Origin of the sequence: Roseateles sp., assembly GCF_039595295.1 — a bacterium.
Classification (GTDB): domain Bacteria; phylum Pseudomonadota; class Gammaproteobacteria; order Burkholderiales; family Burkholderiaceae_C; genus Roseateles.
The window spans coordinates 1-56,840 of the sequence record NZ_JBCNLU010000013.1 but is presented as its reverse complement, the minus strand read 5'-3'; the positions used below and the strand labels follow the sequence as shown (position 1 = coordinate 56,840).

At 69.0% G+C, this 56,840-nt stretch carries 46 protein-coding genes (1 of these 46 running past the window's edge); 21 read left to right on the top strand and 25 right to left on the bottom strand.

Features of this window, described 5'->3' with window-relative positions; genetic code table 11:
* From ABDW59_RS12075 to ABDW59_RS12050, 6 genes are all read left to right on the top strand, one after another.
* Positions 1 to 1,760, top strand: partial view of a bifunctional hydroxymethylpyrimidine kinase/phosphomethylpyrimidine kinase gene (locus tag ABDW59_RS12075; RefSeq protein ID WP_343630060.1) — the 3' portion only. Its footprint begins 10 nt before the window's first position; the window shows 1,760 of its 1,770 coding nt (coding positions 11-1,770); the start codon falls outside the window, past its left edge; its stop codon occupies positions 1,758 to 1,760.
* 288 nt (positions 1,761 to 2,048) lie between these two features.
* Positions 2,049 to 2,300, top strand: a complete 252-nt coding sequence (locus ABDW59_RS12070) for a ChpB-ChpS toxin-antitoxin system antitoxin (RefSeq protein WP_343630058.1) — start codon at positions 2,049 to 2,051, stop codon at positions 2,298 to 2,300.
* Entirely contained in the window at positions 2,294 to 2,641 is a 348-nt protein-coding gene (locus tag ABDW59_RS12065; RefSeq protein ID WP_343630057.1) for a type II toxin-antitoxin system ChpB family toxin, read from the top strand. Before ABDW59_RS12070 ends, ABDW59_RS12065 begins: the two co-directional genes overlap by 7 nt.
* A gap of 36 nt (positions 2,642 to 2,677) precedes the next feature.
* Positions 2,678 to 4,393, top strand: a complete 1,716-nt coding sequence (locus ABDW59_RS12060; protein ID WP_343630056.1) for an MFS transporter — start codon at positions 2,678 to 2,680, stop codon at positions 4,391 to 4,393.
* 260 nt (positions 4,394 to 4,653) lie between these two features.
* Positions 4,654 to 5,835 (top strand): HlyD family secretion protein, encoded by a 1,182-nt coding sequence (locus ABDW59_RS12055; protein WP_343630054.1) that lies wholly within the window; start codon positions 4,654 to 4,656, stop codon positions 5,833 to 5,835.
* Between the two features lie 20 nt (positions 5,836 to 5,855).
* Positions 5,856 to 7,238 (top strand): efflux transporter outer membrane subunit, encoded by a 1,383-nt coding sequence (locus tag ABDW59_RS12050; protein ID WP_343630145.1) that lies wholly within the window; start codon positions 5,856 to 5,858, stop codon positions 7,236 to 7,238.
* Positions 7,239 to 7,272: 34 nt separating this feature from the next.
* Here ABDW59_RS12050 and ABDW59_RS12045 read toward each other — a convergent pair whose 3' ends face one another.
* The 3 genes from ABDW59_RS12045 to ABDW59_RS12035 form a co-directional block, all read right to left on the bottom strand.
* The gene (locus tag ABDW59_RS12045; RefSeq protein WP_343630053.1) at positions 7,273 to 8,520 is read right to left on the bottom strand and encodes a hypothetical protein; all 1,248 of its coding nucleotides are present in this window, start codon (positions 8,518 to 8,520) and stop codon (positions 7,273 to 7,275) included.
* 174 nt (positions 8,521 to 8,694) lie between these two features.
* On the bottom strand, positions 8,695 to 10,740 hold the full coding sequence (locus tag ABDW59_RS12040; protein ID WP_343630052.1) for an alkaline phosphatase: 2,046 nt from the start codon (positions 10,738 to 10,740) through the stop codon (positions 8,695 to 8,697).
* 85 nt (positions 10,741 to 10,825) lie between these two features.
* Positions 10,826 to 11,410: a hypothetical protein gene (locus ABDW59_RS12035; RefSeq protein WP_343630051.1), complete on the bottom strand. Its 585-nt coding sequence runs from the start codon at positions 11,408 to 11,410 to the stop codon at positions 10,826 to 10,828.
* Between the two features lie 198 nt (positions 11,411 to 11,608).
* Between ABDW59_RS12035 and ABDW59_RS12030 the strand changes: the two genes are divergently transcribed.
* The gene (locus tag ABDW59_RS12030; RefSeq protein WP_343630049.1) at positions 11,609 to 12,259 is read left to right on the top strand and encodes a methyltransferase domain-containing protein; all 651 of its coding nucleotides are present in this window, start codon (positions 11,609 to 11,611) and stop codon (positions 12,257 to 12,259) included.
* A gap of 66 nt (positions 12,260 to 12,325) precedes the next feature.
* Here the strand turns inward: ABDW59_RS12030 and ABDW59_RS12025 are convergent, their stop codons facing one another.
* Positions 12,326 to 12,763: a PspC domain-containing protein gene (locus tag ABDW59_RS12025; RefSeq protein ID WP_343630048.1), complete on the bottom strand. Its 438-nt coding sequence runs from the start codon at positions 12,761 to 12,763 to the stop codon at positions 12,326 to 12,328.
* Between the two features lie 125 nt (positions 12,764 to 12,888).
* Here ABDW59_RS12025 and ABDW59_RS12020 point away from each other — a divergent pair, with 125 nt between their 5' ends.
* Together ABDW59_RS12020 and ABDW59_RS12015 are read left to right on the top strand one after the other, a co-directional pair.
* Positions 12,889 to 13,587, top strand: a complete 699-nt coding sequence (locus ABDW59_RS12020) for an alpha/beta hydrolase (RefSeq protein WP_343630047.1) — start codon at positions 12,889 to 12,891, stop codon at positions 13,585 to 13,587.
* Positions 13,588 to 13,738: 151 nt separating this feature from the next.
* A complete protein-coding gene (locus ABDW59_RS12015; protein ID WP_343630046.1) occupies positions 13,739 to 17,062 on the top strand; it encodes a prolyl oligopeptidase family serine peptidase in 3,324 nt (1,107 codons plus the stop codon).
* Between the two features lie 208 nt (positions 17,063 to 17,270).
* Here ABDW59_RS12015 and ABDW59_RS12010 read toward each other — a convergent pair whose 3' ends face one another.
* Both ABDW59_RS12010 and ABDW59_RS12005 read right to left on the bottom strand, forming a co-directional pair.
* On the bottom strand, positions 17,271 to 17,663 hold the full coding sequence (locus ABDW59_RS12010) for an S-adenosylmethionine decarboxylase (RefSeq protein ID WP_343630045.1): 393 nt from the start codon (positions 17,661 to 17,663) through the stop codon (positions 17,271 to 17,273).
* A gap of 35 nt (positions 17,664 to 17,698) precedes the next feature.
* Positions 17,699 to 18,142, bottom strand: coding sequence for a MerR family DNA-binding transcriptional regulator (locus ABDW59_RS12005; protein ID WP_343630044.1), 444 nt, complete (start codon positions 18,140 to 18,142; stop codon positions 17,699 to 17,701).
* Positions 18,143 to 18,203: 61 nt separating this feature from the next.
* Here ABDW59_RS12005 and ABDW59_RS12000 point away from each other — a divergent pair, with 61 nt between their 5' ends.
* Positions 18,204 to 19,259, top strand: a complete 1,056-nt coding sequence (locus ABDW59_RS12000) for an MBL fold metallo-hydrolase (RefSeq protein WP_343630043.1) — start codon at positions 18,204 to 18,206, stop codon at positions 19,257 to 19,259.
* A 360-nt stretch (positions 19,260 to 19,619) separates the two neighbouring features.
* On the opposite strand, the gene ABDW59_RS11995 is transcribed toward ABDW59_RS12000, so the two are convergent.
* The 7 genes from ABDW59_RS11995 to ABDW59_RS11965 form a co-directional block, all read right to left on the bottom strand.
* Positions 19,620 to 20,519, bottom strand: a complete 900-nt coding sequence (locus ABDW59_RS11995; protein ID WP_343630042.1) for a SprT family zinc-dependent metalloprotease — start codon at positions 20,517 to 20,519, stop codon at positions 19,620 to 19,622.
* 15 nt (positions 20,520 to 20,534) lie between these two features.
* Positions 20,535 to 21,323, bottom strand: coding sequence for a lysophospholipid acyltransferase family protein (locus tag ABDW59_RS11990; RefSeq protein WP_343630041.1), 789 nt, complete (start codon positions 21,321 to 21,323; stop codon positions 20,535 to 20,537).
* Positions 21,323 to 21,973, bottom strand: coding sequence for a D-glycero-beta-D-manno-heptose 1,7-bisphosphate 7-phosphatase (gene gmhB, locus ABDW59_RS11985; RefSeq protein WP_343630040.1), 651 nt, complete (start codon positions 21,971 to 21,973; stop codon positions 21,323 to 21,325). The genes ABDW59_RS11990 and gmhB overlap by 1 nt, the downstream gene beginning before the upstream one ends.
* Positions 21,974 to 22,022: 49 nt before the next feature.
* Positions 22,023 to 24,164, bottom strand: coding sequence for a glycine--tRNA ligase subunit beta (gene glyS, locus ABDW59_RS11980; RefSeq protein WP_343630039.1), 2,142 nt, complete (start codon positions 24,162 to 24,164; stop codon positions 22,023 to 22,025).
* A gap of 17 nt (positions 24,165 to 24,181) precedes the next feature.
* A complete protein-coding gene (gene glyQ / locus ABDW59_RS11975) occupies positions 24,182 to 25,147 on the bottom strand; it encodes a glycine--tRNA ligase subunit alpha (RefSeq protein ID WP_343630038.1) in 966 nt (321 codons plus the stop codon).
* A gap of 133 nt (positions 25,148 to 25,280) precedes the next feature.
* On the bottom strand, positions 25,281 to 26,828 hold the full coding sequence (gene lnt, locus ABDW59_RS11970; protein WP_343630037.1) for an apolipoprotein N-acyltransferase: 1,548 nt from the start codon (positions 26,826 to 26,828) through the stop codon (positions 25,281 to 25,283).
* Positions 26,828 to 27,712 carry a transporter associated domain-containing protein gene (locus ABDW59_RS11965; protein ID WP_343630036.1) on the bottom strand — a complete coding sequence of 295 codons (885 nt, stop codon included), beginning with the start codon at positions 27,710 to 27,712 and terminating at the stop codon, positions 26,828 to 26,830. Before ABDW59_RS11965 ends, lnt begins: the two co-directional genes overlap by 1 nt.
* A 157-nt stretch (positions 27,713 to 27,869) precedes the next feature.
* On the opposite strand from ABDW59_RS11965, the gene ABDW59_RS11960 reads away from it, so the two are divergent.
* The 5 genes from ABDW59_RS11960 to hslU all read left to right on the top strand — a co-directional run bounded on the left by ABDW59_RS11960 (position 27,870) and on the right by hslU (position 33,645).
* Positions 27,870 to 28,979 (top strand): GTP-binding protein, encoded by a 1,110-nt coding sequence (locus tag ABDW59_RS11960; RefSeq protein WP_343630034.1) that lies wholly within the window; start codon positions 27,870 to 27,872, stop codon positions 28,977 to 28,979.
* Between the two features lie 137 nt (positions 28,980 to 29,116).
* Positions 29,117 to 29,758, top strand: a complete 642-nt coding sequence (dksA, locus tag ABDW59_RS11955; protein WP_343630033.1) for an RNA polymerase-binding protein DksA — start codon at positions 29,117 to 29,119, stop codon at positions 29,756 to 29,758.
* 15 nt (positions 29,759 to 29,773) lie between these two features.
* Complete coding sequence (locus ABDW59_RS11950) at positions 29,774 to 31,531, top strand: hypothetical protein (protein ID WP_343630031.1); 1,758 nt, start codon at positions 29,774 to 29,776, stop codon at positions 31,529 to 31,531.
* Positions 31,532 to 31,741: 210 nt separating this feature from the next.
* Positions 31,742 to 32,302, top strand: coding sequence for an ATP-dependent protease subunit HslV (gene hslV, locus ABDW59_RS11945; RefSeq protein ID WP_067069878.1), 561 nt, complete (start codon positions 31,742 to 31,744; stop codon positions 32,300 to 32,302).
* Positions 32,299 to 33,645, top strand: coding sequence for an ATP-dependent protease ATPase subunit HslU (hslU, locus tag ABDW59_RS11940; RefSeq protein WP_343630029.1), 1,347 nt, complete (start codon positions 32,299 to 32,301; stop codon positions 33,643 to 33,645). Before hslV ends, hslU begins: the two co-directional genes overlap by 4 nt.
* Positions 33,646 to 33,750: 105 nt before the next feature.
* On the opposite strand, the gene ABDW59_RS11935 is transcribed toward hslU, so the two are convergent.
* Positions 33,751 to 34,527 carry a type III pantothenate kinase gene (locus ABDW59_RS11935; RefSeq protein ID WP_343630028.1) on the bottom strand — a complete coding sequence of 259 codons (777 nt, stop codon included), beginning with the start codon at positions 34,525 to 34,527 and terminating at the stop codon, positions 33,751 to 33,753.
* A gap of 123 nt (positions 34,528 to 34,650) precedes the next feature.
* On the opposite strand from ABDW59_RS11935, the gene ABDW59_RS11930 reads away from it, so the two are divergent.
* Positions 34,651 to 36,507 (top strand): methyl-accepting chemotaxis protein, encoded by a 1,857-nt coding sequence (locus ABDW59_RS11930; protein ID WP_343630027.1) that lies wholly within the window; start codon positions 34,651 to 34,653, stop codon positions 36,505 to 36,507.
* A gap of 129 nt (positions 36,508 to 36,636) precedes the next feature.
* Here the strand turns inward: ABDW59_RS11930 and cobA are convergent, their stop codons facing one another.
* The 5 genes from cobA to ABDW59_RS11905 are packed head-to-tail and all read right to left on the bottom strand — an operon-like array spanning position 36,637 to position 44,482.
* Positions 36,637 to 37,452: a uroporphyrinogen-III C-methyltransferase gene (gene cobA, locus ABDW59_RS11925; RefSeq protein WP_343630026.1), complete on the bottom strand. Its 816-nt coding sequence runs from the start codon at positions 37,450 to 37,452 to the stop codon at positions 36,637 to 36,639.
* Positions 37,449 to 40,262 (bottom strand): molybdopterin-dependent oxidoreductase, encoded by a 2,814-nt coding sequence (locus tag ABDW59_RS11920; RefSeq protein ID WP_343630025.1) that lies wholly within the window; start codon positions 40,260 to 40,262, stop codon positions 37,449 to 37,451. Before ABDW59_RS11920 ends, cobA begins: the two co-directional genes overlap by 4 nt.
* Positions 40,263 to 40,275: 13 nt before the next feature.
* Positions 40,276 to 40,656 carry a nitrite reductase small subunit NirD gene (gene nirD, locus ABDW59_RS11915; protein WP_067069899.1) on the bottom strand — a complete coding sequence of 127 codons (381 nt, stop codon included), beginning with the start codon at positions 40,654 to 40,656 and terminating at the stop codon, positions 40,276 to 40,278.
* Positions 40,657 to 40,673: 17 nt separating this feature from the next.
* Positions 40,674 to 43,169 (bottom strand): nitrite reductase large subunit NirB, encoded by a 2,496-nt coding sequence (nirB, locus tag ABDW59_RS11910; RefSeq protein ID WP_343630024.1) that lies wholly within the window; start codon positions 43,167 to 43,169, stop codon positions 40,674 to 40,676.
* Positions 43,166 to 44,482 (bottom strand): MFS transporter, encoded by a 1,317-nt coding sequence (locus ABDW59_RS11905; RefSeq protein WP_343630023.1) that lies wholly within the window; start codon positions 44,480 to 44,482, stop codon positions 43,166 to 43,168. The genes nirB and ABDW59_RS11905 overlap by 4 nt, the downstream gene beginning before the upstream one ends.
* Before the next feature lie 316 nt (positions 44,483 to 44,798).
* Between ABDW59_RS11905 and ABDW59_RS11900 the strand changes: the two genes are divergently transcribed.
* Positions 44,799 to 46,100, top strand: a complete 1,302-nt coding sequence (locus ABDW59_RS11900) for a type IV pili methyl-accepting chemotaxis transducer N-terminal domain-containing protein (protein ID WP_343630021.1) — start codon at positions 44,799 to 44,801, stop codon at positions 46,098 to 46,100.
* Positions 46,101 to 46,303: 203 nt separating this feature from the next.
* Here the strand turns inward: ABDW59_RS11900 and ABDW59_RS11895 are convergent, their stop codons facing one another.
* From ABDW59_RS11895 to ABDW59_RS11880, 4 genes are all read right to left on the bottom strand, one after another.
* Positions 46,304 to 47,107, bottom strand: coding sequence for an ABC transporter ATP-binding protein (locus tag ABDW59_RS11895; RefSeq protein WP_343630020.1), 804 nt, complete (start codon positions 47,105 to 47,107; stop codon positions 46,304 to 46,306).
* 35 nt (positions 47,108 to 47,142) lie between these two features.
* Entirely contained in the window at positions 47,143 to 48,075 is a 933-nt protein-coding gene (ntrB, locus tag ABDW59_RS11890) for a nitrate ABC transporter permease (RefSeq protein WP_343630019.1), read from the bottom strand.
* 32 nt (positions 48,076 to 48,107) lie between these two features.
* A complete protein-coding gene (locus ABDW59_RS11885) occupies positions 48,108 to 49,331 on the bottom strand; it encodes a CmpA/NrtA family ABC transporter substrate-binding protein (RefSeq protein WP_343630018.1) in 1,224 nt (407 codons plus the stop codon).
* A 340-nt stretch (positions 49,332 to 49,671) separates the two neighbouring features.
* On the bottom strand, positions 49,672 to 50,322 hold the full coding sequence (locus tag ABDW59_RS11880; protein WP_343630017.1) for an ANTAR domain-containing protein: 651 nt from the start codon (positions 50,320 to 50,322) through the stop codon (positions 49,672 to 49,674).
* An 85-nt stretch (positions 50,323 to 50,407) separates the two neighbouring features.
* Here ABDW59_RS11880 and ABDW59_RS11875 point away from each other — a divergent pair, with 85 nt between their 5' ends.
* From ABDW59_RS11875 to ABDW59_RS11860, 4 genes are all read left to right on the top strand, one after another.
* On the top strand, positions 50,408 to 50,917 hold the full coding sequence (locus tag ABDW59_RS11875) for a hypothetical protein (protein WP_343630016.1): 510 nt from the start codon (positions 50,408 to 50,410) through the stop codon (positions 50,915 to 50,917).
* Between the two features lie 142 nt (positions 50,918 to 51,059).
* Positions 51,060 to 52,604, top strand: coding sequence for a methyl-accepting chemotaxis protein (locus ABDW59_RS11870; RefSeq protein WP_343630015.1), 1,545 nt, complete (start codon positions 51,060 to 51,062; stop codon positions 52,602 to 52,604).
* A 114-nt stretch (positions 52,605 to 52,718) separates the two neighbouring features.
* Positions 52,719 to 54,269 carry a methyl-accepting chemotaxis protein gene (locus ABDW59_RS11865; RefSeq protein WP_343630014.1) on the top strand — a complete coding sequence of 517 codons (1,551 nt, stop codon included), beginning with the start codon at positions 52,719 to 52,721 and terminating at the stop codon, positions 54,267 to 54,269.
* A complete protein-coding gene (locus ABDW59_RS11860; RefSeq protein WP_343630013.1) occupies positions 54,266 to 55,492 on the top strand; it encodes a serine hydrolase domain-containing protein in 1,227 nt (408 codons plus the stop codon). The genes ABDW59_RS11865 and ABDW59_RS11860 overlap by 4 nt, the downstream gene beginning before the upstream one ends.
* 194 nt (positions 55,493 to 55,686) lie before the next feature.
* Here the strand turns inward: ABDW59_RS11860 and ABDW59_RS11855 are convergent, their stop codons facing one another.
* Positions 55,687 to 56,301, bottom strand: a complete 615-nt coding sequence (locus tag ABDW59_RS11855) for a hypothetical protein (protein ID WP_343630012.1) — start codon at positions 56,299 to 56,301, stop codon at positions 55,687 to 55,689.
* A 7-nt stretch (positions 56,302 to 56,308) separates the two neighbouring features.
* Entirely contained in the window at positions 56,309 to 56,578 is a 270-nt protein-coding gene (locus ABDW59_RS11850) for a hypothetical protein (protein ID WP_343630011.1), read from the bottom strand.
* Positions 56,579 to 56,840 lie beyond the last annotated feature (262 nt).

Below are 56,840 nucleotides of genomic sequence, written 5' to 3'. Positions count from 1 at the left end.
GCGCAGAGGATCGCGGCAATGACCTGCGCAGTGAGCGCACGGTAGATCGCCGCGATACGGTCGGCAGCCACGGCGCATCGGGATCGCTCGGTGCCTCGGGATCGTGCGGGACGCTCGTCCCGCATCCGAGCCTGCCTTCGCCCTGGGCGCCGGCCATCGACCCCGACGCGGCGTCGCTGCGGCCATGGACCGAGGATCCCCATCCCCCCGTCATCTGGAGCGTCGCCGGCACGGACAGCGGCGGCGGCGCGGGCCTGAGCGCCGACACGCGCGCGGCGGCCGCGATGGGCGTTCACCTGTGCCCGGTGGTCGCGGCGGTGACAGCGCAACATTCGCTGGGCGTGAGCGCGGTGTTCCCGCTGGATGCCGCGCAGATCCGCGCGCAGCTGAGCGCGCTACGACAGGACCTGCCGCCTCGTGTGATCAAGACCGGCCTGCTCGCGAGCGCGGCTGCGGCGGACGCGTTGCTCGCGCAGGTCGGCGATGCGTCGCTGGTGGTGGATCCGGTGCTCGGCGCGACGGCAGGCAGCGCGAGCGGTTCGAGCGGAGGATCGACCGGTCGTGTGGCCTTCTGCGATGACGCGTTGCTCGACGCCTATCGCCACCAGTTGCTGCCGCGCGCCGCGCTGATCACGCCCAATCGCCGCGAGGCGGAGCGGCTGCTCGGCGTCGCCAGCGGCCAGCACCCGGTGCCGGAGCTCGCGGCGATGCTGCGCGGGCTGGGCGCTCGAGCCGTGTGCGTCACGGGCGGCGATGACGGATCGCAGGTCGACGGGCTGGCGATGGACTGGCTGGACAGCAGGTTGGCGACCGGATGGATCGCGATGCCGCGCCTGGTCCCGCGCAAGGGCGAACCGCTGCATCACCATGGCAGCGGCTGCACCTTCGCGACGGCCGCCGCGGCGGCGCTTGCGCGCGGCTTCGCGGTGCCGGACGCGGTGATCCTGGCCAAGATGCTGACCTGGACCGCGTTGCGCGACGGTCATGCGGCGGGAGCGGGCTCGGGTCCGCTTCGCCCGGATCGGCGCTTTGTCGACGATCCCCGCGCGCTGCCGGTGATGGGCTTTGACGACGAAACCTCGCCCGATCGCGCGACCCTGACGCGATGGCGCGAGGTGCTGTCACCGACGACGCGACGGTCCGCGCCCTTCGCGAAAGGCCTGTACGCGATCACCGATCGCGCCGAGCGGATCGCGGCGCTCGCGGTGAGCGGGCATTTCGAGCATGTGCAGCTGCGGGTCAAGCGCGGCGACGGCGCCGACGCGCTGACCGACGACGCGCTTCGCGCGGCGATCCGCGAGGCGGTGCGGGACATGGCCGGCCGTTCCGCGACCTTGTGGATCAACGATCACTGGCAGCTGGCGCTCGACGAGGGCGCGCGGGCCTTTCATCTGGGCCAGGAGGATTGGGCGTCGCTCGATGCGACGGCGCGGGAGGAGCTGCAACAGCGCCGGTCGCGACATGGCGTGAGGCTGGGCTTGTCGAGCCACAGTTTGTGGGAGCTGTGCCGCGCGCGAGGCGTGGCGCCGGACTACATCGCCTGCGGCCCGCTGTGGGCGACGACGACCAAGGACATGCCGTGGCTGCCGCAGGGATTGGCGCAACTGCGGTGGTGGTCGTGGATGGCGGGAGTGCCGGTGGTCGGGATCGGCGGGGTGCTGACGGATCGCCAATGGCGCGCCGGTGTCGCCGCCGGCGCATCGGCCATGTGTCTGGTCAGGGCGGCGGAAGAGATGGTGGAGAGGGGGCGCTTGGGCTGAGATCGCCCCGTCATTCACCCGGAAGATGGGGCGGGCCAGTCGATCTCAGTCGTGCGCTCCCCCGGATTGGGGTCCGTCACATCCCCCATCGCCTCCACCCTTCGCGCGATTTCTTTCGAGGCCTCCGTTGGGCACCATTCATTCGTCCGTTGCACGCCGGTCGGCTCCGGCTGCATCGCCTCCACCCTCCCTGGAGTCGGCCGGCGTCGCGGCGGACGTACAACTTTGTTTTACAGCGACCACGATGCTTCCTAGAATCCGGGCTTGCTTGCTCCTGGAGGCGTGGTCATGGAAGTGGTGTTGAAGAAGATGGGCAACAGTACCGCATTGATCGTCCCGCCAACCGTGCTTCGGGACCTTGGGCTGAGCGCCGGCCATGCGCTGAATCTGGAGACCACGGCTGATCGCAGGATCGTGTTGACGCCCAAGCGCAAATACACGCTCGCGGAAATGATCGCCCAGTGCGATCTGTCCGCCCCCCCGCCTGCCGACATGGTCGATTGGGACACCATGAAGCCTGAGGGTGGCGAGGTATGGTGAGGCGGAAAGTATTCGAACGCGGCGACATCGTCACCGTCCCCTTCGATCCATCACTTGGGAATGAGCAACGCGGCACCCGCCCGGCTCTGGTGCTGACGTCCAAGGAGTTCAATCAGCTTGGCGACGTGCTGGTGGCCCCGATCACCCAAGGCGGCGACTTCGCGCGCTTCGCCGGCTTCGCGGTAACGCTCAGCGGCACGGGCTGCAAGACGCAAGGGGCGGCCCTCATGAACAAGATACGCATGATGGACTTGAGTGCGCGAGATGCCCGGCGCCTGGAACGGGCACCTCCCGAGGTCATTGACGACGCAATGGCTCGGCTTTCCGGGATGCTGGTCTAGCTGAATAATCGCCCGGTCCCCACCGCAGCGACCGCCGTGGCCACCTCCCCTTACCTGAAGCCGGTCCCCGACTGGCAGGAGCACGAGAAGCCCAGCATGCCGGGCTCTCCGTCGATGCCTTGGCATCCGCCCTGGCGCCGCGTCGCCTACGCCTTCGTCGCCATCCTGGTGGGCATCACCGGCGCGCTCGGCAACGGCCTGGTCACCGCCAACCTCCCCGTCCTGCAAGGCCAGCTCGGCCTCACCCCCTCCGAAGGCGCTTGGCTGTCCGCCGCCTACGTGATGGTCAACGTCACCGCCAACCTGCTGGTCTTCAAATGCCGCCAGCAATTCGGCATGCGCTGGTTCGCCGAGATCGGCCTGGGCGTCTACGCCGTGCTGACGCTGCTCCATCTGGCCGTCGGCACCTTCGAAACCACCCTCGCCGTGCGCGCCGCCAGCGGTCTGGCCGGTGCGGCCTGCTCCACGCTGTGTCTGCTCTACATGCTGCAGAGCATGCCCCGCACCCACACCGGCAAGATGCTGGTCATCGGCGTGGGCATCGGCCAGCTCGCCGCCCCGCTGGCCTGGGTCATCTCGCCCGCCCTGCTCAACCAGGGCGGCGGCTCCTGGCACAACCTCTATCTCTTCGAGGCCGGCCTCGCGCTGTGCAGCTTCGCCGCCGTCGTCATGCTCAAGCTGCCGCCCGGCGTCCAGATCAAGGTCTTCGAGCGCGTCGACTTCCTGACCTTCGCGCTCGTCGCTCCCGCCGTCGCCATGATCTGCGCGGTGCTGGTCCAGGGCTATCTGCACTGGTGGCTGGACACGCCCTGGCTCGCCTGGCTGCTGATCGCCGCGTTGCTGCTCCTCGTGATCGCCGTGTTCATCGAACATCACCGCATCAACCCGCTCATCCAGACCCGCTGGTTCTTCAACGGGAGCACGCTGCGCTTCGTCATCGGCGGGATGATCCTGCGCTTCCTGACCGCCGAGCAGTCGGTCGGCGCCGTCAGCTTCCTGCGCGCGCAGGGCATGGGACCGGACCAGCTGCAGCCGCTGTTCGCGGTCGTCCTGGCCGGGATGATCCTGGGCATGCTGGCCTGCTCGCTGACCTTCACGCCCAAGACCATGGTCCCGCAGATCCTGCTGTCCATCGTGCTCTTCGCGGTCGCGGGCCTGCTGGACCACCACCGCACCAGCCTGGACCGGCCGCAGGATTTCTACGTCAGCCAGTTCCTGCTCTCCATCGGCGCCGGCATGTTCATGGGGCCGCTGATGCTCATCGGCATCGGCCAGGCCCTCAAGAACGGACCGGCCTACATGGTGACCTTCTCGGTGATGTTCTCGATCACCCAGACGCTGGGCGGACTGGTCGGCTCCGCCGTGCTCAACACCTATCAGCTGTATCGCGAGCACGAGTTCTCCGCCTCCATCGTCGCCGGCCTGGACCGCACCGATCCGCAGGTGGGGATGCGCATGGCGCAGCAGACCGCCGCGCTCAGCGCCGTGATCGGTGATCCGGTGCTGCGATCGGCGCAGGGCGCGGCGCGGCTCGCCGCCGCCGCGCGACGCGAGTCCAACGTCCGCGCCTACAACGACGTCTTCATGTTCAGCGCCGTCACCGCCATCGCCTTCCTCGTGTGGCTGCTCGCGCTGCTGGGCCGCACCGCCCTGCGCGAGCGCCTCGCTCGCCGACCTGCCGCCGCGGGGCCGCCCGCCGCAGGGGCACCGGCCGCCCTGCCCCCACTCTCCTCGCCGTCCGCACGACCATGAGCCCAGCGCCGACTCCGTCAGACCCCGCCCGCCGCCCATCACCGGACTCGCCGGAATCGCCGACTTCGCCGTTCGTCCCGACGCCCGCCCATCCGCCGGGCTATCCGTCGCCGCCGGTGTCGCCCAGCGTGGCGATGGCGCCTTCGGCGACCGGGACCGCCGGTGCCGACCTGCCGCTCCCCACCGATGGCGAAGGCGCGGGTAAGCCGATGCCGCCGAGTACGTCCGCACCCGCTCTGCCACCCGCTCCTGAGCCGACGATGACCGCCGCCCCGCCCGCCGAGCCCGCCGCGCCGCCCAAGTACCTGAAGGCCTCGATGACGGCGATCGTCGCGATGGCGCTGGTGGCCATCGTCGGCGTGACCCTGATCCTGCGGGCCTGGGAGCTGGGCCCCTTCGACACCAGCAACGAGACCACCGACAACGCCTACGTGCGCGGCGCGGTGACGGTGCTCTCGCCGCAGGTCAACGGCTATGTGGTGGAGGTGCTGGTCAAGGACTTCGAGCAGGTGAGGGCCGGCCAGCCGCTGGCGCGCATCGACGACCGGCTCTATGCCGCCGCCGTCGCCCAGGTCGAGGCGCAACGCGCCAACGCCGCCGCGCAGTTCGACAACTTCGATCAGACGCAGGCGCAGAACCAGGCGACGCTGGCCGCATCGCGCGCGACGCTGGCCTCGGCCGAGGGCGAGCTGGCGCGCTCCAACGCGGAGCTGGCGCGGGTGGAGGAACTGGCGGGACGCGGATCCGTGTCGCTGAACGAGCGTGACCGCGTCCGCGCCAGCAACCGCCTGGCGGCCGCCAACGTCGAGAAGGCCCGCGCCGACATCCGCATCGGCGAGGAACGCATCAAGGCCACCCGCGTCAGCCGCGGCGGCCTGCATGCCGGCGTGCAGGCGGCGGACGCCCAGCTCGCGACCGCGCGCATCAATCTCGCCAACACCGTCGTGCGCGCGCCGGTGGACGGGCAGGTGAGCGAAGTCTCGGTGCGGCTGGGGCAGTACGTCAGCGCGGGCTCGCAGCTGATGTTCGTCGTGCCGCAGCAGCTCTGGGTGGTCGCCAATTTCAAGGAGACGCAGACCGGTCGCATGCAGGTCGGCCAGAAGGTCTCGTTCAAGGCCGACGCGCTAAAAGGCGTGCGCTTCAGCGGCCGCGTGCAGCAGATCGCGCCGGCCACGGGCTCGGAGTTCAGCGTGCTCAAGGCCGACAACGCGACCGGCAACTTCACCAAGGTCGTGCAGCGACTGCCCGTGCGAATCGCGCTGGATCCGGGGCAAGCGGCGCTGGAGCGGCTGCGGCCCGGGATGTCGGTGGAGGTCACCGTCGAGACGAATGCGCCCGAGGCTGGATCGGCGCCGACCCCGTCGCCACCATCCACGTCAGCGCCGGCCGTAGCATCAACGGCAGCGCCAGCGCCTGCACCGGCTTCTGGAGCATCACAGTGAGACGAGTCGCCGCCATTGCGATGCTCGGATTGGCCGGCTGTGCGCCCGCCCTGCGCGCGCCGCCCGCGGCGTCGCGGCTTGATCTCCCGGCGACATGGCGTGAGCAGCCTGTGTCGAACGCCTCATCGGCCTCGGCGCCCGCCGCCGACGCCCTGCCGCGTGAAGCCATCCGCGCCGAGTGGTGGCAAGACTTCGGCGATCCGGTGCTCAGCGGTCTGGTGCTGCGCGCGCTGGATCGCAACAACGATCTGCTGCTGGCCGGCGCACGGCTGGACGAGGCGCGCGCGACGCTCGCCGCCAGCCGCGCGGCCGAGGGCCCGCAGCTCAACGCGACGCTGGCCGCGCAGGGCTCGCGAACCTTGCAGGTCACGGGGATTTCCGAGTCGCACATCGTGCAGCCGGGGCTGTCGGCGTCCTGGGAACTGGACCTGTGGGATCGGCTCGGCGCCCTCACCCGCGCCGCGCGCTTGCGGGTCGCGGCGAGCGAGGCGGACCGCGACGGCGCCGCGCTCAGCGTCGCGACGACCACGGTGCAGTCCTACATCGCGCTGTTGGCACTGGAGTCGCAGCTGGCCTTGTCCAAGGCCACGCTGGACTCGCGCGCCGAGGCACTGCGGCTGGCGCAGGACCAGGCGCGCACCGGCTACATCTCTCAGCTGCAGCTCACGCAGGCGCAGGCCGAGTACGCCTCCGTCGCGCAGCAGGTGCCGCAGCTGGAGCTCGCTATCCGGCGGCAGGAGAACGCGCTGGCGCAGCTCACCGGTCAGTCGCCCGGGGACATGCCGCGCGGTCGCCGCTTCGAGGAGTTGGCGCTGCCGGCGACGCCGGTGGTGCTGCCCTCGGCGCTGCTGGAGCGTCGGCCCGACCTCGCGCAGGCGGCCCTGACGCTGGCGGCAAGCGACGCAACCTTGGCCGCGCGTCGCGCCGCCTTCATGCCGCAGATCTCGTTCAGCGCCTCGGCGGGCACGCTCTACGTGGCCGCGCTGGACTACGACCCGCTGCGCGTATGGAGCCTAGGCGGCAGCGTGCTTGCGCCGCTCTTCGACTCCGGCCGCTTGCAGTCGCAGTTCGAGACCGCCACCGCGCAGCGCGATCAAGCGGCCTATGCGTATCGGGGCCGCGTGTTGACGGCGATCACCGAGGTGGAGAACGCGCTCGCGGGCATCGAGCGCCTGGACCGCCAGCGCCGCTTCGCGCAGGAGCGACGCGAGGTGCTGGCGCGCTCGCTGCAGTACGCGCATGACCGCTACGACGCGGGCTATGCGAGCTACCTGGAGGAGCTCGACGCGCAGCGCAATCTCTTCGCGCAGGACAACGAGCTGATCCGCATTCGGCAGGGCGAGCTGGAGAATCGGCTCGCGTTGATCCGGGCGCTGGGCGGAGGGTGGCAACCATCGCCTTGACGTCCCTCCGCTCGATCCACCGGATGTTGCTGACTCACCAGTCCGCGCTCAGGGCATCCGCCCCGTCGCACTGCGCGGCATAGGTGATGAAGCGCTTCTTGCCGGGATTCTTCTCGTCAGGCACGGATCGGTCGTAGAGCGCCACGACCTTCTCGATCACGAAGTCCTCGCCTTTGTCGGCACGCCATTCGGAGGGCGACTTCCCCCACTGGCTGAATGTGAAGCCGGGGCTCCGAGTGAAGAGGATGGGACGGCCACGGTCGTCCAAGATGTTCACGGTGCTGCCGATGAAGTTCTTCTGGGCGAAGAAGGGGGTCTCGCGCGCTCCGCTGTCCGGGGCGACGAAGAAACAGGCATTTCCACGCGGGGTCACCGTCATGGCTGCCATCAAATGACCCTGACTTGCCGCCGGCGTCCTCCAGCTTGGGATGTGTGTCGCGATTTCGGAACTCCCAAGGTGGAAGCCGGTCTGCCTCCCGAACTCGAAACCGAAATTGGTTTCCGCGAAGAGGTTTCCTCTGTAGATTGCACCGTCCTTGATTTCTGCCATCGTTCGCAACGCCAAGGTCCGCCCCTCGGGCACATGCGCGCGAACGAGAATCGCGGGCTCGATGGCGCTGTGCCATCCATTGCCGATCGCTTCCTGCCAGGAGTCGCCCTTGGCGACGCGTTGGCCGAAGTCTTCGTCAATCTTCGGGGTTCGGCACCAGTGACCCGGCTCGTCGTAGCTCTCTTTGCCGAATATCCGGCGGTAGTGCGCCCCGCAGACGAGTGGATGAACCTCTGGCACCTGCGGCGGAATCGTCTCCCCCAAAGCAGCCTCGGTGCAGAAGACGCCGTTCGATGAATGGCACATGACATCGCCGGCAGGCGTCTCGGCCAACCATTTCTTCACCCCCAGAAAGGAGTAGTTGACCCACTTCGCGAAGCGCGTCGCGTACGCGGATCGACACCAGTGGCGTTTGTGAAATGCCCGGTTGTTGTCGTTGTAGCCATTGATTCCCCACTTCTCCTTGTGGGGTGCCCCGCAAACCAGCGGGTTCAGCTTCGACGTGCCGTAGATTTTCGGATCGGTGACTTGCTTATGCCAGTAGCAGTGCACCCCGTCGGGACTGAGGCAACTCATGTTGCCGTCGGCTTCCAGCCGCACCCAACCTCCCCACCACTCTTTCCACTCGGTGAGCGCCCCTGCCGGAGGTTTGACAGGCTCTGATGTCGCCATGGCCGCGCCGGACCAGCCGACCGCGAGCGCGAACAAGACGGGGGCGAAGAGAGAACGCATGAATGCTCCTGAAGGATCAAGGGAGCACGTTCAGTCTCGCGAATCATTGGCCAGAACCCAAGAGAAAGCCGCCATGTCAGGCGGCCTTCTTCGATCTCGACGGGGCATGCCGCAAGACCCCTCCTGGACACGCGCGGACCTGGACCTCCCAGGCATGCGTGCCTGCGCCCACGCTCACGGCTTCACGGCCTTCGCCGGCTTCTTCGCGCCGCTCGAATCCGCCGGCGCGGTCACGCCCTTCACCGCCGCCTGCGCGAGCTTGAAGAACACGTCGGTGTTGTCGATCACGCCAGTGAAGGCCAGCGCGCCGGGACCGAAGGCCGACAGCGGAATGTCGGTGGCCGTGTGCACCGCCTGCTCGCCGGGCACCTGGCCGGTGACCAGGTACTCGCCCAGCGCGTCATCACGCTCGGCGGCGTTCGCCGGATACCACTTCAGCGGCTCGCTCTTGGCCAGCGGTTGCTGCGAGTCGCGCAGCGGCGTGTTGTTGGTGCGCCAGTCCTCGTAGCGATCGGCGTTCGCGCCGTATCCGACCAGCAGACGGAAGTCGATGTCGGTCGCTTCCGGATAGCCGTCGGCCGCGATGCGGTAGCGCGGGAAGCCGGCCTTCTCGTAGACGCCCACGACCTTGTCGCGCAAATTGGCCGCGCCTTTCTTGGTGGCTGCATCCTGCAGCGCCTTGTCCGTCAGCATCGAGCCGCCGATCAGCGCCGCGCCCGAGCACTCGTGGTCCGCGGTCACGATGACCAGCGTGTCGCCGTTCTCGCGCGCGAAGTCCTGCGCGACCTGGACCGCGCGGTCGAACTCGATGGTGTCCAGCATCCAGCGCTCGCTGTCCATGTTGTGCGCCTGCTTGTCGATGGACGCGCCTTCGATCATCAGCACGAAGCCCTTGGGCTGCTTCTTCAGCGTCGCGATCGCGGCCTTGGCCATCTCGTCCAGCATCGGCTGGTCGGGGAAGCCGTAATCGTCGACGACGCTGCCGCCGCCCAGTCCCTTCTTCACGCCGCGGCGGCCGTCGATCTTGTCCAGCGCCACGTTCATGTTGGAGAACGCGAACAGGCCCAGCAGCTTGTCCGCGCCCTGGCCGGCGATGGCCGCGTCCAGCTCGGACTTGGTCGGCGCGTAGCGGTAGCCGGCGGACTGGAACTCCTTGATCAGGTCGCGGTCCTTGTCCTTGGCGCCCGGCGCGGCGCCCCAGCGCTTGACGATCTCCGCCGTGTGCGGATCGGTGGCGGAGAAGGCGTAGTCGTTGGCCTCCGCGCGCTCCGAGCCCGGCGTCCCTGCCGGCAGGAACCACTTGCGGCCGCCGCCCATCAGCACGGTCAGGCCGGTGCGCGAGCGGTCGTCGAAGAACTGGTCGACGATGCCGGTGCCCGCGCCGCGGTTGCTGGTGTGGACCGCGTTGCCCGCAGGCGTGGCATCGAACACGTCGGCCGTGGTCACGATGCCCAGCGCCTTGCCTTGCGTGCGGTGCAGGTACTCGGACAGGTATTCGATGCGCGGGTTGTCGAAGGCGTCGACGGTGTCGTCGGGGAACACGCCCTCTTCATTGTTGTTGTTCTTGTTGCCAGAGACGTAGGAGGTCATGCCCGGCGAGGAGTCGGTGACGATGGAGTTCAGCGACGAGGTCTTCACCAGCGCGGTCGCCGGGAAGGTGTCCATGGCCAGCGGCTGGATGGCCTTGCCCTGCGCATAGCCGCCCTTGACGATGCGCGCCGCGGTGCGCTGCGCCGCGCCCATGCCGTCGCCCAGCAGGATGATGACGTTCTTGATCTTGGGGCCCATCGCGGCGGCGAAGGGGATGACGTCGAAGTTGCCGGTGGCGCTGACCTTCTGGCCGTCGGCCTGCGTGGCCTCGACGCTGAACTGGTGGCGGCCGGGCTTCTCGATGCCCATCGCGCGCACGGTGGCGATCGCGGTCTCGGCGCTCACGCCCTTGACGCAGCCGGCGGCGCAGTCGCGCAGCGCGACGGACGCGTCGACCGGCTTGCCGTCGATCAGGAAGCGCGCGGCGTTGATGCGCTGACCGGCGTCCGGCTTGATCGTCGCCTGCAGGTCGAAGCGCTGCCCCGGCAGGAAGCGTGCGATGACGGGCTCGGGCTGGCCGCTGGAGAACAGCTCGCTCGGCGGCGTCAGGCGGGTGACGGTCGGGGCCGCTTGCGCGGTCAGCGCCAGCAGCGCGCAAGCGCCGGCGATCAGGGAAGGCAGGTGTTTCATCGAAGTGGACCGGAGTCGGAGAAATCGGAAGGACCGCGCGCGACGGCCGCGGACCGGATGCGTGGAACGAGGTGTGGCGCCGGCCTCAATGCCCGTGGCCATCGGCCTGGGCGGCCGAGGCCTGCGATTCGAGCGCGCCGGCGGGCAGTTGCAGGCGGACCCAGGACACGCGCCCGGACTCGTCCTCGAGGCGGCCCACCGACAGCGTGCCGGTCAGCACCACCAGGCCCGCGCGATGGGCGATCAGGCGTTCCTTCTGCGCCGGGTCCAGTAGCACGGTGACGGTGGCGGCGGGCAGGTCGTCGGCCTCGCCGTCGGCGTGCTCGCTCATGCGCACGGGGCGCGGCGTGAACCAGAAGCGACCGGGTTTAGCGTTCTCCTGCGCGACCATGTAGCCCACCATGCGGACCTGGCGGCCGTCGGCGCCGCGCAGCGCGTCGGACAGCTCCAGGCCGGCCGGACCGATCGGGGTCTTGAAGAACTGGGCGAACTTGAGGTCCAGGGCCGCCGCGGCCGGGGCGGCGGACGTCGAGGTGGTCGCGGTCAATGCGCTGGAATCGGTCGCGGGGTCGGCCCGGACCAGGGAGGTGGCGAGGATCGCGGCGAGGGCCGTGCTCAGCAGGGCGGCACGGCGGGCAAGCCGCATGCCATTGGGATGTGTGGCGCGCATGGGCGCGGATTCTTTCCATCGCGCATGACGGTTCCGTGACTGTGCGTCGAATGCTCGCTTTTCCAGCTTGACCCGGGCGCCGCATCACGCGAAGCTGGTCCGCGCTCCGGGATCGCCGACGGAGCGACCCAGGCGCCGACAGAGCGCCCCGCATCCCGACGTCATGTCGGCAGGCTCGGCGAGCGCCAAAGGGAGTCCATGAACACGCACGACGAGCGGCCTGCGTTGCAGGCGCTGAACGCGCTCTACGGCCGCCGCGCCGCGGTCTACGACTACGAGCTGATGCCGGTGGCGCCGCTGCGCCGCGAGGCGATCGCGGCATTGGACCTGCAGCCGGGCGAGACGGTGCTGGACATCGGCGCCGGCACGGGGCTCAGCCTGCCCGGTCTGTGCGAGGCTGTCGGCCCGAACGGCCGCGTCATCGCCGTCGAGCCCTGCGAAGCCATGATGCGGCAAGCCCGCGAGCGCAGCCGCGCCGACCACCTCGGCGCCCCCGTCGACTTCCTGGCCGCCGCGGCGCAGGACGCGCCCTATGAGGCCGCGCTCGGCGAGCGGCGCGCGGACGCGGCGCTGTTCTTCTTCACCCACGACGTGCTGCAGAGCATCGCGGCGCTGGAGCGCGCGCTGGCGGTGCTCAAGCCGGGCGGACGCGTCGTCGCGGCGGGACTGGCCTGGGCGCCACCCTGGCTGCCGCTGAGCAATCTGTTCGTGCTGGGCGCGGCGGCGCATTCAGTGACGCGCATGGACGGACTGGACTGCCCGTGGCGCCAGCTTGAGGCCCGAATGAAAGAGGCGGAGGTCGAGCGCCGCTGGCTCGCCTCCGCCTATCTGCTACGGGGTCGGCGCTGAGCCGATACCCTCGTCGCGTTCGTAGCGCTCATCGCGCTCGTTGCGCTCGTCGGATTTCGGGCTCGCTCAATCCTCCTGCGGGATGAAGATCCACATCAGCAGGTAGAGCAGCGGACCGACGCCGCCGCACAACGTCAGGCCGACGAAGACGATGCGCCAGAACCAGGACGTGATGCCGGTGAGCCGCGCGATGCCGCCGCACACGCCGCCGATCCAGCGATCGTCGCGGCTGCGACGCAGCGCGTTGATCGCGTTGATGGCGGGCGCGCCGCCCTGCGGCGTCGCGTAGCGGGCCGAGCCGTGCGACGCGCTGTCGGGGCCGTAGGCCGTGCCGGTGGGGCCCGTCGATGTCCAGGCCCCGGAGGTCCCGGCGCCGGCCGCACCGGCGGTGCCGGCGGTCTCGCCGGTCAGCACGCGGGCCTTGGCCTTGGCGAACTCCTCGTCGCTGAGGATGCCGCGCTGATGCAGATCGGCCAGACGGTTGAGTTCTTCGCTGTCGGACATGGGGAGCTCCTTTCGATGTCGGGCATCTCGTGATGCCATGGAGCGAAGACTACGCAGCGCGTCGCCGCGGCGCGCGCCGGATGCGACCAACTGCGGAGTCATGCGATAGGCCGCTGAAGACTAGGATGCACGCCATGACATCCCTTGCCACCATCGAACTGCAAACCCGCGAAACGCCCCGCTTCAGCATCCTGGTGCTGCACGGCCTGGGCGCGGACGGCAACGATTTCGTGCCCGTGTGCCAAGCGCTGGACCTGCGTCCGGTGCTCGCGCTCGGCGGGCTGCGCTTCGTGCTGCCCACCGCGCCGGAGATCCCGGTCACCCTCAACGGCGGCATGCGCATGCGGGCCTGGTACGACATCCGCAACGGCGACCTGACCCGCCGCGAGGATGCCGACGGCGTGCGCGCCTCGCAGGCCTTGATCGAAGAACTCATTGCCCGCGAGGAACGCGATCACGGCATCCCGCCGGAGCGCGTCGTGCTGATGGGCTTCTCGCAAGGCTGCGCGATGACGCTGATGACCGGCCTGCGCCACGCGCGCCGGCTGGCCGGTCTGGTCGGCCTGTCCGGCTACCTGCCGCTGCTGGAGACCACCGAGGCCGAGCGCCATGCGGCCAACGCGGCCACGCCCATCTTCCTGGCCCACGGCACGAACGACGGCGTGGTCGTGCCGGCTCGCGCGCAGGCCTCGCTGGCCGAGCTTCGCCGGCTTGGCCACGAGGTCGAGTGGCACGAGTACCCGATGGCCCACGAAGTCAGCATGGACGAGATCCAGGCCCTGCAGGCCTGGCTGGTGAAGACGCTGACGGCCGCCGCCGGCTGAGCCCCGGCGGGCGCAGAGCCGACCGCGCGAGCGCCCTTCAACCCGGCGCGGCGAACACCGCACAAGCGGTGTCCGTCGGGGTTGTGGCGGGCCCGAAACCTGGGGAATGTCTTCGTTCCGGGCGAGGGGGCGCTTGCTATAACCCCGCCCCATGCACCCTTCCCTGCTCAAGTCCCTGCCGGCGCTGTCGCTGGCCCTCCTGCCCCTGGCGCCGCTGAGCGCGGCCACGCCGCCGCAGTCCGCCACCCCGGTCGCGGCCGCCGCGGCCTCGGTCGTCGCGCCGGCCTCCGCCAAGCTGCCCATCACCCACGACGTCTACGCCACCTGGCGCAGCATCCAGGGCACGCAGCTCAGCCGTGACGGCCAGTGGGTCGCCTACGCGCTGGTCGCCCAGGAGTCCGATGGCGAGCTGGTCGTGCGCCACGTCGCCGACGGCCGCGAGTACCGCGCCCCGCGCGGCACCGCGCCCGCCTTCAGCGCCGACGGCCGCTTCGTCGCCTTCGCCGTGCAGCCGACGCGGGTCGAGCTCGACAAGGCCAAGAAGGACAAGAAGAAGGGCGAGGACGCGCCCAAGGCCGGCGCCGCGCTGATGGACCTGGCCACCGGCAAGGTCGAGATCGTCGAGCGCGTCAAGCGCTTCGCCTGGGGCAAGGACGGCGGCCAGACCCTGGCCCTGCTGCTCGACGCGCCGCTGAAGAAGGACGGCGCGAAGGACGCTCCCGCCAAGGCCGATCGCGATGATGCGGCCGATGGCATCGATGGCGAGGCCGTCGCTTCGGCCGCCTTCGATGCGGTGACCGGCAACGGTCTCGACCAGGAAGCCGCGGGGGAAGGCGGCGCGGGCGGACCGTCGGCCAAGAAGGCCCCCGGCACCGAGCTGATCCTGATCGACGCCGCGACCCGTGAGCGTCACGCGTTCAAGGACGTGTCCGACTTCGCCTGGGCGCGCCAAGGCAACCTGCTGGCCTACACCGTGTCGGTGAAGGAGCCCGCCAAGGAAGCCCCGAAACCCAAGACCGCACCGGCGACGGCAGCTGCGGTGCCTGCGGCTTCCGCCGCGTCGGGCGCGGCCACCACGCCGCCGGTCGACGCGAAGGCGCAAGCCAAGGCCGACGCGCCCGCCGATGCCAAGGCGCCCGCCAAGGCCGCCGCCGACGACACCGCTCGCGAGGGCGTGTATGTCGTCGATCCGGCCGAGCCGGGCAAGTCGCGCGCGGTGCTGAGCGGCGCCGGCCACTACAAGCAGCTGCGCTTCGACGAGGAAGGCCGCCAGTTGGCCTTCGTCACCAATCGGGACCACCTGGCCGTGACCGCCGCCGCCAAGCGCAAGGCGGCCGAGGACAAGGCCAAGGCGTCCGACAAGTCGGCCAAGTCCGCTGACGCCAAGGCGGAAGAGACCAAGCCCGACGCCAAGCCGGAGCCGACGCCGTTCAAGCTCTTTCTGTGGAAGGCGGGTGCGGAGTCCGCCTCGGTGCTGGTCAGCGGCGACACCGCCGGCATGCCCTCGGGCTGGACGCCCAGCGAGCATGCAGCGCTGAGTTTCAGCAAGGACGGCCAGCGCCTGTTCCTGGGCACGGCCGAGCTGCCCGCCGCCGAGCCCAAGGATGCGCCCGATCCGGTGAAGGTTGATCTGTGGCACTGGAAGGATCCGGAGCTGCAATCGGCGCAGAAGGTCAAGGCCGAGCGCGAACGCGCGCGCAGCTACCGCGCCGTCGTGCACCTGGGCACCGACGTGGATCAGGCGCGCTTCGTGCAACTCGCGACCAAGGACCTGCCCACGGTGCAGGTCAACGAGAACAGCCGCGTCGCGCTGGGCCTCAGCGAGCTGCCCTATCGCCAGCTGATGTCCTGGGAAGGCATGTACTTCGACGCCTACGCGGTGGACCTGCAGACCGGCGCGGCCAAGCCGCTGGGCCGCAAGCTACGTCACGCGCCCAAGCTGTCGCCGGCCGGCAAGTACGTGCTGGGCTTCGACGCCAACGCGGTGCGCTGGATGGCCTGGCGCACCGACACCGGCGAGGCGATCAACCTGACCGGCAAGATCAAGTCGCGCTTCGACAACGACGATCGCGACGTGCCGGACCTGCCCTCGCCCTACGGCGCGGCCGGCTGGACCGCCGATGACGACAGCGTCGTCATCTACGACAAGTTCGACCTCTGGTCCATCCAGCCCGCCACCGGCAAGTCCCGGAACCTGACGCAAGGCTGGGGCCGCAAGCAGGGTCTGGAGCTGCGCGTGGTGCCGCTCGATCCCGAGGACGCGGAAGCCAAGCCCTTGCCGGCCGACACGCTGACGCTGGCCGGCACGCAGGACGTGTCGCGCGCCAGCGGCTATTACCGCGTGGACGCGACGGGCGGCCTGCCCAAGACGCTGATCCAGGATGACAAGATGATCGGCGGCCTGATCAAGGCCAAGAACGCCGACCGCGTCGTCTTCACGCAGCAGACTTTCAGCGAGTTCCCGGACCTGTGGACCGCGACGCTGGGCCTGCAGTCGCCGAGCAAGATCAGCGACGCCAATCCGCAGCAGGCGCAATACGCCTGGGGCACGCAGGAGCTGATCGAGTACACCGCGGCGGACGGCAAGAAGCTGCGGGCGCTGCTGGCCAAGCCGGCCGGCTTCGACCCGAAAAAGCAGTACCCGATGATGGTCTACATCTACGAGAAGATGACGGACAACCGGTACCGCTACGTGCCGCCGGCGCCGAGCCAGAACATCAACGTCTCGCGCTACGTGTCCAACGGCTACCTCGTGCTGCGTCCGGACATCGTCTACACGACGGGTCATCCGGGCAAGAGTGCGATGAACACGGTGCTGCCGGCGATCCGCCAGCAGATCGCCAAGGGTTACGTGGATCCGAAGCGGGTGGGCATCCAGGGTCACAGCTGGGGCGCGTACCAGATCAACTACCTGATCACGCACACCAACATGTTCCGCGCGGCCGAGGCGGGCGCGTCGATGGCCAACATGATCAGCGGCTACGGCGGCATCCGCTGGGGCGCGGGCATCAGCCGCGCGTTCCAGTACGAGCACGGTCAGAGCCGCATCGGCAGCACGCCGTGGGAGCGTCCGGACCTGTACGTGGAGAACTCGCCGATCTTCCGGGTCGACAAGGTCACCACGCCCTACCTGACCATCCACAACGACGATGACGACGCGGTGCCCTGGTACCAGGGCATCGAGTTCTTCACCGCGCTGCGCCGCCTGGGCAAGGAAGCGTACTGGTTCAATTACAACGGTGAGAAGCACGGCCTGCGGGACCGGGACAACACCAAGCACTACACCGTGCACATGGCCGAGTTCTTCGACCATTACCTGCTGGGCAGCCCGCGTCCGACGTGGATGGACCAGCCGGTGCCCTATCTGGAGCGCGGCAAGCGTGACGTGATGGGGATGTTCAAGCCGGTGGTGAAGCCGGAGGCGACCGCGGTGGCCAAGGAAGGATCGGCCGGCGCGACGCCCGCGGCGAAGTAAGCCCTCCTGAGCCCCTCGCCCGCTTGCGGGAGAGGGGTTGGGGAGAGGGCCGGTGAGCGTCCAGAGCGCGAGTCGGAGCGGGTCCGACTGCGATTGACGCTCCGCAGCCTGCGACGGCCCTCTCCCCCCGCCCTCTCCCACTTCGCGGGCGAGGGAGCTTCAAGCGCCCTCCCCACTCACGCACCGCGCCGTTCAAGCGCCGCGCCGTTCAAGCGACCGCATCTCCCCCCAGCAGCCCGCGCTCCAAGCGCTGCCGCCGCGCCTGCGCCGGCGAGAACATCTCGATCAGCGCCGCCATCATGGCCTCCGCCTTGGCCGAGTTGTCCCCGCCGTAATTGCAGACGTACACGTCCAGCGTCACCGACGCGATCTCCGGCCAAGTGTGCAACGCCGCGTGGGACTCCGCCAGCAGCAGCATGCCGGTGACGCCGCCCGGCTGCCCGTCCGGCGCATCGGGGAAGCGGTGCCATTGCTCGCCGACGACGCTCAGCCCGGCGGCCTCGGCGGCGGCGCGGGTGCGCGATGCGAGTTCGTGCTCATCGACCAGCAGCGTCAACAAGGGACAGCCGGAGAGGTCGGCGGTGAGATGCAGGCCGTTCATGGCGGCGCAGTGTAGGGCCGCGAACAGCCCAGGACTCAATCCGCCGGCTGCCCCGCCTCAGCCAGCAGCGCGCGGCATCGCTCTTCATGCTGGGCGATCTCCGCCATCGTCACCTCGATGTCGCTGAGCTGCTGATGCAACTGCCGGCGATGCTGCTGCAACACCTCGAGGAACGCGCGCAACTGCGCGACCGTATCCGCCTGGCTGTCATACATGTCGACCAGCTGCTTGATCTCCTGCAGCGCCAGTCCCAGCCGCTTGCCGCGCAGCGTCAACTTCAGCCGCGTGCGATCGCGCTGCGTGTAGACGCGATTGCGCCCGGCGCGAGCCGGCGTCAGCAGGCCCATGTCCTCGTAGAAGCGAATGGCGCGCGGCGTGATGTCGAACTCGGCCGCCAGCTCGGTGATGGTGAACAGCGGACCGCCAGGATCGGCATCCGACGGGGTGTCACCTAGGCTCGGACGCGGTTCGGTGCTCATGGCTACACTGGCAAATGACGTTGACGTAAACGTAAGTCTAAAGTCTAAAGAGTCCTCAGCCATGGCCAATCCCCGCGAATCGGAACTCTCCTATCCCATGGGCGACGCCCTGCCCGCCCCCGGCGCGACGCTGGACGTGGCGCCCGGCGTCCGCTGGGTCCGCATGGGACTGCCCTTCGCGCTGGACCACATCAACCTCTGGCTGCTGCGCGACCGCATCGACGGCCGCGAAGGCTGGTCCATCGTCGACTGCGGCATCCACAGCGACACGACCCAGCAGAACTGGGAGCGCGTCTTCGCCGAGCACCTGGACGGCCTGCCCGTGCTGCGCGTGCTGGTGACGCATTTCCACCCCGACCACATGGGCCTGGCCCACTGGCTGACCGAGCGCTGGCAGTGCCGGCTCTGGATCAGCGCGACCGACTATCAGCTCGCCAAGCTGGCCTCGTCCTCGACGGTGGGCATGGGCGGCGAGGCGGCGGCGGCCTTCTTCGGCAGCCACGGCCTGAGCGATCCGGAAGCGCTGGCCAAGATCCGCGGCCGCGCCAGCTATTACCCGAGCATGGTGCCCGCCGTGCCGGCCGCATTCCGTCGTCTGCTCGACGGCATGAGCGTCGAGATCGGCGGCCACGCCTGGCGCTGCATCGTCGGCTACGGCCACGCGCCCGAGCACATCAGCCTGTTCAGCGACACGCTGGGCATCCTGATCTCCGGCGACATGGTGCTGCCGCGCATCTCGACGAATGTCTCGGTCGTGGACGTGGAGCCCGAGGCCGATCCGCTGACGCTGTACCTGGACTCGCTGGCCCGCCTGCTGCCGCTGCCCGAGGACACGCTGGTGCTGCCGGCCCACGGCAAGCCCTTCCGAGGTCTGCGCTCGCGCATCGATCAACTGCAGGAGCACCACGCCGAGCGCCTGGCCGAAGTCGTCGATGCCTGCACCGCCAAGCCCTGCCACGCGGCGGAGCTGCTGCCGATGATGTTCCGCCGGCCGCTGGACCTGCATCAGACGACCTTCGCCATGGGCGAGGCGGTCGCCCACTTGAACCGGCTCTGGCTGGCGGGCACGCTGACGCGCACGCTGGACGCGGACGGCGTCTACCGGTTCTCTGCTTGAGCGGGTGGGGGATGGCGCGCCCGGGTCGCCGGGGCGCTGCTGCTGTCTGAATCGCTGAGCGCGGAATCAGTCGCCGCCGCCCCGATCGGGGCAGCGGCGCTGAGCCTTTATGCATCAGTTTGACGGTTGCCAGCGCGGATCGACCTGGCGCAGCCTCGGGGCTGGGGGATCCTGGCGCCACCGGGAGAGAACCTTTTGCGCGGTTGCCTCAGATGCGGTGATGACAGCGCTGGCGAGTGTGCGCGTCACTCATTTGAGTCACAAGCCCCCCCAAAGGGGGAAACGAGAACTCTTCACCTTACCGAGATAAGTCATTGACCGATCACGGGTCCGTGATCAGGCATCTCGATCGCTCGGTGTTCAGGCCTCGTCCATCAGCGGCAGCACGGCCTGCTTGAGGCGGTCTCGGGCCAGCTCGTAATCCGGCATCACCGAACGCACCACGGCCCAGAAGCGCGGGCTGTGGTTCATCTCCTTGAGGTGGGCCAGCTCATGCGCGACGACGTAATCGATCAGCGCGGGCGAGAAGTGGATCAGCCGCCAGTTGAGCCGGATCATCCCGTCGGCGCTGGCGCTGCCCCAGCGCGTCTGCGCCGAGGACAGCCGCAGCCCGGTCATGGTCACGCCCAGCGGCTCGGCGAAATGGCGGCAGCGCTGCTCGAAGCGCTGGCGCGCCTGGCGTTGCAGCCAGGCTTGCACCGTGTCGCGGATCTGGTCCGGCGCCGCGTCCTGCGGCAGGCCGATGTAGAGCATGCGGCGCGCGACGCTGGCCAGCGTGGGCTGAGCATCGGCCTGACCTTCGTCGAGCCGGGCTCCGGTCAACGCCGGATCCAGCACCACGATCAGCGGCTCGCCCAGATAGGGGAGCGAGCAACCGTCGCCCCAGTGCACCCGCGCGGCCTGCGTGCGGCGGGCGCGCTCGCGCTGCTCGACCAGCTTGCGCAGGATCCACTCGCCCTTCTGCTGGAGCGCCTTGTCGATGTCGCCCAGCGGCACCCACTTCGGGGCCGACACGCGCAGGCCGTCCTCGCTCACGGTGAAGCCGATGCTGCGGCGGCGCGCGCGCTTGAGGTCGTAGGGGACGGACTGGCCTTGCAGCAAGACCTGGCGCGTGCTGGCGCCGTCCGCGCGCGGACGCGGCGGCGTGACGACGGGATCAGGCGCGGGACGCGGCGGCTTGGGCTCGGGCTCGCTGTCGAAGAGCGACAGCTGGGTGAAGTTCAGCAGTCCGGCCAGGCCCCGCAGCTTGGAAGGGAGCATGGGCTGCGAGTGTAATCAGGCCTTCGCCGGCGCGGGCGGCTGAGCCGATGCCGCGCTGCCGGGGTCGCCCGCCGGATAGGCCGCCGGGTCGAGCACGCGCATCTCGGTCTCGATCCATTGCTGGACTTCCTTCATCAGCTCCGCCGGGTTGCGGCCGGTGCTGGGGATCATCGGGCCGATGGACACGTCGATCACGCCCGGGCGCAGCAGGAAGCTCTTGCGCGGCCAGCAGGTGGCCGAGTTCATCGCGATCGGGATCACCGGCTGACCGGTCTCGACGGCCAGCCGGGTGCCGCCGCTCTTGTAGTCGCCGGCCTTGCCGCGCGCCACGCGCGTGCCTTCCGGGAACATGATCACCCAGTTGCCCTGCGCGGCGATGCGCTTGCCCTGCGCGGCGACCTTGTTCCAGGCCTCGCTGCGCTTGCTGCGGTCGATATGGATCATGTCCAGCCGCGCCATGGACCAGCCGAAGAACGGGATGTAGATCAGCTCGCGCTTGAAGACGTAGGCCAGCGGACGCGGCATCAGCATCGGGTAGGCGAAGGTCTCCCAGGTCGACTGGTGCTTGGACAGCAGAATGGCCGACTGCTTGGGATCGGTCGGCAGATGTTCCATGCCGCGCACGCGCCAGCGCACGCCGCAGATCAGCCGCGCGCCCCAGATCGCGACGCGCAGCCAGCCGGCGCACATCCAGTACAGCCGGGTGCTGTTCAGGAACAGCGAGCACACCACGACCGCCGTGCCCCAGGGGACGACGGTGACGATCAGGTAGAGGACGAAAAGAAGGGAACGCAGGACGAGCATCAGCTCAGATCTCCGGGGCCGGTGGCGGGTTGGATGGATTCGCCGCGCGACTCGGCGCGCGCACGGCGGTCCTGGAGGATGAGCGCGTCGGCGAACGCGGACAGGTCCTGATGCACGCGGGTGCCGGGCACCAGCGCGAGTTGCTCTTGCAGCTGCACCTCGTCCACCTCGCCCAGGCGGTCGCCGCGCAGCAGGTGCGGGACGCAGCCGGCGTTGCGCGCGGTCTGCACGTCGCGGACGCTGGCGCCGACCATGTGCACCTGCGGGAGGTCCACGCCGAAGCGCTCGCCGATCTGCTCGATCAGGCCGGGCAGCGGCTTGCGGCAGTTGCAGTTTTCTTCCGGGGCATGCGGGCAGAAGAAGGCGGCGTCCAGGCGACCGCCCTTCTCCGCCAGCAGCTGGTTCAGGCGCAGGTGGATCGCGTTCAGCGAGGCCATGTCCAGCAGGCCGCGGCCGATGCCGGGCTGATTCGTGGCCAGCACCGTGTGCCAGCCGGCGTGATTCAGCCGGGCGATCGCCTCGAGCGCGCCGGGCAGCGGCTCGAGTTCCTCGGGCGCCTTGACGTGGTCGTCGCGGTAGCGGTTGATGGTGCCGTCACGGCCCAGGATCACCAGCTTCATGCCGTGCGGATGGTCGGACCGATTGGGCATGGCGGGCTCCGATGAACGTGGGCGGTGAGGGTTTGACCAGACGCGTCGATCAGACCGCCAGACGCGACAGGTCGGCGACGCGGTTCATCGCCTCGTGCAGCTGCTTGAGCAGTGCCTGGCGATTGGCGCGCAGCGCGGCGTCCTCGGCATTGACCATCACGTCGTCGAAGAATGCGTCAACCGGCGCCTTCAGCGCCGCCAGCGCCTTCAACGAGCCGGCGTAATCATGCTGCTCGAACAGCTGATCCGCCTGCGGCTTCACGCCGGCCAGTGCGTCGGCCAGGGCCTTCTCGGCGGCCTCGACCAGCAGCGCGGGCTTCACCTCGGTCGGGAGCTCGCCCTCGACTTTCTTGAGGATGTTGCCCACGCGCTTGTTGGCCGCGGCCAGCGAAGCGGACTCGGGCAGCGCCGCGAACGCGCGCACCGCTTCCAGGCGCTTGGGCACGTCGCCCAGGCGGGTCGGGTTGAGCGCCAGCACCGCGTCGACTTCCTGGGCGCTGTAGCCCTGGTCGCGCAGGCTCACGGCCAGCCGGTCGGAGAAGAAGCCCAGCAGCGCCTCGCTCGGATCCTGGATCAGCTCGCCGAACGCGGGCAGCGCGCCGCGGATGAGTTCCGGCAGCTCCAGGTTCATGTGGTTCTCGACCAGGATGCGGATCACGCCCAGCGCATGGCGGCGCAGCGCAAAGGGATCCTTGTCGCCGGTGGGCAGCTGGCCGATGCCGAACAGACCGACCAGGGTCTCCAGCTTGTCGGCCAGCGCGACCACGGTGCCGGTGTGGTTGCGCGGCAGCGCGTCGCCGGCGAAGCGCGGCTTGTAATGGTCCTCGATGGCCTTGGCCACGCCGTCGCGCAGGCCTTCATGGCGCGCGTAGTAGCCGCCCATGATGCCTTGCAGCTCGGGGAACTCGCCCACCATGTCGGTCAGCAGGTCGGCCTTGGCCAGCAGCGCGGCTTCCTTGACCTTGCTGTCCAGGACGTCGAACTCGTCCTTGGCCTCGACCGTGTAAGGATGCTGCGCCATGCGCAGCTGGTTCACGATGGCATGGGCGATCGCGACCACGCGCTGCGTGCGATCGCCCTGGCTGCCCAGCTTGCCGTGATAGACGACCTTGTCCAGGCCCTCGACGCGCGACGCCAGCGTCTTCTTGCGGTCCTGGTCGAAGAAGAACTTGGCGTCGGCCAGGCGCGGGCGCACCACGCGCTCGTTGCCCTCGACGACCTTGGACGCGTCCGCCGGATGCACGTTGCTGACCACCAGGAAGCGGTGGGTCAGCTTGCCGTGGCCGTCCAGCAGCGGGAAGTACTTCTGGTTGGCCTTCATCGTCAGGATCAGGCATTCCTGAGGGACGGCCAGGAAGTCGGGCTCGAACTGGCACGACAGCACGTTGGGCAGCTCGACCAGCGCGTTCACCTCGTCCAGCAGCTCGGGCGCGTCGATGGGCGTCAGGCCCAGCGGGGCGGCCTGGGCCTGCAGCTGGCGCACGATCTCGTTGCGGCGCTGCTCGAAGCTGGCGATCACGCCGCCCTCTTCCCGCAGCTGCTGCTCGTAGCTGTCGGCATTCTTGATCTCGATGGATTCGAGTTTGGATTCGAAGCGATGACCGCGCGTCGTGCGCCCCGACTTCAGGCCCAGCGCGGTAACCGCCACCACCTCGTCGCCATGCAGCGCGACCAGGCCGTGGGCCGGGCGGACGAACTTGACATCGCTCCAGCCGTCGGCCAGCTGATAGGTCATGACCTTGGGAATCGGCAGCTTGGCCAGCGCCTCGTCCAGCGCCTTCTGCAGACCGTCCTGCAGCGAGGCGCCGGCGACGACGGTGTCCAGGAACAGCGCCTCTGCCTTGCCGTCCGGCGCGCGCTTGAGCGAGGGCACGACCGACGCATCGGCGCCGACGGCAGCCAGCTTCTTCAGCAGGGCGGGCGTCGGATTGCCCGAGGCGTCCAGCGCCACGGCCACGGGCATCAGCTTCTGCTGCACGGCGCGGTCGGCCGCTTTCGAAGCGACGCCCGCGACGTGCACGGCCAGACGGCGCGGCGTGGCGAACGCGGTGACGGCCGCGTCGGCCGGGGTCAGGCCTTGCGCCTTGAGCGCCTCGGCCAGCACCGACGAGAAGGCCTCGCCCAGCTTTTTCAGCGCCTTGGGCGGCAGTTCCTCGACGAACAGTTCAACCAGAAGATTCTTGGTGCTCATGCTGCTGCTTCCCCGGCTCAGGCGGCGGCCTTCTTGTCCGCGGACTTCTCCGCCTTCGCCGACTGCTCGACGTTCTTCTTCTCGATCTGGGCGATCACCTCGTCGGCCCAGTCCTTGGGCGCCATCGGGAAGCCCAGGCGGGCACGGCTGTCGACGTAACCCTGCGCGACCGCGCGCGCCAGGTTGCGGATGCGGCCGATGTAGGCGGCACGCTCGGTGACGCTGATCGCGCCGCGCGCGTCCAGCAGATTGAACGTGTGCGCGGCCTTGAGCAGCTGTTCATACGCGGGCAGCGCCAGCCGCACGTCCATCAGGTCCTTGGACTTGCGCTCGTAGGCGCCGAAGGCGCCCAGCAGGAAGTCCACGTCGCTGTGCTCGAAGTTGTAGGTCGACTGCTCGACCTCGTTCTGATGGAAGACGTCGCCGTAGGTCAGGCCGTCGGTGTAGACCAGGTCGTACACGGACTCCTTGCCCTGCAGGTACATGGCCAGGCGTTCCAGGCCGTAGGTGATCTCGCCGGTGATGGGCTTGCAGTCGATGCCGCCGACCTGCTGGAAGTAGGTGAACTGCGTCACCTCCATGCCGTTGAGCCAGACCTCCCAGCCCAGGCCCCAGCAGCCCAGCGTGGGGTTCTCCCAGTCGTCCTCGACGAAGCGCACGTCGTTCTGCTTCAGGTCGAAGCCCAGCGCTTCCAGCGAGCCGAGATAGAGCTCCAGGATGTTGGCGGGCGCCGGCTTGAGCACGACCTGGAACTGGTAATAGTGCTGCAGGCGATTGGGGTTCTCGCCGTAGCGGCCGTCCTTGGGGCGGCGGCTGGGCTGCACGTAGGCGGCCTTCCAGGGCTCGGGGCCGAGCGCGCGCAGGAACGTGGCGGTGTGGCTGGTCCCGGCGCCGACCTCCATGTCATAGGGCTGCAGCAGCGCGCAGCCTTGCTTGGACCAGTACTCCTGCAAGCGGAGGATCAGTTGCTGGAAAGTCAGCATGGGCGTCGGGCCGTGGATCGGGCGTTGGGGGAAAGCGCCCGATTCTATGTGTCCTCGGAAGAGCGATCGGCGAGCGCGGCCACCCTGTTGCGGCAGGCCCGCAGCCGATTCAGGCGGCGACCGCGTCCACCGGTCAGCGATGGCCGCGCGCCGCTCGGCGCGCCAGCGCCGCCGGGGCGATCAGCAGCACCGCCAGCGCCCACAGCGGCCACAGGCCCAGCGCCGCGAGCCAGCGCGCATAGGGCGTGACGCCGCTGCGGCCTTCCACCGTCACTTCGAGCACGCCGGCCTTCTCGGCGGGCAGCCGGGCGACGACGCGGCCCAGGTGGTCGACCAGGGCGGTGGCGCCGGTGTTGGTCGCGCGGACGATGGGGCGCTGGAACTCCAGCGCGCGCATCTGCGAGAACTGCAGATGCTGGTCCTGCACCATGCGCGGCCCGAACCAGGCCAGGTTGCTGGCGTTGACCAGCACCGTCGCGGCCGGATCGCCGTGATCGAGCGCGCTGGCGACCACGTCCTCGCCGAACAGATCCTCGTAGCAGATCAGCGGCCGCAGGCGCTGGCCGGCGAAGGGCAGCGCGCGCTGGTGCGTGCCGCTGCCCTGGTCGTCCATCGGGATGTTCATCGCCCTGACGAACCAGTGGAAGCCCGGCGGGATGAATTCGCCGAAGGGCAGCAGATGGCGTTTGCCGTAGTCGTAGGGCTGCGCGAAGCCCAAGCCCACCAGCGAATTGACGAAGCCGTCCTTGTCGTTGCCCAGGAAGGTGCCCAGCAATAGCGGCCGCTCGCGCGCGTCGCGTTGCAGGCGCTGGACATGCTCGTCGTCCAGATAGGCCAGCGGCAGCGGCAGAACCGACTCCGGCGTGATCACGACCTGTCCCCGCGCCGATTCGATCAGCGAAGTGAGGCGGTCGAGGTTCTCGGTGAAGCGCGCACGATCGAACTTCTGATCCTGCGGAATGTTGGGCTGCACCAGCGAGACCGCCAGCGTGCCGGTCGAGCGCGTGAAGTCGTGCGGCAGGAAATGCACCGCGCCGACGACCACGACCAGCGCCGCCAGCAGCGGCCAATGCCGTCTCGCGAGCGAGGCCGCGATCAGCGCCGCCACCGCGGTGATGCCGTAGACGCCGATGTAGGGCGCCAGCGTGGCCAGCGGACCTTGCGCATGCGCGTAGCCGCTGGCGATCCAGGGGAAGCCGGTGAACAGCGTGGCGCGGGCGAGCTCCGCCGCGAGCCACAGCCCGGCGAAGGCGAGCGCCTGGCGGAGCGGAGCGCGCTTCGCGTCGGCATGGCCGACGGCATCGCCGATGGCATCGGCATGCGCCGCGCCGCCGCCGGTGAAGCGCGCCGCCAGGCCCATCGCCAGCGCGTAGTAGAGCGACAGGAACAGCGCCAGCAGCAGCACCGCGCCGGCCGACGCGGCCACGGGCAGTTGCCCGAAGTCGTGCATGCTGATGTAGAGCCACCACAGCCCGGAGGCCAACCAGCCGGTGCCGAAGAGCGCGCCGGTGACGGCGGCCCGCCGGGGCCGTGTCGCGCCGCAGGCCCAGAACAGCCAGGTCAGCGTCAGCAGCTGCAGCCACCAGGCCGGGCTGGGGGCGAAGGAGGCGGTGTGCAGCGCGCCCGCGACCAGCGCCAGCGCCGGATGCCGCGCCGCCTGGAGCCAGGACGCGCGCCGCATCAGCCGCTGAGGTCGTCGGCCTCGGCGGCCGGCGCGCGGGTCACCTTGAACCAGCGCACGGCGCCGCCGCGGTTGATCATCACCGAGAAGCGCAGGCCGGCCACCTCGACCGTCTCGCCGCGGCGCGGCACGCGGTTGTGCTCATGCGCGACCAGGCCGCCGATGGTGTCGAAATCGTCCAGCGGGAGCGACAGGCCGAACGCGTGATTCACCGCCTCGATCTGCGCGTCGCCCGCGACGCGGTAGCTGCCGTCGGCCAGCGTGTAGATGCCCGCGTCGCCGTCGCCAACGTCGAATTCATCCTCGATCTCGCCGACGATCTCCTCGAGCACGTCCTCGATCGTGATCAGGCCCGCCGTGTTGCCGAATTCGTCGATGACGATGGCCAGGTGATTGCGGTTGGACCGGAAGTCCCGCAGCAGTTCATTCAGGCCCTTGCTCTCGGGCACGAAAACTGCCGGGCGCAGCAAGGCGCGCAGATTCAGTTCCGGAGCGCGCTGGAGCTTGAGCAGATCCTTGGCCAGCAGGATGCCGATGATGTTGTCCCGCTGACCGTCGTAGACCGGGAAGCGCGAGTGGCCGGTGTCGATCACGGTCGCCAGCAGCTCGTCGGTGCCGGCATGGATGTCCAGCAGGTCCATCCGCGGGGCGGCGACCATGACGTCACCGGCGCTGAGCTCGGCCATGCGCAGGACGCCCTCGAGCATCTGGCGGGATTCGGGCGCGATCAGGTCGCGCTCTTCCGCTTCGGCGAAGTTCTCGATCAGCTCGCTGGTCGAGTCAGGTCCCGGGTGGAGGAATTCCAGGACGCGGTCCAGAAGACCGCGATGGTCGTTGCCACGCCCGCCGTGTTTGGCGGGCCGACTAGGCTGAGGTTCAGACACTGCAGTGTGTGCCGTCGTTGAGGAGGCGCCAGAATAACCGATTGACATTGACATTCGCTTGAAACACAGTCGTCCGCCCTCAGTTGCCGAGGCCCGGACGTTCCCTCGACGGAATCCCCCAGCGCCGTTAGCTCTCTCTTCTCACTGGCTGTACATCATGTCCACCGCTGATACGCAATCCGCCCCCGGGCTCATCCCCGCCACCATCCTCACCGGCTTCCTCGGCTCGGGCAAGACGACGCTGCTCAAGCGCGTGCTGACCGAGACCCACGGCCAGAAGATCGCCGTCATCGAGAACGAATTCGGCGAGGAGAACATCGACAACGACATCCTCGTCAGCGAGACCGAGGAGCAGATCATCCAGCTGAGCAACGGCTGCGTCTGCTGCACCATCCGCGAGGACCTGCGCACCACGCTGGCCGACCTGGCCATGCGCCGCCGCAAGGGCGAACTGGACTTCGAGCGCGTCGTCATCGAGACCACCGGCCTGGCCGATCCGGGCCCCGTGGCGCAGACCTTCTTCATGGATGACGAGATCGCGGAGACCTTCCTGCTGGACTCGATCCTGACGCTGGTCGACGCCAAGCATGCCAACGAGCAGCTGGACACACGCCAGGAAGCGCGCCGCCAGGTCGGCTTCGCCGATCAGATCTTCCTGAGCAAGACCGATCTGGTGGACGACCAGGCGGTGGAGGCGCTCTCGCACCGCATCAAGCACATGAACCCGCGCGCTCCGCAGCAGCGGGTTCATTTCGGCGAGGTGCCGATCAAGGACGTCTTCGACCTGCGCGGCTTCAACCTGAATGCCAAGCTGGAGATCGACCCGGAGTTCCTGTCCGTCGACGACCACGACCACGACCACGACCATGGCCATGACCACGCGCATGGCCACGGACATGACCATGGTCACGAGGGCCACGACCACGCACCCGGCGAGGCCTGCAACCACCCGCACCACCACCATCACGACGACGACGTGAAGTCCTTCGTCTTCCGGTCGGAGCGCGCGTTCAATCCTGCCAAGCTGGAGGATTTCCTGGGCGCGATCGTGCAGGTGTACGGGCCCAAGATGCTGCGCTACAAGGGCGTGCTGAACATGAACGGCACCGACAAGAAGGTGATCTTCCAGGGCGTCCATCAGCTGATGGGCTCGGATCTCGGACCGAAATGGATGCCGGGGGAAAAGAAGGTCAGCAAGATGGTGTTCATCGGTATCGATCTGCCGAAGGACATCCTGATGCAGGGGCTGGAAGGGTGCCTGGCTTAGTGCCACACTCGACGACGGTCTCGGGCGGCGGCGGAGGTGGCTACAATCCGCCGCGCCCGAACCAGGCCCTTGCGCACCGGTGGGAGGCTCCGGCCCCTCATCCCGAGCAGGTAATAAAGAGCCGCTAGGAGAGCAACGTGAGCAAGACACCGGCTTCCAAGACCGCCGCGCCCAAGGCCAGCTCCAAGCCCGCGAAGGCCGCGTCCTCCGCGGACAAGTCCGAGGCGACCGACGCGCCGGACAGCACGGTCTCGCTGCTGGACACGCCCGTCCGGCCCGCGACTCCGACTTCAACCTCGAACCAGAACAGCCGACCCGCCGTGAAGCCTGATCCCAAACTCTCCTCCGCCTGGAAGTCCAAGCCTGGCGCTGAACTGTCCGACGCTGAAGTCCTGGCCATGCCGGACAGCGAATACATGAACGACAAGCAGGTGGACTTCTTCCGCGCCAAGCTGACGCAGCTGAAGGAGGACATCCTGTCCAACGCGGGCGAGACCACCGAGCACCTGCGCGAGGACACCTCCATCGTCCCCGATCCGGCCGACCGTGCCACGATCGAGGAAGAGCACGCGCTGGAACTGCGCACCCGCGACCGCGAGCGCAAGCTGCTGAAGAAGATCATGCAGTCCCTGCAGCGTCTGGACAGCGGCGAGTACGGCTACTGCGACGAGACCGGCGAGCCCATCGGCCTGGGCCGGCTGATCGCCCGCCCGACCGCCACGCTGTCGCTGGAAGCGCAGCAGCGTCGCGAGCTCAAGCAGAAGATGTTTGGCGACTGATTCCGACACGCGCGCATGGCCGACCCCAAAGACGTCAACGGCAAGGACGGCGAAAGCTTCTTCCGCAAGGTGGCGCGTTTCGTCGCCAATCCGACGACCGACTGGGCGGAGATCAACTCCCGCCAGGACGATCCCGAGGCCGATGCGGCCAAGGCGGAGCTGCGGGCGATGGTCGAGCGCAAGCGCCGCAACGACTTCGTGCGCAAGCGCGAGCTCGACATGCTGCGCAAGATTCGGCGCGAGGGCCTGACGCCCGAGCAGTTGGCGGCCCTGGGCGGCCACGCGACCTCGGGCATCGATGAACTGGGCCGCATCAGCGAGATCCAGGGCGCGCGCCGCGACGAGGCCAGCGTCAAAGCCAAGATCGACCAGATCGAGCAGCAAATGGTGGGCGAGGCCTTCGCTCCCACGCAGGTGCAGGGCCAGCACCCCCCCGGATTTTTCGAGACCAGCACGCGTCCGGTGAATTTCGCCATGACGCAGCCGGCCGACCAGATCGTCGCGCGGGTGTCCGACTTCGCGCCCCCGGACGAGATGGAGCGCCTGTCTCTCGCGCCCACCCCGGCGGTGGCCTCGATGGGCGGCGGCATGGCCCCGCTGTCGTCCTCGGCGGCGGCCCCGATCCCGCAGCTCAAGCAGGAGATCCCGACCCTGAGCTTCCGCGTCGCGGATCCGCAGGTCGAGGTCAGCGAGGTCGTGCACGACGCCGAGCTGGACGAGGCGGTCATCGCCTTCGCCAACGGCGATTACGAGCACTGCGAGCGCAGCCTGTCGGAGCTCACCAGCCCGGGCGCGCAGCGCAACGATCATCCCGAGACCTGGCTGGTGCTCTTCGACCTGTACCGGGCGACCGGTCAGCAGGGCAAGTTCGAGCAACTGGCCAACGACTACGCGCAGCAGTTCAGCCTGTCGTCCCCGCAGTGGTTCTCGCTCCCCAAGCTGGTGGCCGAGGCCGTGCAGCAGGAGCGCGCCCCGCGTGGCCGCGCGAGCAGCGTGTCCTGGACCAGTCCGGAGTATCTGGACGTCGAGGCGGTCACGCAGATGCGCGCGCGCTGCGAGAACCTGCCCATGCCCTGGGTGCTGGACTGGGGCCCGCTCAAGCAGATCGACACGGAAGCCTGCGCACGGCTGCGCGAGCTGTTCCGGCTCTGGGCCCAGCAGACGCTGGACCTGCGCTGGCTGGCCGGCGATCACTTCTTCCAGGTGCTCAAGGACCAGGCACCGGTCGGCAATCGCGACGCGGACCCCATCGTCTGGATGCTGCGCCTGGAGGCGCTGCGACTGGCCAACCGCCCGGATCAATTCGATGAGGTCGCGATCGACTATTGCGTGACCTACGAGGTCTCCCCTCCCAGCTGGGAACGGGCGCAGGCCCATCTGCGCATCAGCGGCAACGCGCTGTCGACCAGCTCGCCGCAGTCGACGGTGCAGCCGGCGGGTCTGGACACCGGCATCGCCTTCCTCGAGTCGACGATGACCGACGCGATGAACACGGCGGCGCTGATGGAGCTCTCCGGCCAGCTGAGCGGCGACATCAGCGAAACGCTGCAGCTGATGACCGAGCAGTTGGGCGGCGCCTCGCTGGTGACCATCGCCTGCCCCAAGCTGATCCGCCTGGACTTCATGGCCGCGGGCGATCTGCTGAACTGGGTGCTGGCGCGCCGCAGCGAGAACCGCGCCGTCGTCTTCACCGACGCGCACCGGCTGGTGGCGCTGTTCTTCGGCGCCATGGGCATCAACGAGCACGCCAAGGTCAAGGTGCGGCACGTCTGAGGACGCGGTCCGCGCGCTCGGCGACATCGACCGCATCCGCGACCTTCGCAGCGACGGGGCCTCTGGCCCCGTTGCGCATTCCGATGGCTCATCATCGGCATTCGCACACACGGCGCCGCAGATTTTTTCTCACCTTGTGATCCTCGAACGGGATCCCACGTGAGCAGTTCGCGACCTTCACGGTCGCCTCCGACGTTTGGAATCCTGACCATGTCTCAAGACCACTCCTCCCCGCTTCCCCCGTATCACGGCACGACCATCGTCAGCGTGCGGCGGGGCAACCAGGTCGCCATCGGCGGCGACGGCCAGGTGACGCTGGGCTCGATCGTCGTGAAGTCGACGGCGCGCAAGGTGCGCAAGCTCCACAAGAACCAGGTGTTGGCGGGCTTCGCCGGCGCGACGGCGGACGCGTTCACGCTGTTCGAGCGCTTCGAGGCCAAGCTGGAGAAGCACCAAGGCAATCTGGTCCGCGCGGCGGTGGACCTGACGCGGGACTGGCGCACGGACCGCGTGCTGCGGCGGCTGGAGGCGATGCTGGCGGTGGCCGACCGTACGGCCTCGCTGATCATCACCGGCAACGGCGACGTGCTGGAGCCCGAGCAGGGCATCGTGGCCATCGGCAGCGGCGGCGCCTATGCGCAGGCGGCGGCCAAGGCGCTGCTCAACCACAGCGAGCTGAGCGCGGTGGACATCGTCAAGCAGTCGCTGGTGATCGCCGGCGAGATCTGCATCTACACCAACGGCAATCACACGATCGAGGTTCTGGAATGAGCAGCAGCATGACCCCGCAGGAGATCGTCTCCGAGCTCGACCGCCACATCGTCGGTCAGGCCGATGCCAAGCGCGCGGTCGCGATCGCGCTGCGCAACCGCTGGCGGCGCCAGCAGGTGGACGAGAAGCTGCGCGGCGAGATCACGCCCAAGAACATCCTCATGATCGGCCCGACCGGCGTGGGCAAGACCGAGATCGCGCGGCGTCTGGCCAAGCTGGCGGACGCGCCCTTCATCAAGGTCGAGGCGACCAAGTTCACCGAAGTGGGCTACGTCGGCAAGGACGTGGACAGCATCGTGCGCGATCTGGTGGACATCGCGGTCAAGCAAGAGCGCGAGCGCCAGATGCGCATGCAGCGCACCCGCGCCGAGGACGCCGCCGAGGAGCGCATCCTGGACGTGCTGGTGCCGCCGCCCCGCTCCACCGGTTTCGCGGCGCCGGCCGCCGCTGAGCCCGCTGGCGAGAACACCGCGCGTCAGGTGATGCGCAAGCGGCTGCGCGAAGGCGCGATGGACGACAAGGAGATCGAGATCGAGTTGGCCGAGGCCAAGCCCTCGATGGAGATCGTCGGGCCGCAGGGCATGGAAGAGATGGCGGAACAGCTCAAGGGGCTGTTCTCGCAGATGGGCCAGGACCGCAAGAAGGCGCGCAAGGTCAAGATCGGCGAGGCGATGAAGCTGCTGGTCGAGGAAGAGGCCGCCAAGCTGGTCAACGAGGACGAGCTCAAGGCCGCGGCGCTGGCGCATGCTCAGGACAACGGCATCGTCTTCATCGACGAGATCGACAAGGTCGCGACCCGCAGCGAGCATGCGGGCGGCGCGGACGTGTCGCGCCAGGGCGTGCAACGGGATCTGCTCCCCTTGGTCGAGGGCACGACGGTCAACACGAAGTACGGGATGGTGAAGACCGATCACATCCTGTTCATCGCGTCGGGCGCCTTCCACCTGAGCAAGCCCAGCGACCTGATCCCCGAGCTGCAAGGCCGCTTCCCGATCCGGGTGGAGCTCAAGTCCTTGTCGGTCGAGGACTTCGAGGCCATCCTGTCGAGCACGCATGCGAGCCTGGTGAAGCAGTACCAGGCCTTGCTGGCGACGGAAGGGCTGACCCTGGAGCTGAGCCAGGACGGCATCCGCCGACTGGCGCAGATCGCCTACGAGGTCAACGAGCGGACCGAGAACATCGGCGCGCGGCGCCTGGCGACGGTGCTGGAGCGGCTGTTGGACGACCTGAGCTTCGACGCGCACAAGCACGCCGGCAAGACGGTCACCATCGACGGCACGCAGGTCGACGAGAAGCTCGGCGCGCTGGCGCAGAACGAGGATCTGAGCCGGTTCATCCTGTAAGCGCGGGAGGCGGCGCGTCGTGCGGCGCGCCGGGATCGAGGGCGGCCCGGGTGGCCGCCCTTTTTCATGGGTCGAGCGCAAGGCTGCGTCGTCGCAGCCCGGCGCTCACAGCGCCAATCGATGCGCCTGCAGCGCCAGCAGGCCGTCGAAGATGAGCGAGTCCACCAGCTCATGGGGGATGTCCAGCGCCGGGGAGACCTTCCAGCCCGCGCCGCCGGTCATCAAGGTGACGGGCTCCTGCCCGCAGCGCTTGACGATGTGGCGATGCATGCGCTCGATCGCGCCGGTGATCGCGTAGTTGCCGCCGCTGGTGAGCGCGTCGGAGGTGTTGGTCGGGAATTCCCGCACCTCGCCGGTCGGCACGCGCAGACCGGCGGTGCCGCCCTCCAGCGAGCGCAGCATGATCCCGTGACCCGGCAGGATCAGCCCGCCCAGGAATCGCCCGTCCGCATCGAGCGCGTCCACGGTCACGGCCGTGCCCACCATCACCACCAGCGCCGGCCGCGGCGGATGGCCGCGCAGGCGCGACAGCACGTGATGCCGCGCGCCGATCAGCGCCACGAAGCGGTCCGCGCCCAGCCGGCTGGGATGGTCGTAGCCGTTGGTCACGCCGCCCGCCTGCGTCGTCGACGCGACCCAGCGCGTTTCCAGGTCCCAGAGCTCGAGCTGCTCCTCGACGCGGTGCCGCATGCCGTCGCCGGCCACGTTGCAGCCCAGCATGGTGGCGGGGACGGGGAGCTGGGCCCAGTCGGTATCGGCCAGCTTCTCGATGTTCTCGAGGAACTGCGCGCCATGCGCCAGCATCGCGCTGCCGGGTTGGGGGCTCGCATAGAGCGCCCACTTGAGCCGGGTGTTGCCGATGTCGATCGCCAGAAAAGTCATGGTTCGGGGGTCTGCGAGGGGCTGGGCGGCAGGTTAGCAGTGTTTGTCCTCAAGCCGGTGCGTGTACTGGCCGATTTAGGATGAGATGCAGACTGGCCGCACCATCCCGGGGCGGCGTCCGCCATGCAAGACAAGGTTCCGGATCCGATGAAGTTCTCCATCGCCACGCGCCTCTGGATCCCCGTCGCCGTCATGGCCACCATGACGGTGGTGATGTCGCTGGGTGCCGCCTCCCGCACCCGGGCGCTGCTCGAAGTCGCCCAGGTGACGCAGGAACGGCAGCAGCAGCGCTTCGAGCTCGCCCTGCGCTGGCGCGGTCTGACCGAGGCCAACGCCAGCCGCGTGCAGGCAGGCCTGGCGGCCAACGACAACGCGGTGGCCGACGCCATGAAGGCCGACATCGGCCGCACCACCGAGACCATCAACGAGGTGCAGAAGCAGCTCGAGGCCCTGGCCGACACCGACGACGACAAGGCCGCGATGGCCAAGATCGCCGAGCGCCGGCAGGCCTACATCGCCGCGCGCAACGACGCCAACAAGCTCAAGAGCGGCGGCGACGTGGAGGGCGCGCATTCGGCGCTCAAGCAGAAGGTGGTGCCCGCCATCGAGCAGTACCTGGCCGCGCAGCAGGACTTCGTCACGCTGCAGCAGGGCAAGTCCGCCGCGCTGCGCGAGGCGGCCGGCGCCGAGCGCATGCGCACCGTGTGGGGCGTGGCGGGCGTGATGGGGCTGATCGTGGGCCTGCTGGCGCTGGCCACGGCCTACTTCGTGCGGACCATCTCCGACCCGCTCAAGTCGCTGGTGTCCGAGGCGCATCGCATCGGCGAGGGCGACCTATTCCATGTCGATCGCGAGTACCGCGCCGACGAGATCGGCGACGTGCAGCGCGCGCTGGCGGCGATGAAGAGCTCGCTGCGCAAGGTGATCCGCGAGGTGCGGGCCAGTGCCGACGGCATGCAGACCGCGAGCCAGGAGATCGCCAGCGGCAATCAGGATCTGAGCGTGCGGACCGAGCAGACCGCGTCCAACCTGCAGCATGCGGCCTCGTCGCTGGCGCAGCTGACCGGCACGGTGCAGCAGAGCGCGGACAGCGCGCGCACCGCGAATCAGCTGGCGGGGAGCGCGGCCGAGGTGGCGGAGCGCGGCGGATCGGTGGTGTCGGAGGTCGTGGGCACGATGGTGCAGATCGACGACTCGGCCAAGAAGATCCACGACATCATCGGGACCATCGACGGGATCGCGTTCCAGACCAACATCCTGGCCTTGAATGCCGCGGTGGAGGCGGCGCGCGCGGGCGAGCACGGCAAGGGTTTCGCGGTGGTGGCGTCGGAGGTGCGGTCGCTGGCGCAGCGCAGCGCGACGGCGGCGCGCGAGATCAAGGCGCTGATTGGCGACAGCGTGGCCAAGGTGGAGACCGGGTCGCAGCTGGTGCGGGACGCGGGGGCGACGATGACGGAGATCGTGGCCAGCGTGCAGCGGGTGTCGAACATCATCGGCGAGATCAGCGCGAGCACGGTGGAGCAGAGCCAGGGCATCGGCAATGTGAACGGGTCGGTGGCGCATCTGGATCAGATGACGCAGCAGAACGCGGCGCTGGTGGAGGAATCGGCGGCGGCGGCGGAGTCGCTCAGCGAGCAGGCGCGCAAGCTGGCCGCGCTGGTGGGGCACTTCAAGGTGAGCGAGCCCAAGTCGGCGGGCGGCGACGCGCCAGTCGCGGCGAAGGCCGCGATGTCCGTGGGCACGGGGGCGAAGGCGACGGTGGTGAAGAAGGCGGCAACCGCGACCGCGACGAAGGCGGCCATCAAGCCTGCGCCCGCGGCGAAGCCGCCGACCGCGAAGGCGCCAGCAGCGAAGGCGCCAGCAGCGAAGCCGGTGGCGCGCGCGACGCCGAGCGCGGCGCCTGCGCCCAAGGTGGCGCCTCCAGCGCCAGCGGGGCCGAGCGCGACGTCAGCGCCTGGGGATGATTGGGAGACGTTCTGACGAGGTCTCGCTGCATGCGACGGCCCTCACCCCAACCCCTCTCCCACTTCATGGGAGAGGGGCTCCTTTGCCCCTCGCCCGCTTGCGGGAGAGGGGTTGGGGTGAGGGCCGTTGAAGCTACGCAGAGCCTCACGCCGTCCTCGCCAGTCCCCTTGCCTCCTCAACCGCTCCGTCCAGCGCGACCTCCTCCCGCCACCGCGCGGACAGCGCGACGACCTCCCCGATCACCAGCAGCGCCGGGCTCATCATCCCTTCCCTGGCGATCGCACCGGCCAGTTCCTCCAGCGTCGTGAAGCACTCGCGCTGCCTCTGCGTATGCGCCGCGCTCACGATCACGGCCGGCGTCGTCGCCGCCAGTCCGCCTGCCTGCAAAGCCTGAGCGATCATCGCCGCGCGCATCAGCCCCATATAGACCACCAGCGTCAACCGGCTCCTCGCCAACGCTGCCCAATCCGGCGCGACGCCGCCATCCCCGTTGTGCCCCGTCACGAAGGCCACCCCCGGCGTACACCGTCTATCCGTCACCGGCACGCCCACCGCCGCCGGCGCCGCGATCCCCGCCGAGATCCCATTGATCACCTCGACCTCGATCCCCGCCTCCCGCAGCGCATCGACCTCCTCCCCTCCACGCCCGAAGACAAACGGATCCCCGCCCTTCAGCCGCACCACCCGTGCCCCTGCCCTGGCCTCGCGAATCATCAGCTCGTGAATGAAGCGCTGCTCCGTCGACACGCAGCCCCCTCGCTTCCCCACCCGCAACACCCGCGCCGTCGACGGCAAACAATCCAGCACCCGCCCATCAACGAGGTCATCCGTCAGCACGACCTCCGCCCGCTCCAGCCGTCGCAGCGCCTTGACCGTCAACAGCTCCGGATCCCCCGGTCCCGCGCCGACGAGAGACACCATCGGCACGCCGATTCCAAGGCTGGCATCGCAGGCATTCATGTCGCTTCCTTCACTTCCCCAGACATCGTCACCCCATCCGCCGACCGCGCGGCCGGCGTCGCCTTCACCATTCGCCGCAGCGCCGGCAGACAGGACCCGCACTGCGTCCCGCAGCGCAGCTCGCCCTGCAACCGCGCCAGCCGCTCTTCCGGCGCCCCGTCCGGCTGCCGCTTCAAGCACGCCGCGATCGCGTCCTCGCGCACGTTGAAGCAGTTGCAGACCTGCGGACTCGCCGGCGCGCTCGGCTGCTCTGCATCCGGCGCCAACAGCCGCCGCCCGAAAGGCATCACGGGCGCGCGCTCGCGCCACAGCGCATCCAGCCACGCGCCCTCGCTGCCCTCGCCCACGCGCAGCAGCGCTTGCAGCCGCGCCTGCGCGCCCTCCCCATCCAAGCGCAGCGAGCGGCTCCGCCCCCGTCGCCCATCCGCATAACGCAGCACGCCGACGCCATTGAGCCGCAGCACCGTCGACAGCGCCTGCACCACCGGCGCCGATGGCGCCTCCGCAAAGGCGAGTTCCAGACTCCAGCCCTCGCGCCCGTCCTGCGCCGGCGCCGGCCCCGGCAGACAGCAGGCGTACTCGGCCTGATCCATCAGCACGCGCAGTTGCGCACGCAGCGCGGCGCCCTCGCCCGGCCGCACCCATGCCGCGCCGAACACGCGCCACGGCAGATTCACCGTCTCCACCGAGACTGCCGCGAACTTCAGCTCCGGCTGCCGCGCGTCCGGGCAGTACGCCGGCTGCGTCAGCGCATTGATGCCCAGCTGCCCGCGTCCCCCGAGGAACTCGCTGCCCCAGTGCATCGGCAGCCAGGCGCGCTGCGGCCCCACGCTCTCATCGGCGCGCAGCGGCACGATCAGCGCGCCGCGCCGCGACCGCACCCGCACCAGCGATCCCGCCTCCAGCAAACGCCGCGCGATGTCCTGCGGATGCATGGACAGCGCCGGCGACGGCTCCCCGGCGAAGAGCTTGGCCACCGTGCCGCTGCGGCTCATCCCGTGCCATTGATCGCGCAGGCGACCGGTGTTCAGCGCGATCGGGTACTTCGCATCCTGCGGCTCCGCCGGCGGCGTGAAGGACTTGCTGATGAAACGCGCCCGCCCGTCCGCATGCGCGAACCAGCGGTCCTCATACAGCCGCGTCAGCCCCTGGCTCGCGCCCTCGGGCCAAGGCCATTGCCGCGGCGCCTCCTCGATCAGCGCATAGCTCAAGCCGCCGATGTCGAGGTCCCGCCCCCGCGTCGCCTCGCGATGCTCGACCCAGAGATCCTCCGCCCGCTCCCACGCGAAGAGGCTCTCCCGCCCCGGCCGCAACACCGCTTCCATGCGCCGCGCGACGTCGCGCACGATGCGCCAGTCCGCGCGCGATTCGCCGGCCGGCGTCAGCACCGCGCGCACGCGGCTGATGCGGCGCTCGCTGTTGGTGACCGTGCCTTCCTTCTCCGCCCAGGTCGTCGCCGGCAGCACCACGTCGGCGAACTCCGCCGTGGCGGTGCCCGCGAAAGCCTCTTGCAGGATGACAAGCTCGCAGCGCGACAGCGCCGTCCGCACCAGCGCCTGATCCGGCATCGACTGCGCCGGATTCGTGCAGGCGATCCACAAGGCCTTGATCTCGCCGCGCGCCGCCGCCTGGAACATCTCGACGGCCGTGCGGCCGGGCTTCTCCGGCAGCGCGTCCACGCCCCACAGCGCGGCCACTTCCTCGCGATGCGCCGCATTGCCGGGATCGCGATGGCCGGGCAGCAGCGTCGCCATGCCGCCGCTCTCGCGGCCGCCCATCGCATTGGGCTGGCCGGTCAGCGAGAACGGCCCCGCGCCCGCGCGGCCGATCTGCCCCGTCGCCAGATGCAGATTGATCAGCGCGGTGTTCTTGGCCGCGCCGCTGCTGCTCTGGTTCAGTCCCATGCAGTACAGCGACAAGCTCGACGGCGACTGCGCGAACCACTGCGCCGCCTGCAGGATCTGCTCTTCCTTGAGCCCCGTCAGCCGCGCCGACTCGCTGGGCGTCATGCCGCGCACCAGCGCCTTCAGCGGCGCGAAGCCCGCCGTGTGCCGCTCGATGAAGGCCGCGTCCACCCAGCCTTCCCAGATGCACGCGTGCAGCATCCCCTGGAAGAGCGCCACATCGCTGCCCGGCTTGAGCGCCAGATGCAGGTCGGCGAACTCGGCCGTCTCGGTGCGGCGCGGGTCGACGACGATGATCTTCATGTCGGGCCGCGCCGCGCGCGCCGCTTCGATGCGCCGGAACAGGATGGGATGCGCCCAGGCCGTGTTGGAGCCCGCGATGAACAGGCAATCCGTCCGCTCCAGATCCTCGTAGCAGGCAGGCGGCGCGTCCGCGCCCAGCGACTGCTTGTAGCCCACCACCGCCGAGCTCATGCACAGGCGCGAGTTGCTGTCGATGTCGTTGGTGCCGACCAGTCCGCGCGCCAGCTTGTTGAAGGCGTGATAGTCCTCGGTCAGCAGCTGGCCCGAGACATAGAAGCCGATCGCGTCCGGCCCGTGCTCCGCGCGGATCGCCAGCAGCTGGTCGGCGAGGCGCCGCGTCGTCGTGTCCCAGTCCTGCGGCTGCAGCGCCTCCTCGCGCGTGGGCCGCCAGGCGGGCCTCAGCAGCCGCTGCTCGCGTCGCACCAGCGGCGTCGCCGTCAGGTGCAAGGTCGAGCCCTTGGTGCAGAGCCGGCCGAAGTTGGCCGGGTGATCGGGATCGCCGCGCACGCCGATGACGCGCGCGTCGGCGCCCTCGCCCGTGGTGCCGATCAGCACGCCGCAGCCGACGCCGCAGTAGGGGCAGGTCGAGCGCGTCTCGATCATCGCGGCGCTCCGCTCAGCAGGCGACGCGGGTGCAGGGACCGGCCTTGACCGGCGGCAGGTCGATGCCCACGGTGTCCAGCTCGTGCCGGTCCAGCAACACCTGGCCGTCCTCGACCTTGACTTGGAACACTGGCGTGCGGCCCTCGTCGGGCTCGCGCGCGCAGCCGTTGTCCAGCGCGATGGTCCAGTTGTGCAGCGGGCAGGCCACCGCGTTGCCGAAGACGATGCCCTGGCTCAGCGGACCGGCCTTGTGGGGGCAGCGGTCCAGCAGCGCATGGACGCGATCGTCGGCGGTGCGGAATAGCGCCACTTGCGGGCCCTTCTCGCGGGACACGCGGCGCGAGCCCAGCACGGGGATGTCGGTGACGGCGCAGATGGTGATCCAGTGGGTCATGTGCTTGCTCCTCATCCTCAAACCGACAGGCTGGCGACGGGCTCGAACTGACGCACGTCCACCTGCGCCTTCGCGAACTCGAACCACGGGTCCGGCTCCCCGTCGAGCGCATGCTGCAGCTCGGCCCACAGGGCCTTGCGCCCCTCGTGGTCATCGAGGATACGCCGCTTCACATGGTCCAGCCCGACGCGGCCGACGTAATGCACGGTGCGCTCGAGGTACCAGCCCTCCTTGCGATACAGCTGCATGAAGGCGCCGGTGTACTCCATGACCTCCTCGGCCGTCTTGAGCTTGACCAGGAAGTGCGCGACCTCGGTCTTGATGCCGCCGTTGCCGGCGACATACATCTCCCAGCCCGAGTCCACGCCGATGATGCCGACGTCCTTGATGCCGGCCTCGGCGCAGTTGCGCGGGCAGCCGCTGACCGCGAACTTGACCTTGTGCGGCGCGTACATGCGCCACATCGCGCGCTCCAGGTCCTTGCCCATCTGCGTGCTGTCCTGCGTGCCCATGCGGCACCACTCGGAGCCCACGCAGGTCTTCACCGTGCGCAGCGCCTTGGCGTAGGCATGGCCGCTGGGCATGCCGATGTCGCGCCAGACGTCGACCAGATCCTCTTTTCGCACGCCCAGCAAGTCGATGCGCTGGCCGCCGGTCACCTTGACCGTGGGGATCTTGTACTTGTCGACGGCGTCGGCGATCCGACGCAGCTCATCGGCGGTCGTCTCCCCGCCCCACATCCGCGGGATCACCGAGTAGGTCCCGTCCTTCTGGATATTCGCGTGGCTGCGCTCGTTGATGAAGCGCGATTGCGGATCGTCCACCGCCTCCTTGGGCCAGGACGAGATCAGGTAGTAGTTCAGCGCCGGACGGCAGGTCGCGCAGCCGTTGGGCGTCTTCCAGTGGAGCCGCTCGAAGACGTCGCCCATCCTCACCAGGTGTTCCTTGAAGATGGCGTCCCGCACTTCCTGGTGGCTGAGCTCGGTGCAACCGCAGACGGCCTTCTTCTTCGGCGTGGCCGAGTAGTCCCCGCCCGCGGTGAACATCAGCAGCTGCTCGACCAGGCCGGTGCAGGAGCCGCAGCTGGCGCTGGCCTTGGTGTGCTTGCGCACCTCCTCCAGCGTGAACAGGCCCTTCTCCTTGATCGCCTTGCAGACGGCGCCCTTGGTCACGCCGTTGCAGCCGCAGACCTCGTCGCTGTCGGCCATCGCGGCGGCCTTGTTGTGGCCCTGGTGGCCGACGTCGCCGATGTTGGATTCGCCGAACATCAGCTTGTCCCGGATGTCGGCGATCTTGCGGCCCTCGCGCAGCAGCTTGAAGTACCAGCTGCCGTCGACGGTGTCGCCGTAGAGGCAGGCGCCCACCAGCTGATCGTCCTTGATCACGAGCTTCTTGTAGACGCCGGCGAAGGGATCGCTCATCACGATCTCCTCGGTGCCGTCGCCGCCCATGAAGTCGCCGGCGGAGAACAGGTCGATCCCCGTGACCTTGAGCTTGGTGCTGGTCTGACTGCCCAGATAGCGGCCGATGCCGAACTGCGCCAGGTGGTTCGCGCAGACCTTGCCCTGCTCGAACAGCGGCGCCACCAGACCGTAGGCGATGCCGCGATGCGCGGCGCATTCGCCCACCGCGTAGATGCGGGGATCGGTGACGGTCTGCAGCGTGTCGGTGACGACGATGCCGCGATGGCAGTGCAGGCCGGCGCTCTCGGCCAGCGCGGTGTTGGGGCGGATGCCGGCGGCCATCACGACCAGGTCGGCGGGGATCTCCTCGCCGTCCTTGAAGCGGACCGCCATCACCCGGCCGTCCTTGTCGCCGATCAGCGCCTCGGTCTGCGCGCCCATGCGGAAGCGCAGGCCGCGCTCCTGCAGCGACTTGCGCAGCAGATCGCCGGCCTGGTCGTCGAGCTGGCGTTCCATCAGCCAGCCCGCGATGTGCACGACCGTGACCTGCATGCCGCGCAGCATCAGACCGTTGGCGGCTTCCAGACCCAGCAGGCCGCCGCCGATGACGACGGCGTGCCGGTACTTGGTCGCCGCCTCGATCATCGTGTTGGTGTCGGTGATGTCGCGGTAGCCGATCACACCCTCGAGCTCCTTGCCGGGCACCGGCAGGATGAAGGGATTCGAGCCGGTGGCGATCAGCAGGCGGTCGTAGTCCGCCACCGTGCCGTCGTCGGCGATCACCTGACGCTTGATGCGATCGATTCGGGTGATGGTCTTGCCCAGGTGCAGCGTGATGCCGTTGTCCTCGTACCAGCTGAGCGGGTTGAGGATGATCTCATCCAGGGTCTGCTCGCCGGCCAGCACCGGGCTGAGCAGGATGCGGTTGTAGTTGGGGTGGGGCTCGGCGCCGAAGACGGTGACGTCGTAGAGGTCCGGGGCGATCTTGAGCAGCTCCTCCAGCGTGCGGACGCCGGCCATGCCGTTGCCGACCATCACGAGCTTCATCTTCTTCAGCGGGGTCGGGGCGGGGACGTCCATCAGCGGGGCCAGTTCGGTCGGGGCATTCATGCGGCACGCTCCTGGGGGAAGGCGGGGATCGAGACGGCGGGAAGACCCTCTCCCCTGCCCTCTCCCGCAAGCGGGAGAGGGAGTGGGGTGGAGGTGGGGGTAAGGGGGAGCGCGCGGCCGCCGTCGGTGGCCCAGGTGCTCGTCCAGCGGCGCTGCATCACGCGAAGCACGGCCAGCATCACGACAGCGAAGCCGGCGAAGGCGACGAAGCCCCAGGCATAGGTGCCGGCCATCTGCTTGGACAGGCCCATCAGGTTGGGCACCGCGCCGCCGCCCAGGGCGCCGATCTCGCCGATCATCGAGCCCGCCACCGCGGTGGCCGCGGGCCAGCGCAGCGGCACCAGCTGGAACAGCGCGCCGTTGCCCGCGCCCAGGCCGGCGAAGCAGATCACCAGCAGCAAGGTCGTCAGCGCTAGGGAGCCGTTGGCCGGGCCGATCAGCAGCAGCGATCCGGTCACCACCACCAGCACCGCGGTCAGCGCGTTGACGCCGCCCCAGCGGTCCGACAGCGCACCGCCGATCACCCGAACCGCCGCGCCCATGAAGGCAGCCAGCATGGTCAGCTGACCGGCGGCGATCTTGGAAACGCCGAACTGGTCGTGGTAGTAGGTCGGCAGGAAGGTCGTCAGCCCGATGAAGCCGCCGAAGGTCACCGCGTAGAGCAGGCTGAAGGCCCAGCCGTCCTTCTCGAACAGGCAGGCGGCGTGGTCGCGCAGGCCGGCATGGCTGTCGACGTCGGGGGGCTCCTTGGCGAAGACGATCATCACCAGCATGGGCACGGCGATCGCGGCGGCGGCGATGGCATAGACGCTCTGCCAGCCCAGCCACTGCGCCAGCGGCGGCGCGACGAGCACGGAGACCGCGGTGCCGACATTGCCCGCGCCGACCAGGCCCATGGCCAGGCCCTTGTACTTCGGCGGATACCAGCCCGAGCCCAGCGACATCGCCACGCCGAAGCTCGCCCCGGCGATGCCCAGCAGCACGCCCATGGCGAGCAGGTCGTCGTAGCCGTCGACCATGAAGTAGCCGTAGCTCATGGCCACGGCGATCAGCCCCATCTCCACCAGCGTCGCGTTCTTGCGGCCGATGTATTGCGACAGCAGCCCCAGCGGGAAGCGCATCAGCGCACCGGCCATGATGGGGATGGAGAGCATCAGGCCCTTCTGCGCGGCGGTGAGCTGATAGGCCTCGCTGATGAAGGGCGCGAGCGCGCCGTTCAGCACCCAGATGCAGCACGAGAACGCGAAGTACAGGAACGCGGCGCCGAGGGTCGGGGCGTGGCCTGCTCTCAGAAAGGTGCGGAACGCTGCCATGGCGAAAGGGCTCTGGTGAAGCGGAACGAAAAAAGGCCGCGATCAGCACCGGGCTGGTCGTGGCCTTTCGGAGGCGGCACCGCTGCGCGGCGCCGGGGCGTTGACACCGCCTGGCGGTATCGAGATCGCGGAGCCTGGACTCCGCGCGGGTGCGGCGCGTCGTTGCGCCACGGGCTCTCTTTCGCAAGTCGCGTGCCAGATGCGAGGCGGGGCGTCGAATTCGTCCAGGGTCGGAGCGATGGGCTTATGCTGCGACGCCCTGGCGCGACGGCGCGATCCGTGCGCGCGCATCGTGTGTCTTCCCTCTGTAGCGACCATGTCCGAGCCGACCGCGCCCGCCGCCGCTGACGACCTCTCCACCGACGACGCCCTGCCGCGCCGCGTGCTCTGGCTGGGTGCCGAGCCGGGACTCGGGGAGGCCCCGCCGCACTGGATCGCGGCATCGGTGCACCAGCCCGGACGCGACAGCTTGGTGCGCGCCGCACAAGAACGGGAAGCGCAGGCGCTGGTGATCGTGGTGGCGGCAGGTCCGACATTCGATGGTCAGCTCGACGCGTGGCTCGATGCGATCGAGGCGGCGGCGCTACCCGTGGCGGGCGTCTGCGTGGCGCCGGCGGGGTCGGCGGCGCAGCGGCATCGTGCGATGGCATTGGGGGTCCAGGTGTGGCTGGAGACCCTGCCCGGGAACGAGGCGTTGCATCGGCAGTTGGGATGGGCGATGGCGCTGCAGGCGCGCCATGCGGGGCTGCGCGCGCAGCTGGACGACCGCAAGTGGACCGAGCGGGCCAAGGGTTTGTTGATGGCCGCGCGCGAGCTCGATGAGGACAGCGCGTTCCGGTTGCTGCGCGAGGCCGCGATGCATGCGCATCTGCGGCTGGGCGAGGTGGCGCGATCGGTGGTGCATTCGGCGCAGCTGGCGGAGGCGGTGAACCTCGCGGGGCAGCAACGGATGTTGAGCCAGCGGCTGGTGAAGCTGATGGCGCAGCGCGCGGCGGGCATCGAGCCCAAGCGGGCGAAGGCGTTGCAGGATGAGTCGTGCGAAAGGGTCGCGGCGAATCTGGCGCGGCTGCCGGGGTTGCTGCCGGGGACGGTGGCGACGGGGGGGGAGCTCGATGGGATCCTTGAGGCGTGGCGGCGGCTGGAGCTGCTGCTGGTCGGCAAGCCCAGCGCGGAGGCGCTGATCGCCGCGGATGGCGCGGCGCAGGATCTGTTGATGCGGTCGGATGCGTTGGCTACCGCGGTGGCGGCGAGCGGCGCGGGGAAGCCGCTGCAGGTGGTGAATCTGTGCGGGCGGCAAAGGATGTTGAGCCAGCAGCTGGCGAAGGAGGCGCTGTTGGCGGATCTGCTGCCGGCGCGGGATCCGAAGGTGCTGTTGGACAGCTTGGATCGGTTTGGCGCGGGACTGGCGGAGCTGGAGGCGTCGCCGCTGTCGAGCGAAGCGATTCGGGCGCTGCTGGCGGAGGTGGGGGCGGAGTGGCTGAGGCTGATGCGCAGTCTGCGGGATACGCATGGGCGGGAAGCGGCGGCTGGATTGGCGCGCAGCAGCGAGGTGCTGCTCGATCGGCTGGATCGGCTCACGGGGCAGTATCAGCAGAGCTTGCAGATCATTCTGGGATGAGGGGAATGGGGTGGGCTCTGCGCTCTGATGTCTGGCAGCCCTCACCACAGCCCGAAGCGCTGCTCTCTGGTGTGCGACGGCCCTCACCCCAACCCCTCTCCCACTTCATGGGAGAGGGGCTCCCGCGGCGCGCGGCGCGAATTGCCCCTCTCCCGCTTGCGGGAGAGGGGTTGGGGTGAGGGCCGTTGAAGCTACGAAGAGCCTCAAGCCGCCCTCGCCTCCCCATGCCGATGCCTCGTATAGAGGAAGTCGATCACCGCCTTCCTCGCATGGACGTATCCCGCATCCTCCGCCAACGCCACCCGATCCCTGGGGTGGGCCAGCTCCACCGGCAACACCTGTCCGATCGTCGCCGCCGGCCCGTTCGTCATCATCACGATCCGATCCGACAGCAGCACCGCCTCGTCGACGTCGTGCGTGACCATCACCACCGTGCTGTGCGTCGCCGCGACGATCTTCAGCAGCTCATCCTGCAGATGCGCCCGCGTCAGCGCATCCAGCGCCCCGAACGGCTCATCCATCAGCAGCACCTTGGGCTCCATCGCCAGCGCCCGCGCGATGCCCACCCGCTGCTTCATCCCGCCCGAGATCTCATTCGGCCGTCTGAACATCGCATGGCTCATCCCCACCAGATGGAGCGCCTCTTCCGTGCGCGCCATCAGCCGCGGCTTGAGCTCGCGCTCGCCGAAGACCGACTCCACCGCCAGCAGCACGTTGTCGAAGCAGGTCAGCCACGGCAGCAGCGAGTGGTTCTGAAAGACGACCGCCCGCTCCGGCCCCGGCCCGGCGATCTCGCGCCCATCGCAGAGCAGCCCGCCCGAGGTGGGCCGCAGCAACCCGGCGATCAGGTTCAGCAGCGTCGACTTGCCGCAGCCCGAATGGCCGATCAGCGTCACGAACTCGCCCTTGGCGATGTCCAGGTCGATCTCGCGCAGCGCATGGAATCGGCCCTTGCGGGTCGAGAAGACCATGTCGGCCTGCTGCACGCGGATGAAGGGTGTGCTCATCGGAATCTCCAAGTGATCGTCGAACTCAGCCGACCTCAATCATCGAAAGAGAAGCGCTTGGCCAGCGCCATCAACAGCCACTCGAGCATCAAGCCCACGATCCCGATCACGAAGATCGCGATGATGATGTGCTGCACGTTGAGGTTGTTCCATTCGTCCCAGACCCAGAAGCCGATGCCCACGCCGCCGGTGAGCATCTCCGCCGCGACGATCACCAGCCAGGCCGTGCCCACCGACAGTCGCACCCCGGTGAGCATGTAGGGCAGCACCGCCGGGAACAGGATGCGCGTCATCAGCTTCCACTCCGACAGCCGCAGCACGCGCGCGACGTTCAGATAGTCCTGCGGCACGCGCTGCACGCCGACCGCGGTGTTGACCACCATCGGCCAGATCGAGCAGATGAAGATGGTCCAGATCGCGGCGGGGTTGGCGCTCTTGAAGACCAGCAGCCCGATCGGCAGCCAGGCCAGCGGCGACACCGGCTTGAGCAGACTGATCAGCGGGGACAGCATGCGGCTCGCGAATTCGAAGCGGCCGATGATGAAGCCCAGCGGAATCCCCACCGCCGCCGCCAGCCCGAAGCCCAGCGCCACCCGCTGCAGCGAGTTCAGGATGTTCCAGCCGATGCCCTGGTCGTTGGGCCCGTTGCGATAGAAGGGATGCGCGAACAGCTGCACCGCCGCGTCCCAGGTCGCGCCGGGCGTCGGGAACGGACCGCCCTTGAGCGTCGCGACGAACCAGACCAGCCACAGCAGGCCCAGCCCCATCACCGGCGGCAGCACGCGCATCCACAGCGCACGCCAGTCCAAGCCGGGACGCGGCACGGCGGTCGAAGCGGTCGCGGGCGTCGATGTCGACGCGGCGGGCTCGTTGGCCGCCTCGCGCGCGAGCGGCTTGGGCGTGGCGACCGAGACGGTCAGCGGCTCGCCGGACCCCTCGTCCGGCGCGTGGAAGACGGCAGTGCTCATGGGGCTCTCCTCTGTCCTGATCGCGGCGCGCCTCAGGCGCGGACCTTGAAGCTGTCGGCGTACTTGGCCGGGTCCTTGCCGTCCCAGACCACGCCGTCGATGAGCTTGGCGCTGCGCATCGCGTCCTTGGGCAGGGACACGCCCAGCGCCGAGGCCGCCTGGCGATACAGCTCGACCTGATTGATCTGGCGCGCGACGCCCAGGTAGTCCGGGTGCTCCTTGATCAGGCCCCAGCGCTTGTGCTGCGTCAGGAACCACATCCCGTCCGACAGCCAGGGATAGTTCACCAGCCCGTCGTTGAAGAACTTCATGTGGTTGGGGTCGTCCCAGGTCCTGCCCAGGCCGTTCTGGTAACGGCCCAGGATGCGCTGGTTGATCGCGTCCACGCTGGTGTTGACGTAGGCCTTGTCGGCGATGGTCTCGGCCATCTTCTGCTTGTTGGACAGGCTGGCATCGATCCAGCGGCCCGCCTCCAACACCGCCATCACGACGGCGCGCGCGGTGTTGGGGTACTTCTTGACGAAGTCGCCCGTGGTCCCCAGCACCTTCTCCGGATGGTCCTTCCAGATGTCCTGCGTGGTCGCGGCGGTGATGCCGATGCCGTCGATGATGGCGCGATGGTTCCAGGGTTCGCCGACGCAGAAGCCGTCCATGTTGCCCACGCGCATGTTGGCCACCATCTGCGGCGGCGGCACGGTGATGACCTTGGCCTGCTTCATCGGATTCACGCCCGCCGCGGCCAGCCAGTAATACAGCCACATCGCATGCGTGCCGGTCGGGAAGGTCTGCGCGAAGGTGTAGTCGCGCTGCTCCTTGGCCATCGCCTTGGCCAGCGAGGCCCCGTCCACCGCGCCCGCGTCGGCCAGCTTCTTGGAGAGCGTGATCGCCTGGCCGTTGTTGTTGAGGGTCATCAGCACCGCCATGTCCTTCTTCGGACCCGCGACGCCCAGGTGCACCCCGTAGACCAGGCCGTAGAGCACGTGTGCCATGTCGAGCTCGCCGTTGACCAGCTTGTCGCGCACGCCGGCCCAGGAGGCCTCCTTGGTCGGGACGATCTTGATGCCGTACTTCTTGTCGAAGCCCAGCGCGGCGGCCATGACGACCGAGGCGCAGTCGGTCAGCGGGATGAACCCGATGCGGACCTCTTCCTTCTCCGGCTTGTCCGAGCCGGCGGCGAACGCGCCGCCGCCAGGCAGCGCGGACAGCCCGCCCAATGCCGCGCCGGTGGCGAGCAGCTGGCGACGCTCAGCGCTCATCAAACCCTCCTTGGGACCGAGATTCATGCGGGACCTCCAGGTGGCGCGATCGTGGCGCGCCGTGCTGATCAGAGAGACGGAAACGAAAAAGGCGTCGCGATCGGACCCGCGTTGTGGCGCGGGGCTCGATCGGACGCCTTTGTCCGGACCTTGCTGGTGCGGCCCGCACGCCGTTGTGCGGGCTTGATGAGGACGTCGCAGGAAGCGTGCCAGGCCCGCTCGCCCGCTTGCCGGAGGGCGTGCCGGGCCCCCTCGCCCGCTTGCGGGAGAGGGCTGGGGAGAGGGTCTTCGGGCGCCCCAACGCACTGTCTCGCAGCGCCGCTGCGCCGATCCGGTGCGCTCAGCCCCGCAGCAGGTCGTGCGCGTCGATCACGCGCTTGGCCACCTGCGCGATCGGCTCGCCGCGATCCATCGCCAGCTTGCGCAGCCGCTGATAAGCCTGCTCCTCATCCAGCCCCTGCTCCCGCATCAGAATGCCCTTCGCCCTGTCCACCTGCTTTCTGGAAGCCAGCTGCGCCTGCGCCTTGCTGAGCTCCTCCCTCAACGCCAGATCCTGCTCAAAGCGCGCGATGGCCACCTGCAGCACCGGCGCCAGTCGCTGCGGCTGCAAACCCGCGACGACATACGCGCTCACGCCGGCCTGGATCGCGCGCCGCATCGGCCCCTGATCGCCGTCTTCGGCGAAGACCACCACCGGTCGCGGCATCCTTGCCGACAAGGTGGCCAAGTTCTCCAGCGTGTCCCGCGTCGGCGACTCCGCATCCACGATCACCACGTCCGGCTGCAACCTCAGCACGCAATCGTGGATCAGCGTCGCCTGTTCGACCACGCCGACCACCTCACAGCCCTGACGCGCAAGCGCATCCCTCAGCAAGTCCACCCGATGCGCGCCATCGTCGATGAGCAGCACCCGCAGGCCCGACGCGGGCGCAACGATGCCGCCATCGACGGGCGCTGGCAGCGGGCTGGTGGGGTCGGGCGGAGCGGTCACGCCGGACGCGGCGCAAGTTTCGTGCCTCGACTGCGCGAGACCGCCGCCCCCGCACTAGGCAGGCTTTCCACGTCCTGGAATCGCCATGCTGTCGATCGCATCGCCGTCGTTGTTCCCCGGGCCGCTCCCCGACCCGGAGCAGCCACCTCCCCTGCCCGCGCGCCCGCCGGCTGGCATGTCGCTGAAGGAGCTTCAGATCGAGCTCATCACTCGCTTGAAGCGCCTGAACGCTCCAGCCGACCTGAGCGATCTGTCGCCCGATCTGCTGGACGGCCTCGCGGATGGCTGGCTCGCCGGCCTGGCCGAGATGCCGTTCCCTCACTGCGGTCGACACACGACCGAGGTTCAGCTTCCGGCAGGCTGCGCAGCCGCGACGGTCAACCGTTTTCTCGATGAACTCCCAGACCTGTGCATCCTCCGCGCCCCGCAGGTGGTGGCGATCGACCGCCATGGTCGGGCGGGCGCCGTCCGGCTGGACAAGGCCAGGAACCTGGTCCGCTTCGAGACCACCCTGCCCCGACCGCCGATCCGATTCGGCTCGCTTTCGGCCCAGGTGCTGAAATGCTCCACCGGCGCCGCGCGCCCGCAGCGCTAGCCTCCCGGGCGGCCGTCGCGTGACCGAATCCGCGCGCGTCGCGGATTCCTGGCCCGCAGCTGCGGGACTTTCCTTCGGCTGGCACATGGCGTGCAATGGAGACTGGCAAGTCCATCCCCGAGTTCCGCTGGAAAGGTCCCCCATGTCCATCCTCCGACGCTTCACGACGGGCCGCCGCCTGTCGCTCGCCTTCGGCCTGATGCTGCTGCTGATCGTCGTCATCGCGGCGGTCGGCATCACCGGCAGCGGCCGCGTCTTCGCCGAGCTCAAGACGCTCTACGAGGACCGCACCATTCCGCTCAAGCAGATCGGCGACATCGACAGCCTGATGCTGCGCAACCGCATCCTGGTGATGGAGATGGTCCGCGATCCGGCCCAGCTGTCCACGCTCGACCAGCAGCTGCAGACCAACATCGGCCAAGTTTCCTCGCTGTGGAAGGCGTACATGGACACCTACCTCACCGACGAGGAAAAACGCCTGGCCGAGACCTTCGCCGAGGTCCGGACCAGTTACGTCCGCGAGGGCCTGCTGGCCACGCGCGACGCGGTCAAGGCCGGCGACGTCAGCCGCGCCAATCAGCTCTACGGCGAACGCATCGTGCCGCTGGGCGCCAAGGCCAAGGAGGCCATCGACGCGCTGCTGTCGCTGCAGGTGCGCGTCGGCGCCGAGGCCTATCAGATCGCGGGCAGCACGAACGCCTCCGTGCGCTGGTGGAGCCTGGCCGCCACGGCCGCCGCGATGCTGGTGGCCCTGGTGGCGGGCGTCTTCACGACGCGCTCGATCACCGCGCCGATGGCCGAGGCGGTGAGCTTCGCCGAGGCCGTCGCGCAAGGCGACCTGCGCAGCCGCGAGGCCGCGCCGGGCCGGGACGAGGCGGCGCGGCTGATCGCTGCGCTGGACGCGATGGCGGGCTCGCTGCGCGACATCGTCAGCCGGGTGCGCAACAGCAGCGAGAGCATCGCCACCGGCTCCAGCGAGATCGCCACCGGCAGCCTGGACCTGAGTCAGCGCACCGAGGAGCAGGCCAGCAGCCTGCAGCAGACGGCGGCCTCGATGGAGGAGCTGTCGAGCACGGTGCAGAACAACGCCTCGACGGCGGGCCAGGCGGATTCGCTGGCCACGCGCGCGGCCGAGGCGGCCGGCCAGGGCGGCGGCGTGGTGGAGCAGGTGGTGCGCACGATGCAGGACATCAGCAGCTCGTCCAAGCAGATCGCCGACATCATCGGCGTGATCGACGGCATCGCCTTCCAGACCAACATCCTGGCGCTGAACGCCGCCGTCGAGGCGGCGCGCGCCGGCGAGCAGGGCAAGGGCTTCGCGGTGGTGGCCAGCGAGGTGCGCGCGCTGGCGCAGCGCTCGGCGCAGGCGGCTCGCGAGATCAAGGCGCTGATCGTGCGCAGCGTCGAGCAGGTGGAGTCGGGGTCGGGCCTTGCCGACGAGGCCGGCTCGGCCATGCAGGGCATCGTGGAGCAGGTCAAGCAGGTCAGCGTGCTGATCGGCGAGATCGCGTCGGCCAGCCAGGAGCAGACCCGCGGCATCGTGCAGATCGGGCAGGCGGTGACCCAGCTGGATCAGGTGACGCAGCAGAACGCGGCGCTGGTCGAGGAAAGCTCCGCGGCCGCCGACAGCCTGCGCCAACAGGCCGGCGAACTGGCCGATCTGGTCCGGGTGTTCCGACTCGCCTGAGGCGCAGGGCGTCCGGCATCCCCCGTGCCTCGGGGGAAGACCGTGTGCGCCCTGGCTTGCCCGTCCCAGGGGGCGCTCCCATAATCGACCGCACCACGATCGTTGGAGTCCCTCATGCTGCAGACGCTGAACCGGATGAAGATCACCACGCTCCTGCAGGTCGGCTTCGCCGCCGTGCTGGCGATGGCGGCGCTGATGGCCGGGGTGGGCGTGATGAAACTGCGGGAGATGGTGCGGCTCGGCGACGAGCTGCATCTGCAGGAGCAGCGCCGGCTGATGGCCACCAACTGGCGCGCGGCCACGGAGCTCAACCTCACTCGCGTCATGTCGCTGGCCCGCTCCGACGGCCATGAGGGTCTGGGCCGCTTTCTGTCCGGCGAGATGAGCCGCACGACCGAGCGCATCAACGCGATGCAGAAGGAGCTGGAGCAGTCCATCGACGACCCCGAACAGAAGGCGCAGCTGCCGGTCATCGCGGCGGCGCGGCAGCGCTACGTGGACATGCGCAAGGGCGTGATGGACACGATCAAGTCGGATCCGGAGACCGGTCGGCGGCAGGTCGATCAAAGCCTCGCGCCTGCGGCGGCCGCCTACCTCGGGGAGGTCGAGAAGCTGGTGAAGCTGATTTCCGAGGACACCGAGGCCTTCGCGGCCAGCCAGCGTGCGCAAGCCAGCAATGCGTCGGCGGTGCTGCTGACGCTGGCGGCGGTGGCGATCGGTCTGGGCGTGGTGATCGCGTGGCGCATCACGGTGTCAGTGCGGGCACCGATGGTGCAGGCCGGCGAGGTCGCGCAGACCATCGCCAGCGGCGACCTGAGCCGCGACATCCGCGTGGATCGCAGCGACGAGATCGGCGTGCTGCTGCGGCAGCTCAGCGTGATGCAGGACGCGCTGCGGCGCATGGTGCGGCAGGTCCGCGACGGCACGGAGACCATCAACGTCGCGACGCAGGAGATCGCCACCGGCAATCAGGATCTGTCCGCGCGCACCGAGGCGACCGCGTCCAACCTGCAGCAGACGGCCTCGTCGATGGAGGAGCTGACGGGCACGGTCGCGCACACGGCCAGCTCGGCGCAGCAGGCCAACGATCTGGTGAGCGCGACGCGGGCATCGGCCTCCAAGGGCGGCGAGGTCGTCGGCGAGGTGGTGGCGGTGATGCAGCAGATCGAGTCGAGCTCGCGCCGCATCAGCGACATCATCGGCACCATCGACGGCATCGCGTTCCAGACCAACATCCTGGCGCTGAACGCCGCCGTGGAAGCGGCGCGGGCGGGCGAGCAGGGCCGCGGCTTCGCGGTGGTGGCCGGCGAAGTGCGGGCGCTGGCGCAGCGCAGCGCGGCGGCGGCCAAGGAAATCAAGTCGCTGATCGGCGAGAGCGTGTCGCGCGTGGACGCCGGGACGCGGCTGGTGCAGGACGCGGGCACGGCCATGGGCGAGATCGTCACCGGCGTGCGGCAGGTCGCGGACATCGTCGGCGAGATCGCCACCGCCGCGGCCGAGCAGAAGGACGGCATCGGCCAGGTCAACGTCGCGGTGCAACGCCTGGACGAGATGACTCAGCAGAACGCCGCCCTGGTCGAGGAGTCCGCCGCCGCGGCCGGCAGCCTGCGCTCGCAGGCTGAGCAGCTGAACCAGCTGGTGAGCGCCTTCCGGCTCGCCGCATGAGGGCCGCGATCACGCGCCTGGTCGCCCCCGCCTTGCTGTGCGCCGCGACGCTGCCGTGGCTCGCCGCGTGCAGCAGCCCGTCGCATCGCATCGAGGCGGGGCGCACCGCCGCCATCCCGGTCGACGCCGGCAAGGCCGTCGATGCGGCTGACGCGCTGATCACGCAGGCCATCAAGTCGCGCGACATCGAAGCCCTCGCGATGGCCTATGTCGAGGACGGCCGCATCGTCGCGGTCCGCGCCTACGGCCACCGCAACGCGGCGGGCCAGGCCTTGCAGACCGGCACGGTGATGTACGGCGCGTCCCTGACCAAGGCCGTCTTCGCCTATACGGTGATGCAGCTGGTCGACGAGGGGCTCATCGATCTGGACGCGCCGATCGAGCGCTATCTGGACAAGCCGCTGCCCGACTATCCGAACGACTCGCGCTACGGTCCCTGGCGCGATCTGCGTGAGGACGCGCGATGGCGCCAGCTGACGCCGCGCATCCTGCTCACGCATCGCAGCGGCTTCGGCAACTTCGCGTTCCTGGAGCCGGACCGCAAGCTGCGATTCCACTTCGATCCGGGCAGCCGCTACGCCTACTCGGGCGAAGGCCTGATCCTCTTGCAGTTCGTGCTGGAGCAAGGCCGGCTCCAGTTGGATCTGGGACGCGAGATGCAGCGCCGCGTCTTCGACCGCTTCGGGATGGCGACCACCAGCATGATGTGGCGGCCCGACTTCGCCGCGAATCTGGCCGACGGCTTGACGATGGAGCGGCGCTGGGAGCCGCACGATCCGCGCGGCCGCGTGCGGGCGGCGGGCTCGATGGACACGACGATCGAGGACTTCGCGCGCTTCGCCGCCGGGTATGTGCGCGGCGATGGACTGACGCCGCGATCGCGCGCGGAGCTGGTCCGTCCGCAGGCGCCGATCACGACGGCTTCGCAGTTCCCGACCTTGCAGCCGGAGCTGCCGCCCGAGCGGCGTCGCCGCGATCTGGCGGCGGGCCTGGGCGTCGTCGTCTTCGAGGGGCCGCAGGGACGCGGCTTCTTCAAGGGCGGTCACGACGACGCGACGGGTAACACCTGGGTCTGCGTGGAGCGTCGCAAGGCCTGCGCGGTGCTGCTGTCCAACGACGTCAGGGCGGAACGGCTCTATCCGTCGATCGTGCGGGCACTGCTCGGCGAGACCGGCGTGCCCTTCGAGTGGGAGTACGGGCCGAAGTCGGCGAGCTGGCCGTGAGCGCATAGCGCCGAGACCGCGACCTTCCGCCCCTCGCGCTTTCACCGTGAAGGAGCAGGTCGACGGCGCCGAGTGGCTGGGCCCACGCGGACCGGCTGCTGTTCGCGACGGTCGGCCGCCATGTCGTCGGCCGCGAGGCGACGGCGATCTTCAAGGCGACCAGCGTGATCGTGGGGGTAGAGGGCTGAGGGGCGTCAGGCCCAGATCGCAGAGAGCGCCCTGAGTTCGCCAATCAGCCTCGGGCGCGGCTCCTCCAGAACTCTTGTCTGGATCAAGAAGACGACCGACTTGAGCAGCTCGGTCGTATTCAGCTCCGTCGACGCCTCCAGCTTCCTGAAATCGTCGATCACTCGGGTGGGGACCCTAAGCGAAAGGCGTCGGCGGGCAACGCCACGTTCCTCAGGAAATCGCTCGATGGCCTTCCGGTGAGACGCTCTGAGTAGCGCTCCCGAATGCGAGTCCAGAGCCGCCTTGTGGACGAAGTAGGTCAGGAGGGCTCGACGGAAATCTGTCGAAGCTTGGCTATCGATGTGATGCACCGCGTGGTCCAGAACGTCAATGTAGATCGCCGGAAGCTTCGCCTCGATCGCCTGTGTGGCCGCCTTCCTCGCCTTGGCTACGGCGGGCGTGGATTGAGCGGGTAACGACACGGTGCGATGGCAGCGATCGCATACGCCGACAAGGATGTTGGGAGCAACGCCCTTGCCGTCGCTGAACGGCATATCCCGACGCATGAAGGTCGTCTGAACGACGTCCCCACAGTCATGGCAGAAGGCCTTGCTGTGATCCCCTTCGTGAAGAATCTTCATCTCGAGCTCAACGATGGACGCTGATGAACATCGTGGCGGGGTCGACGAAGTAGAACTTCACGTACCAGCCACGCGCCTTGATCAGATGGCAGGTGATCCGACCGTTCGCATGAAGTGGCGAGCATTCATAGTCTGCGCCACAGCTTGCCTTGATGACGTCGACGACGAAATCTGCGGACACCGCGCCCGTTGCCAAGAGGTTCTTGACGTCCAAGTCCGCGCGCGCTTCGTGCTCATAGTCGCCGCATTGAAGCGACGCGATGACCGCACGCTTCACTGCCTTGAATCCTTTCGGTCCAGCCACGCCAAGCCCAAAGTGTACGAGAAACGTCGTATTGTTTGGAGCTCAGGGAAACAAGCAAGCGGAATGCGTACGCCAGACCTCGTTTTGATCAAGCTCGACGAGCCAAAGAAAAAGGTTCTTCGCCGATGTGCGGGGAAGAACGAGACGCGGCCAGGTGCTGCACCTGCTAAGTTGAAGTTGTCGAGACTCACTTTCGCAGGGGGCAGCCATGGCCGCGTCCCAGTGTATTTCTCGC

Coding starts and splice junctions, on each gene's coding strand:
- ABDW59_RS12070 (WP_343630058.1), top strand. CDS start 2,049: ATGGAAGTGGTGTTGAAGAAGATGGGCAACAGTACCGCATTGATCGTC.
- ABDW59_RS12065 (WP_343630057.1), top strand. CDS start 2,294: ATGGTGAGGCGGAAAGTATTCGAACGCGGCGACATCGTCACCGTCCCC.
- ABDW59_RS12055 (WP_343630054.1), top strand. CDS start 4,654: ATGACCGCCGCCCCGCCCGCCGAGCCCGCCGCGCCGCCCAAGTACCTG.
- ABDW59_RS12050 (WP_343630145.1), top strand. CDS start 5,856: ATGCTCGGATTGGCCGGCTGTGCGCCCGCCCTGCGCGCGCCGCCCGCG.
- ABDW59_RS12045 (WP_343630053.1), bottom strand. CDS start 8,520: ATGCGTTCTCTCTTCGCCCCCGTCTTGTTCGCGCTCGCGGTCGGCTGG.
- ABDW59_RS12040 (WP_343630052.1), bottom strand. CDS start 10,740: ATGAAACACCTGCCTTCCCTGATCGCCGGCGCTTGCGCGCTGCTGGCG.
- ABDW59_RS12035 (WP_343630051.1), bottom strand. CDS start 11,410: ATGCGCGCCACACATCCCAATGGCATGCGGCTTGCCCGCCGTGCCGCC.
- ABDW59_RS12030 (WP_343630049.1), top strand. CDS start 11,609: ATGAACACGCACGACGAGCGGCCTGCGTTGCAGGCGCTGAACGCGCTC.
- ABDW59_RS12025 (WP_343630048.1), bottom strand. CDS start 12,763: ATGTCCGACAGCGAAGAACTCAACCGTCTGGCCGATCTGCATCAGCGC.
- ABDW59_RS12020 (WP_343630047.1), top strand. CDS start 12,889: ATGCACGCCATGACATCCCTTGCCACCATCGAACTGCAAACCCGCGAA.
- ABDW59_RS12015 (WP_343630046.1), top strand. CDS start 13,739: ATGCACCCTTCCCTGCTCAAGTCCCTGCCGGCGCTGTCGCTGGCCCTC.
- ABDW59_RS12010 (WP_343630045.1), bottom strand. CDS start 17,663: ATGAACGGCCTGCATCTCACCGCCGACCTCTCCGGCTGTCCCTTGTTG.
- ABDW59_RS12005 (WP_343630044.1), bottom strand. CDS start 18,142: ATGAGCACCGAACCGCGTCCGAGCCTAGGTGACACCCCGTCGGATGCC.
- ABDW59_RS12000 (WP_343630043.1), top strand. CDS start 18,204: ATGGCCAATCCCCGCGAATCGGAACTCTCCTATCCCATGGGCGACGCC.
- ABDW59_RS11995 (WP_343630042.1), bottom strand. CDS start 20,519: ATGCTCCCTTCCAAGCTGCGGGGCCTGGCCGGACTGCTGAACTTCACC.
- ABDW59_RS11990 (WP_343630041.1), bottom strand. CDS start 21,323: ATGCTCGTCCTGCGTTCCCTTCTTTTCGTCCTCTACCTGATCGTCACC.
- gmhB (WP_343630040.1), bottom strand. CDS start 21,973: ATGCCCAATCGGTCCGACCATCCGCACGGCATGAAGCTGGTGATCCTG.
- glyS (WP_343630039.1), bottom strand. CDS start 24,164: ATGAGCACCAAGAATCTTCTGGTTGAACTGTTCGTCGAGGAACTGCCG.
- glyQ (WP_343630038.1), bottom strand. CDS start 25,147: ATGCTGACTTTCCAGCAACTGATCCTCCGCTTGCAGGAGTACTGGTCC.
- lnt (WP_343630037.1), bottom strand. CDS start 26,828: ATGCGGCGCGCGTCCTGGCTCCAGGCGGCGCGGCATCCGGCGCTGGCG.
- ABDW59_RS11960 (WP_343630034.1), top strand. CDS start 27,870: ATGTCCACCGCTGATACGCAATCCGCCCCCGGGCTCATCCCCGCCACC.
- ABDW59_RS11950 (WP_343630031.1), top strand. CDS start 29,774: ATGGCCGACCCCAAAGACGTCAACGGCAAGGACGGCGAAAGCTTCTTC.
- hslV (WP_067069878.1), top strand. CDS start 31,742: ATGTCTCAAGACCACTCCTCCCCGCTTCCCCCGTATCACGGCACGACC.
- hslU (WP_343630029.1), top strand. CDS start 32,299: ATGAGCAGCAGCATGACCCCGCAGGAGATCGTCTCCGAGCTCGACCGC.
- ABDW59_RS11935 (WP_343630028.1), bottom strand. CDS start 34,527: ATGACTTTTCTGGCGATCGACATCGGCAACACCCGGCTCAAGTGGGCG.
- ABDW59_RS11930 (WP_343630027.1), top strand. CDS start 34,651: ATGCAAGACAAGGTTCCGGATCCGATGAAGTTCTCCATCGCCACGCGC.
- cobA (WP_343630026.1), bottom strand. CDS start 37,452: ATGAATGCCTGCGATGCCAGCCTTGGAATCGGCGTGCCGATGGTGTCT.
- ABDW59_RS11920 (WP_343630025.1), bottom strand. CDS start 40,262: ATGATCGAGACGCGCTCGACCTGCCCCTACTGCGGCGTCGGCTGCGGC.
- nirD (WP_067069899.1), bottom strand. CDS start 40,656: ATGACCCACTGGATCACCATCTGCGCCGTCACCGACATCCCCGTGCTG.
- nirB (WP_343630024.1), bottom strand. CDS start 43,169: ATGAATGCCCCGACCGAACTGGCCCCGCTGATGGACGTCCCCGCCCCG.
- ABDW59_RS11905 (WP_343630023.1), bottom strand. CDS start 44,482: ATGGCAGCGTTCCGCACCTTTCTGAGAGCAGGCCACGCCCCGACCCTC.
- ABDW59_RS11900 (WP_343630021.1), top strand. CDS start 44,799: ATGTCCGAGCCGACCGCGCCCGCCGCCGCTGACGACCTCTCCACCGAC.
- ABDW59_RS11895 (WP_343630020.1), bottom strand. CDS start 47,107: ATGAGCACACCCTTCATCCGCGTGCAGCAGGCCGACATGGTCTTCTCG.
- ntrB (WP_343630019.1), bottom strand. CDS start 48,075: ATGAGCACTGCCGTCTTCCACGCGCCGGACGAGGGGTCCGGCGAGCCG.
- ABDW59_RS11885 (WP_343630018.1), bottom strand. CDS start 49,331: ATGAGCGCTGAGCGTCGCCAGCTGCTCGCCACCGGCGCGGCATTGGGC.
- ABDW59_RS11875 (WP_343630016.1), top strand. CDS start 50,408: ATGCTGTCGATCGCATCGCCGTCGTTGTTCCCCGGGCCGCTCCCCGAC.
- ABDW59_RS11870 (WP_343630015.1), top strand. CDS start 51,060: ATGTCCATCCTCCGACGCTTCACGACGGGCCGCCGCCTGTCGCTCGCC.
- ABDW59_RS11865 (WP_343630014.1), top strand. CDS start 52,719: ATGCTGCAGACGCTGAACCGGATGAAGATCACCACGCTCCTGCAGGTC.
- ABDW59_RS11860 (WP_343630013.1), top strand. CDS start 54,266: ATGAGGGCCGCGATCACGCGCCTGGTCGCCCCCGCCTTGCTGTGCGCC.
- ABDW59_RS11855 (WP_343630012.1), bottom strand. CDS start 56,301: ATGAAGATTCTTCACGAAGGGGATCACAGCAAGGCCTTCTGCCATGAC.